We start from the raw sequence: 57671 nt of genomic DNA, 5'->3' as shown, positions 1-57671 counted from the left end.
TCACGGTGAAGCAAAAACTAAAGCATGGCTAGAAGGGGTTAAGGAAAATTTAGCGCGCAAGCCTCAAGGTAACGATCGTGCGCAAGTGAAAGCGGTAAAAGAAGGGCTATGTGATTTAGCCATCGGAAACAGCTACTACTTCGGTAAAATGATGGAAGACGAAAAGCAAAAAGCGTGGGCTGATGCCGTTTATATCAACTTCCCAAATCAGAAAGATCGTGGTTCGCATATTAATGTTTCTGGTGTTGTCTTAACCAAGCACGCTAAAAATACTGAAAATGCCTTGAAACTCATTGAGTTTATGACCGACAATAAGGCGCAGAATATGTATGCGTCGATGAATATGGAATATCCAGTGAAACCTGGCGTCGAGTTATCTAAACTAGTGGCATCATGGGGCGAATTTAAGGAAGATAGCCTACCATTGTCAGAGATCAGTAAATACCGTCCATTAGCGCTTAAGTTAATTGATGAGGTAAAATTTGACCTTTAATGCAGTTATCATTGTCACTGTCTAAATGGCAGACGTTTGCGTGGCTGATAGGGCTTAGCTTATCAGTCCCGCTTTTATTTTTGATCGTTGAGTCGTTTCAACCAAACTCTGAAGTATTTGCTCACCTTTGGGATACTGTCCTATGGGATTACGTCAGCAATACCATTTGGCTTATTGTTGGTGTTTGTCTTGTCTGCGCGTTAATAGCTTTACCTCTAGGTTGGTTAACCGCGTATTGTGAATTTCCTGGGCGGCGTTTTTTTGAGTGGTCGTTGATGTTACCGCTGGCGATGCCAACTTACCTTATTGCATACGTCTATACGGATCTGCTTGATTACGCAGGGCCTGTACAAATTGCGCTAAGAAGATGGTTTGGGTGGCAATCACCTGATGACTATTGGTTTTTCGATATTCGCACTTTGCCCGGTGCCATCGTGATGATAGCTTTGGTACTATATCCATATTTGTTTTTGATCTTCAGGACCGCACTGAGAGAGCAATCTTTCAAGCTTGTGCAAGCTAGTCAGCTTATGGGTAAATCACCTTCTCAAAGCTTTTTTAAGGTAAGTTTACCCTTATCTCGTGGTGCCATTGTTGCTGGTTTAGCGTTGATCTCAATGGAAAGTATGGCAGACTTCGCTACCGTTCACTATTTTGCTGTAAGCACGCTAACTACCGCGGTATACGATACTTGGCTTGGGTATTATTCTCTTACTGCTGCCGCAAAAATATCTGGCATTATGCTATTGTTTTTATTTCTGGCGTTAACATTAGAGCGGTTGAGCCGGCCAACACAAGTAGTACATGAGCGCCAATCAAGTGTAAACAGCACCACGCTATATCACCTCAAAGGCACGCAGGCATGGTTGGCCAGCGGGTTTTGTTGGCTGATTCTTGCCATAGCATTCATTGTACCAACATGGGTACTGGTCGATTATGCTATTAATTACTTTGAGCAAGCATGGAACGACAGTTTTTTCTTGTACGCGTGGCAAAGTCTAAAAATTGCATTTTGGGTGAGTGTAGTCTTGATTATCATGAGTATGTTGGTGGTATTTAACCAGCGTGTCAGTCATGGTAAACGTGTTGCTGTGCCGGGTAAATTAGCGAGTACTGGCTACGCACTTCCAGGAACTGTGTTGGCAATCGCAGTGTTGATCCCGCTAACCTTACTAGATGATAAGCTAAACACATGGTTTGAAGGCTCTCAATTTGAGCCTGGGTTATTGTTTAGTGGAACTATCTTTGCCTTAGTTTTTGCATATGTAGTGAGGTTTTATGCGATAGCTCAAGGAGCGGTAGAGTCAAGTTATCAACGGATCAGCCCAAGTCTAGATATGGCAAGCTTTTCTTTAGGACGCAATCGACTCAGCACGATGTTATCGATTCATTTGCCTTTATTACGTCGTGGTATTTTAACCGCTGCACTGCTGGTGTTTATTGAATGTATGAAAGAGCTACCCGCAGCGTTGTTATTGCGACCCTTTAATTATGAGACATTAGCCACTCATGTTTTTCAATATGTCAGTGATGAGCAGCTAGAATTAGCCTCAGTGTCGGCGTTATTTATTGTTTTAGTTGGTTTAATTCCGCTTTATGTCGTAAACCGTTCAATGGAGCAGCGAAGTTAATGCATAGCTTAGTGCTAGAAAATCTTTCTTATCGCTATGACGGCGAAGCCGTAGTGAATAACTTAACTCTAAATGTAGAGCAAAATGAGATCGTATGTTTGCTCGGTGCTAGCGGTTGCGGAAAAACCACGACACTTAAAGTGATTGCTGGCTTGATAGAGCCATTTCAGGGTAGCGTCAGTATTTTGGGTAAAGCCATGAATGGTGCTAGCGGATTTATCCCACCACAAAAGCGTAATATTGGGATGATGTTTCAAGATTACGCGCTATTTCCGCACTTGACTGTGGCACAAAATGTGGCGTTTGGTTTAACTATCAAAGACAAATCGGCGCGTGAAAGCAGAGTCGCTGAAATGCTCAACTTGGTGCAGCTTCAAGGCTATGCAGCACGCTTCCCTCATGAGCTTTCTGGTGGTCAGCAGCAACGAGTTGCGATTGCTCGTGCATTGGCTTACAAGCCTAATTTGCTATTACTTGATGAGCCATTTTCAAATATTGATGCGCAGGTACGTTTTCAATTAATTAATGATATTCGTCGTATCATTAAAGATCAGCAGGTTTCTGCTATTTTTGTGAGCCACTCAAAGGAAGAGGCGTTTGCTTTTGCCGATCGCCTTGCCATTATGGACAAAGGAAAGATTGCCCAAGTTGGTGATCCAAAAACACTATTTCAACGTCCCAAAAGTAAAATGGTTGCTGAATTTTTAGGCCAAGGGATCTACATTCCTGCACAAAGGGTCAATGGTGCTTCCGTCGAAACGAAATTTGGTGCTGTACACTCTTTGGTTGAACTTGGGAATATGGATGCAAAAGGTGAAGTGTATCTACGACCGCAGCATATTACTCTAGAAAATTGCGCCCAAGGCAGTGTTAAGATCCTTAATCAACGTTTTATGGGAACAGAGTATATTTATCGCGTGACCGTAGAGGGTCAAGAGCTTGAGGTATCTCACCCTGCACATGAGCCTCTTGACTTAACTAAACCAATCTCTTTAAAAATTAAGGCACATGCTGTAAATTTCTTTTCTTAATAGTAGATGAATAAAGCAGGGAGTAGAGCATGGCGCTTGCCCAATCTGGTGTGTGTGCTGAAGCTAATTTGCACGGCTTACATTTGTTCTTCAATGTGCTTGAAGGGCAAGATGAAGCGTTACGAGCGGCGCTTGGTAATTGCGGGCGTCTACAAGAAGAATTAGAAGACCGCTTTTCTGAGTCCATGTTGTCGAGTTTTGTGGCTATTGGTGCACAGTATTGGCCGCATATCTATCCCGAATTTATTCCTAAAGAGCTAAAAAGCTTTCCGCACATTATTGATGCGGAGCATACCGTACATACTCAACCTTTCGACTTACTCTATGTGATCCGCTCTGATCGCGAAGATGTTAATCATATCTTTGCCCAAAGTGTATTGCATATGCTCAATGGTTTAGTCGAGATGGTGGCACACGTCCGTGCTTTTCGTTTTCTGGATGGGCGTGATTTTAACGGTTTTATTTACGGTGCCAATAATCCCAGAGGGCGTAACAAGCGTGAAGTGGCTTTGGTGCATAACCCAAATGCAGCTGATCACCTAGGAAGTTATATTCATGTACAGCGGGTGAAGTTTGACCTAATGCGTTGGCAGAGTTTATCACTTAGTGAACAAGAGCATTTAATGGGTCGCACACGGTTAGACAATGACTTGATAGTCGATTGTGAGCTCCCGAACCACGCAACTTTAACCGAATTAAAAGATGAAAATGGTCATGCGCTAATACTGGAGCAAAGTATGCCATTTGGCGATGTATTTGAACAAGGAAGCTTGTATTTAAGTTGTAGCGCCAAAGGTGATGCGTTTGAGCAGGTGTTAAAAAGTAGGCTGGGAGTAGCAGAGAATTATGATCCGATATTAGATTATTCCAGTGCAGATATGGGGTCTGCTTTTTTTGCACCATCCTTAGAGTTTTTGTCAGTGATGGCAAAAATGCCGGAGTGAGTCGCGAGTTGATCTGAATACTATTTTGACCGAGCGGTCTTCTTATTTTGGAATTAGACAGAAAGTAATATAGAGTAAGCATTGAGGCGATGGCCTGGTCTTTCCTTTATCCAACCCAAATAGTTGTAAACTTACTTGTTACAAATTAACCAATATGGTAATTTTATGTAATAAATAATTCCTGTATTTATTTTTTTTTGGAATTGTAATTTCTTGGTAAAAGCAAGTTGGTATCACTTTAATAATGGATAAAATAATGAGAATAAAAACCTTCTGCCTGACTACACTGTGTCTTTTTTCATTGTCGGTTAGTGCTGCAAATGACGTATATGGGACTGTTGATCAACTGATCACAAGGTCGGGTGCTAATGGCGACCACGCAGTTTACTTTAGAATTGAAGTAATGAAAGAGCACTCTAATTTTGAAACTTGTATTGCCAATGGTGATGAGCTTACATGGCAATTAGACCTTTCTTCACCTGTCGCGCAATATCAATTTGATATTCTGAAAAAATCATATTCGGAGCGTTTGCCTGTTAGGATCATCGGACATGAGGATGTTTGCGCTAATGGTGAAGCTCAATCCGATAAAATATTTGAGCTCAGTCCTTGGTCATGGAGTGAATACTCAATGAAAAAAGTCGCAGCGCCTAAATAATTTGAACCTTGAATAATTAATGCCTTCCTAGCAGCCAGTTTTAGCGCGAATTGCGCCGAGCTGATACCAATTTTCTTAATTAAGTGGTCTATTTTGAGGCGAGAAAATCTTGTCGATAACCCCGCTACCGCGTCCTCTACCTCCGTATAGGCAAGGCAAAAATTTTGCTATTTAGTTGTTCTAAATAAGAAATTTTTAACGCGGTTAGCGTCAGGTTTACGCCTTCAAATTGAGCAAGTATTAAGTCAAATTGGTATCATAGCATGTATGGATTTTTCGCACCTGAGTCATTACTGACGACGGGTCTTGATTTAATTTCCTCAAGCTTATGTAAAATGTCTTTGAGCTGTTGCTGAACTGGCTCTGTATTTGAGTTTGTTAGGGTATTTGCTAATAATGTCGTGACGGCCTCAAGCGCTTTTGCATTACTGTCATCAAGGTGATTATCGACTTGGATCTGCGGTTGTGCCACCGCCTCTAAGCGATCTGACAAGTGTGAAAATAACGTATTTTGCTGCTGACTCTGTTGACCCAATGCGTGTTGTATTTGTGCTTGAGTGTTAAGCAAGTCATTGAGTTTATCCAGATTAGCGAGTAGCTGCTGGCCATTCGCGGTTTGTTGGATAGTATTTTGTAACCCCGCCATTTCCTGAACAACTTGTTGCTGTGAAGCTATCAATTGTGTTAGCGGGGCGGCATAAGGCTGCTGTGATAAGGTCTCTCGTAGCTCAGTTAACTGGGTGGAGAACTCTTGTTCGTCAAGCACTTGAGCCAATTGCTGCAGCAGCGCACTGTAATCAAAGCTAAGCTGTTCTTTATCGAGTTTAGCGGCAATTTGGGCAAGGGATTTATTAACAAAGCTTAGTTGTTCAACGGCCAATTGTGCAGGGCTTCCTTCATCACTACTACGGTTTAGGCGCGCGTACTCTGCTTTAATTTCATACCAGCGAGCTGCTGCTTCATCCGTTAATCTGCCGCGCAATTGGGCCAGTTTTAGTAGATTTTCTTCACTGCCTTTGCTCAGTGTTTGTGCCTCACCGCGGTAGTGATCTTGAATTAGGTTTTCAAGCTCACTGTCATTCATGGCAGCAACCACCTTTTCAGCCATTTTATTCATATTACGGTAGCTGCCTTGTAACTTAAATGGCGGCTCTGTGCGGTAGTTATCATCTTGCGCAGCAGAGGCAATATACTGTGCATTTACTTTTAAAATAGTGTCGCGAATGGTGAGTAGCTTTTTCAGTACGCTGACAATTTCATTTACTTGTGCTTGAGAGTAATTAAACTCCAATTCATTAATAGAAAGATCTTCACCTTGAGCAATGCGAACCAGTTTATATAAGTCTTCCATGCCACGATTAGCAAGAGGTGCGAGCACGGCGTTGGAAGTGAGCGTATTTTCAATAAAGCTCATCGCAAATTCTTGTTCACAGCCACTTAGGGTATCACCAAGATTATAAATATCGGCACGGTTGGCTAGCATATCAGGGATTTTAAATGACTCACCAGATTCGGTATAAGGGTTTCCAGCCATTACCACGGCAAACTTCTTGCCTCTGAGATCATAGGTTTTACTGCGACCGTTCCACACACCGTCTATGCGTCTTGAGCCGTCACATAAAGAAATGAACTTTTGTAAAAACTCTGGGTTGGTATGCTGAATATCGTCAAGGTATAGCATCACGTTATTGCCCATCTCAAAGCTTTGATTGATCTTTTCAATTTCTTTTGCAGCTGTGGCGTTGATGGCTTGCGCGGGATCTAAGGATACTTGGTCATGACCAATTGATGGACAGTTTACCTTAACGAAAGTGAGTCCTAGGCGATTCGCTACATATTCTATTAGTGTGGTTTTACCATAGCCCGGTGGTGAAATAAGGAGTAGCATGCCCATTAAATCGGTGCGTTTATTATTACCTGCCGCTCCGATTTGTTTTGCTAAGTTATCGCCAATAATAGGGAAGTAGACTTTGTCAATCAGCTGGTTACGTACAAATGAGCTTAGTGGTCTGGGTTTAAACTCATCCAGCTGCAAGCGCTGCTTTTGTGCCTCAAGCACTTGTGCTTTTAGTTGTTGGTACTGTTTGTAAGCGGGAACATGAATACTAAGATACTCATTGCTTCGGGCAAAAAAGTCGGCGTAATCTAGGTGCAATACTTGATTGGCAATACGAGGGTGCTGACCCATCAAGTCTGAAATTTCAGTGTTTATTTCTGCTTCTTTGACTTGGTAGGTGAGGCTAAAATGCTTAGAGAGCAAAATGCTGTTTGCCGCTTCGAGTAATATCTCTGTGCTTGCATTTTGCTTATTGCCATAGGCGCGCAGCCAGCTGCTTAGTAGGCGACATTTGTCTGCAAGTTTAGTTAAATGCGCCAATGAGTCTTCAAGTTGTTGCCACACCCCTTTGGCTTTTGCCATTGAGATAAACTGCTCGCTTATCTGTTTAGCCGACGCTGCCAGATCAAATTGTCTCGGTTTGTGTTGCCTAGCAAGGGCTTTAATGAGGTAAGCTGCACTTAATTCGCCTGAAAAGCGGCTTAACTCTTCTACATAGCCCGATAAGTTCTGTTGGCAAAATATAGTGATACGTTTACTTAGTGTGTTGCTCAGCTGCTGGCTAAAACCATGATCATCTAACTTCGTTGCCATTAACTCAGCTTGTGTCGCTTGAAACGTCAATTCAGTGAGCTCAGTTTGGCTTAGTTGTGTATAAAATAACTGTGCTGCAACCCGACAACTGGCTGGATAGATGAGTAACCCCAGCTGTTGCTTTTGTTGTAGTAAGTTCTCTAAAATCAGACTGGCATCATGATCGTGAATGCCTTTTTCATAGCCTTCTTGGTATCTTGGCTCGGCAAACTTTTGTACGATGGCAAGCAAACTTCCATTATCAGCAGCAAGCTCAAGTGTAGCTTGAGTAAAATCATTCTCTTCTTGTTCAGCTGCAGCCAAAACTTGTGCTGCTAAGTACTCTCCACGATAGAAATGGCGATTCTCTGATATCAGATTTTGTTGCCAGTAGGCACTTGCATCATTAAGTAATTGGTTGCTTTTTGAATCTGGAATAACATCAAAATACTCAGTACCTGTGAGGTGTAACATGAGCTGTTCGTCACGTGGTAGCAAAGTCAAATCAAGCATTTGTTTGTTAACACTGAATGCGTGTTTTCCTACTTTTACTGTGTTGCCACCATCGGTATAGATATCTTGCTTGTCTCGCAAAGCTCGGATCGCTTGATCTTTACAGGCTTTGAGTTTGGCCTGAATATCATCTGCTTTCACTTCATCACTGAGATCTTTTAGCTCTTGGGTTAAATCGCGAAGCTTGCCAATCATAGGATCAGACGCAAAATAGCTATTAATGTCATCTAAAGTTTTAAAGCTTTGTGTGCGCCTTGTTACCCCTTGTAAAATACGTTCGGCAGCGTTTGCTAAGCTCAGTGCGCGGCGCTGTCTGTCGTCAATGAGCTGCTGTTTATGTGCCTCAAAGCTTTCATAAACGTCATCACGTTTAGCCAAAATCTCCGTTAAAAATTCATCATATTGACTAAACTGGGACTCTAATTCTTCTAGCTGAATAAGCAAGCGAGATAACTGTTCATCACACTGCTCTGGGGTTTTAGCTGCGCTAAGACCACTGGTAATACTTTGACTAAAGAGCTTAAAGCGAGCTGCAAATTCCGCTTTAGCCTCAACGCTGCCGACACTTTTTTTCTGAATTTCTAATGCTGCTTTGGTGCGATTTACTTGGCCATAAATAGTGCTGACATCTTCCAAAATTTTAGTGCGAACACGGCTATCTTCAATGTCGAGATCCAGCATGGTGTGGTTGAGCAAATCAAGCTCAGCGCTCAAAGTTTCTAAGTTCGATAGAAAGCCATTTAGTTCTGTGACACTTTCAGTGTGTGCTCTGGCTTCTTCTAAACCCTCAAGTTGGGCGTAGTAGGGCGCTAATGCACTGTCTTGTTGCAAAAACTCGGCAGTTTTGTGGCTTAGACTTAGGGTGTGTTCATCAATTTGCTGCTGCATTGCAAAGAGCGCTTCAAGGTTGATGTATTTCACCTCTTCAAGGCTAATTACTTTTCCCTTTAAATGCTTAAGTGACTCTAAACTTTGCACAAACTGTTCTGCTTTTTTAAAGCTGTCTGGGCGTACTTCCCGTAATACGTCTTGTAAGGACTGTTGTATTTCAGCTTCTGCGCGTTTGGCGTCAGCTCCAATTTGACTTACTTTTTCAAACTCATCAAGTACTTGTTCTGAAGTTTCAAAAATATCATGCAGCTTTGCCGTTACGTCTTTAAAATCGGGCTCTGCAAGCCAGTGGTAACGGTCTAAAATACTGCGGGTAAGGGCTATCAAATCTTCATAATGAAATACCGTTGGGCTTTGGTCGTTGATTGCTTTAAAAACGCTGTATAAATCGGAGATCGCCCTCACTAAATCAGGGTTCCCAATCCGGCCAAATAATCCAGTGGCTCGAGGCGCTTTGGCGGCAAACTCACTGCTATAAAAAGGGCTTTGCCAGATCTGAATAGGGTGAACGCGTTCAGGCTCAGGCTCCGCTTTAAAGGTCAGCGCCAAACCGTCGTCATAAATACCATAGCCATGACAATAAATAGGGTTTTGCAGATTTTTCTCAATAATATTATAAGAGAAGAGTGCATAGCGCCCATCGTTTGGTTCGTAAAAAATATAGAGTACGTCTTCACCATTGGGGGACTTGAGCTGACGATGAAAAATTAACTCATCTAGTTGGTCGTCAAAATAGCGAGTTTGCCCAGATTGTAGGTAATATCCCCCAGGAAAAATAATACCTTGATTCTCTGGTAGCTGCACACAGGCACCACCTAGTGCATCTTGGCGCAGTATCTGCTGGGTACGACAGTTATAAATAAAGTAACGCCACTGTTTTTCACGATAGGGGAGCAACTTGAGCAGTACCATTTCGCCAACTTCGGCAAAGCGTAAATCGCAATCTGTAAGCGATTGGCTGGCGTCATCTACATCTTCTTGGTAAATACCTTCACCACTTTGGGTGTTATTTTCAATTTTAACGGTGAGTTTGCCGCGAGAAACTTCTATAAAGACTTTATCGTTTACATTAATATGTGGATGGCGGCCTTCGACATGGTCGGAGCGGTCGGTTTTTTGCCACTCAAAGTCAAAGTTTTCTACCTCGCCTAAGTCACGCTCTCCGCGGTTATCAATGTAATCTAAGGTCTCGTCTTTGGCGATCTGCCAGCGAAAGACACGGACATCAGAGAGTTTTTCACCAATCTGAAATAGCGCAAAGAGCTTGTTTGATTTGACAAAGAGGTGTTGTAGTCGAGTGTCTTTGTAATAGGTGTATAGTTCATCAAAGTCACGTAAAAAACGCGGATCGGTAAGAAACTTAGTTTCTTGGGGGTAAGGCTCTATCTCGTAATGGTCATCTTGCAGGTGTAGTTTTTGTACTGTGAATACGTCACTCACTTGGGTGTTTTGTTTGAGCCCCATAAACACATTGTAGGCGAAGATAAGTTTATCGCCTATGAGCACGATGTCTCGTGGCACGCAGTTATGCTCAGTACGAACTCTTGCTCGACCTTGTACTTTAAGTTCTGTACTGCCAAAGGTATCAACACGTTGTTGGTTAATTTGGTCTATTTGGCTTTTTAGATCGTTACCAAAGTTGCCAAGTCGGCGCTTTATGAGTTGATAAGAATCTTGCTCGAGCGTTCGCTCTGGCGCTTGTTGCGTTGCTTCCGTCATTCTTTGCTTTCCTATGTGCACTGCGCAAATGGGGAAGGAGCCAAGGTTTTGGCCCCTTTGCTTGATTACTCTACAGGTTCGTTTTGTTTACTGGCATTTAATGAACCACCAAGTAACTTGAGTAACTGCTGTTTATCCGCATCTGAGCTGCTGCTCAGTTGTTGGAAAAACTTACTCATGTTGATGTTCTTTAGTGTTTCAGAAGACGCATTGGCACCTGCTAGCACCCCTTTTAGGTCATCCATTAGATTGCGCTCACCATTTAAGTGATCTTTGAATACAGTTTGCACAGTCTTGCTTTCCCCAACTAAGCCATCGATAGACTTACCTACGGTAATCGCATTCATGAACTGGTTAAAGAACTGACCGTCGCCACCCATAAAGTTAATATCAGCACCGCTTAGTGCTTTGCCTAACACATCTGCTTGGCTTGCTGAAACTTGTTTATTTGCCTCGATATTCGCCAGTGTCAGTTCTTTTTGCTGATTTAGTTGCAGTGTGAAGGCTTCGTATTCACGAGCATCGTTATCCATCTTGTTAAGCGCTTCAAGCTTTTCTGTGAGACCCTTTGCCTCAGCTGACATTCTGCGTTCAAGATTGATGGCTTCCGCCTCACCTTGTTTTTCAATGGCGTCAGCCATGGCTGTCTGCACTTCGGCTTCTGCCATACCAATGTCACGCTTGCCTTGTGCTTCAGCTTCAAGTCTTTGTCTTAGTACTTGTGCTTCTGTTTCACCTTGCAGTGCATTAGCGGTTGCTTTCGCTTTGATAATATCGGCTTCAGCAAGCCCAGATGCTGCTGCTTCAACTTGCGAAGCTTCTGCCAATATCTTCTTCGACTCAGCTGTCTGATTTGCAATACGTAGCTCTGCTGAAGCCATTTTTTCCATTTCACGGGCTTTAAACTCAGCTGCTTGCTCTTTGGCCTTTGCCGCTTCAATATCTTTCACTAGAGCTTCTTCGGCCTCTGCTTGCGCAAGAATAATTTTGGCTTGTTTTTGACGCTCAGCATCAGCAATACACTGTACATCTTTGATACGCTCTTGCTCTTCTGCGACGGTCTTCTCGACAGCAACGCGTTCACGCTGAACGTCAGCAATTTCTTTTTGCTCAACCTCAAGAGCTTTAGCTTTTTGAATACGTAAAATTTCGGTTTCGCGCTCGCGTTCGATGATTTCAATTTCTCGTGAGCGTGCCACTTTCTCTTCTTCAATGGCAAGCAAGCGAAGGCGGTTTTGCTCCGCTACGTCGATTTCACGTTGTTTGTTATGCTCAGCAATCGCGATTGCTTCATCGGCTTTTAAACGAGCCTCTTCGGCTTTTAAGCGTTCTTCATGTTTCACGCGCTCCGCTTCAGCAGCTTCTCTTGCACGCACCGATTCAATTTCACGACGTTGTTTTGCGCTTGCATCTTCTCTTTGACGCTCAACTTCTGCGGCTTTTTCGAATGCAGCTTGGTTTTGATTGTCGATCTGCGCTTTCTCATCACATTTAAGCTGATTGGTTTCAACGTTTTGCCTAGAGGTTTTTTCGGTAATACGACGAATACCTTCAGCGTCGAGGATGTTATTTGGATCTAGTTTATCAATAGAAGTTTGCTCAAGGTAATCAATCGCGACATCTTCTAATGTATAGCCCGATAAATCCTGGCCAATCACCTCTTTAATTGCATCACGGAATTCATTACGGTGAGTAAACAACTCCTCAAAGTTCATACGTTTACCTACTGTTTTCAAGGCTTCTGAGAATTTGGCCTCAAACAGTGCCTGCAAGGTTTCTGGTGCTGATGCGCGAGCGCAACCAACTTGCTTTGCAACACGTAGAATGTCTTCTTTATTTTCGTTGACGCGGATATAAAAGGTAATGGCAATATCGGCACGGATATTGTCTTTACAGATGAGGCCGCTGTTATCACGGCGCTCTAATACCATGCGATTAGTTGAAATATCCATCACTTCCATTTTGTGGATCACGGGTAATACAACACCGCCTGTGGTAGTAACATCAGGCTCATTTTTCATTTTGTTGATGATTAATGCCTGACCCTGCTCAACCTTACGGTAGAATTTACCTATTAAAAGTAAAATGGCGAATATGATTACAATGGCTATTCCCGCGATTGCGAGTACCGGTCCGAGGTTATTTAGAAATTCCATGCTTGTTCCTGCTTTGCGCTATATAGTTTGAACCAGAAGTAGTGGCTCGTGTTTTAATTCCGTTGTTTTGTATGTTTCACCCATTGCATTGATAGTTATGTTCCTGCTGCAAATAGATAGGTGACTAAGTACGCTCTGTGTAAAGCTGTTGGCTAGATAAAAAGGCTGTTGAGTCCGATTTAACAAGCACTTTATTTTTACTTCAGATACGAGTTAATTGTGTGTTCTACTCTGTCACTAATTGAGCAGAGTAAGGGTGCAATTACCAAGGTTTAGCTACAACCGTGTAGCTATGGGTCGTGATGTCATGGTCAATAAGTAACGCACTGTCTCCTATGGTGAAGGTATTGTCTTCGTCTGAACGGATCTCAATCAGTTGTTCAGTACCCTGAATATATACTCTGGCTTGACCAAAGGTGCTACTTACGCGTGACGTGGCGATGGTACACTCAAGTCCAACCAGCGCATGTTTTGAAGTGGTTTCTTGGCTTTCAAAAAAGCGTCGTAAAGGCCTTACCAACAGCGCGGTAAGTGGTAAAGCTACGATAAGGCTGGCGAGCATGAATACTGTACCTATAAAATAATAGGAAATACCATTACCGAGCAAATAAGCAAAAAGCTGCTGAGTATATAAACTGATAATCCAGCCAAGCGATATAATAATGCTCAGTGAGATACTCAGTGGCACTCCACCAAATGCGAGTTGCCAATACGAGCTACTTGAAGCAGTGTTCGCTTCAATATCAACATCACTCTCTAAAATATCGAGATCTACCAAGCCCAGCAGAGCTATTATCCAAAATAAGATGACGATCAATAGTAAGGTTGAAAAAATGATCGTAGGAAAAGTAAATGCTGTATTTAAAAATTCCATTTGCGCTCCTTAACTCCTCGTATTTACTTTGTGCTCAGCAAATAATTAGAAAAGGCTGCGTGTTCATGGGTTTTTGCTTTCACGACTTGACAGCGCATTGCATTATAGCTGAACGAGGGATAATCGATATGCTGTGTTGCTGATAATACTCAATAGATAATTGGTATAAAACAAGCTGTCCCTCTTGTAAGGTGAGAAATAGTCACCCTGTGTATCTAAAGTTGCCACAATGAGACATATTATGTCAACTAAATATTTGCTGTTGTTTTAACCCATTTGTTTAGCTGTGTGCAATAAGCTGAGGCGGGGAAATCGCGCCAGTTGTGATACCAGCGCGGCGGAGTATTATACGTTATCAAATAGTGTCTTTACTTTATCTAGGGTCACGTCTATTTCTGATATTTTAGCTGGTGCAATAAAAATAGTATCGTCACCGGCTATGGTACCTAGTACACCATCTGCTGTGCCAAGAGAGTCCAATAATCGCGCGATTAGCTGGGCAGCTCCTGGGCTGGTGCGAATAATGATCATCATTTCATTGTGCATAATGTCTACGACTAGTTGGCGTAGTGGGCTTTTTGCCGTGGGCACGCTCATCTCAGCAGGTAAACAATAAACCATTTCCTGCTTTGCATTACGGGTTCTTACAGCGCCAAACTTGCTAAGCATACGGGAGACTTTACTTTGACTAACATTGTCAAACCCTTGTTGTTTGAGCGCATCAACAATTTCACCTTGAGAGCCAAAGTTTTCTTCTTTTAGAATCGCTTTAAATGCTTTGATAAGTGCTTCTTGTTTTTCTTGCGGCTGCATAGTTTGTCTTCTTTTACGGCTAATTTTTAAATTCTACACAAAACCGTAAGGATCCCCAAATTTGCGCGACCAAAATCGCTGTCGTAAAGCATTGGCGCACAAAGTGTCGCGATCTTTACACTTTTACTTAAGACATTAGTCAAAAAATCTTGAAAATAGCCGTGATATATTTGTGTTTACCTGCGCTTTTCATTATCTTTACTGCACACTCAATTCCACCTTCAAATTATGGAGAATTCACATGAAAGTTGCTGTATTAGGTGCCGCTGGCGGTATCGGTCAAGCTCTATCTTTATTGCTTAAAAATGGTCTACCAGCTGGCTCTGAGTTAGCGCTTTATGACGTTGCACCTGTTGTACCTGGTGTTGCAGTTGACTTATCTCACATCCCAACTGCGGTAACTGTTGCAGGTTATGGTAAAGATGACCTAGACCCAGCACTAGCTGGTGCTGACGTAGTGCTTATCCCTGCTGGTATGCCGCGTAAGCCGGGTATGGACCGTGCTGATCTATTCAATGTAAATGCTGGTATCATCAAAACGCTTGCTGAAGGTATTGTTAAAAACTGCCCTAAAGCACTTGTCGGTATCATTACAAACCCAGTAAATGGCACGGTACCAATCGTTGCTGAAGTATTCAAAAAAGCAGGAACTTATGATCCAGCTCGTGTATTCGGTGTAACAACGCTTGACGTTATCCGCGCTGAAACTTTTATCGCAGAGCTAAAAGGTCTAGATGTTTCTGAAGTTAAGATCCCAGTAATTGGTGGTCACTCAGGTACTACAATTCTGCCTCTTCTTTCTCAAGTTGAAGGTGTTGAGTTTACTGACGAAGAAGTTGCTTCACTTACTACTCGCATTCAAAACGCAGGTACTGAAGTGGTTGAAGCAAAAGCTGGTGGCGGCTCAGCGACATTATCTATGGGGGCAGCAGCTGCACGTTTCTGTTTCTCGTTAGTGAAAGGCCTGCAAGGTGAAGAAGTGTTAGAATACGCCTATGTTGAAGGTAACACAGGCGATGCTACATTCTTTGCTCAGCCAGTTATCCTTGGCAAAAACGGTGTAGAGAAGTTACTTCCTTACGGTGAGCTAAGTGCGTTTGAGCAAAAAGCAAAAGACGACATGCTAGCGACACTTGAAAAAGACATCAAAGAAGGTGTTGATTTCATGGCTTAAGCCAGACTGATACAAAAAACCAGTCGCTTTTACAGTGACTGGTTTTTTTATGCCTGAGGTTTACCCTCACACTGTTGGGTTTAGTGAAGAATACGAGCTCTTAGTGTACCTTCTACTGCGCTCAGCTCTTTCAACGCAACTTCTGAATGGTCGCTATCGACATCTATGACAACATAACCGATCGACTCGTCTGTTTGCAGATACTGCGCGGCGATGTTGATACCATGCTGAGCAAATGCTTGGTTAATTTGAGTCAGCACACCAGGGCGGTTGACATGCACATGCAGTAAACGGCTTCTGTTCGATAGCTCAGGTAATGATACTTCAGGGAAGTTCACGGCGGTGACTGTTGAGCCATTATCAGAGTATTTTGTGAGCTTGCCAGCTACTTCTACACCGATATTTTCTTGTGCTTCTTGGGTTGAGCCACCAACATGTGGGGTCAGTAGTACATTGTCAAATTCACGCAGTGGTGAGACAAACTCTTCGTTGTTCGACTTAGGCTCTACTGGAAAGACATCTATTGCCGCGCCGGATAGCTTTTTACCCGCTAATGCCTCTGCTAAGGCGTCAATATCAACAACAGTACCACGAGAAGCGTTGATCAGAATTGCACCTTGTTTCATGACTTCGATTTCAGCCATACCGATGAGGTTTTTCGTTTGTGGCGTTTCTGGTACATGTAAACTAACCACATCAGCACGCTGTAATAATTGCGTCAGAGTTGGGAGCTGGGTTGCATTTCCTAGGGTAAGTTTATCCTCAATATCGTAGAACTCGACATTCATGCCGATATTTTCAGCCATAATGCCAAGCTGAGTACCGATATGGCCATAACCAATAATACCCAGTGTTTTTCCGCGAGCTTCGAAGGAGCCATCGGCCGACTTATCCCATTCACCACGGTGTGCTTTGGCATTGCGCTCAGGAATACGGCGAAGTAATAACAAGATTTCACCCAACACCAGCTCTGCAACCGAGCGAGTATTAGAAAATGGCGCATTGAATACAGCGATACCGCGCTGTTTTGCAGCATTCAAGTCAACTTGGTTGGTACCGATACAAAAGCACCCAATCGCGACTAGCTTTTCAGCTTGCGCTAACACGGTTTCTGTTAAGTGTGTACGAGAGCGGATCCCGACAAAGTGGGCGTCTTTGATCCGCTCGATAAGCTCAGGCTCCGGTAAGGATGTTTTGACATAGTCTATATTGCTGTAGCCGTTGCGCTTTAGTGTTTCTACCGCACTTTGGTGCACACCTTCTAACAACAAAATTCGAATTTTATCCTTTGATAACGAAACCTTGCTCATCTGTAATCTCACTAGTTGATTTTAGGCCCTTCTTCGGTGCCTGTTATAACAACGTCAGCGCCACGTGAGGCAAATAAGCCATTGGTGACAACGCCAACAATCTGGTTAATTTTTTCTTCAAGCGCTTTTGCTGCGCTAATTTCTAGGCCGTGTACATCTAAAATAACGTTGCCGTTATCTGTAGTGACACCTTGGCGGTACACAGGGTCGCCGCCAAGCTTAAGTAATTCTCTCGCTACATAACTGCGTGCCATCGGGATCACTTCAACTGGCAACGGAAAAGCGCCCAAAGTGTCGACATGTTTGGTGTTATCAACAATACAAACAAACTTTTTAGCGACGGCAGCGACAATTTTTTCACGTGTGAGTGCCGCACCACCGCCTTTTATCATCTCGTTTTGACTGTTAATCTCATCTGCGCCATCGACATATACTGCAAGTTCTGACACATCGTTTAGCTCAAAGACTTCAATGCCAAGTGCTTTTAGTTTTTCCGTTGATGCTTCAGAACTGGAAACCGCCCCCTTGATATTGTCTTTGATGCTTCCTAACGCATCAATAAAGTGGTTAACGGTGGAACCTGTTCCAACCCCAACAATCGTATTTTCTTCTACGTAGTTTAAGGCTGCCCACGCTGCGGCTTTTTTCATTTCATCTTGAGTCATAACGCTACACTTAATTGTTATTGAAGTTGCACAGAGTATAACTCAATCAAAGTGGTAGCGTCATGGTCAAAAGCAGCGCTAATCGCGCTTAACTTGTTGCACTCTATTATTGTTCCGGCCAAGTATATAAGCGGGTGGGTGTAAGAATAGTTGGCAGTGGGATATCCCAAGCTTCGGTCGGTAAGCTTAAAACGCGCTGACAGTCATGAGCCAGCCCCATCAAAGTTGGCTTATCTCGCTGCTCAGCATAATGTAACGCCAATGTTCTATCATAATATCCACCACCCATACCTAAGCGGTTTCCATGCTCATCAAAAGCGACTAACGGCATCAATAGTAAATCTAACGATGCAAGAGGCGCCACAGCTGAGCAATCTAGCTTAGGCTCCAAGATAGCATAGCGATTTGTCTTCATGGGTGAGTTTTTTTCATACTTCTGAAAGAGTAAGTTAGTGTGGTTAAATGGGTGTATTATAGGTAGGTAAACTTGATGTTTTTTAGACCAAAGTGATTGAATTAAAAGGGATGTGTCTAGTTCTCCATCATTTTGTAAATAGACACCTATACGGGCGTTATTTGGTAAGTTTGCATGTTGAAAAAAATTAATATTTAATTGTGTGGCTGCAACAGATTGCTCTATTGAAGATAGCGAGTTTCTACGTTTTCTAATGGTTTTTCTCAACTCACCCCTAGTAAGTTGAGAATTATTAATGTTGTTATTAGATTTACTCATTCTATTGCAAGCAATTCAGGGAAAAATAAGCTGATACCAAGCAAAATAAATAAAATAATCAGCACCGCGAGTAGATAATAAAGCCAAGTTTTTGATTTCGCTGGTGGTGCAGGCTCGTACTCGAGCTCGTCAAACAGATCAGTAGACTCCCAGTCATCTTCTTCTTTATCTGTGGCTTCATGTTGTTGAGTAGGAGCGAGGCGCTGCTCTATGTCTTCTAAGCGCTCTTCAATTCTGATTAGGCTACTTGTAATGTAGTCAAGCGCTTCAAAAACTCTCTCCTGATCTGGATTTGATACGGCAGCAGAGGAATGAGCGTGCAGCTTGGCAGTGATCCCGACACTGGCTAATAGTTTGATCTGTTTGAGTGCTTTGGTTTTATCACTGGGGGCAAATAAAGCTTTTCCAGCATAAAACTGCTGAATTTTCGATGGCGAGGTTTTTAACCTTTCAGCGAGGGTCGTCGCAGCACTTTGCTGATCTTTACCGTCGGCCATGCCAACGAAGACGACTTTAAACTGCTCGTTCATGGTGCGTGCCTAAGTTGTAAATAGATAGTATTAAGTATATCTAGATTATAGGTAACTGTAGAAAGATAAAAGGAAATTTTTATTATTAGGGCCTGTTGATCTTTCAAGTTTATTTTTGTAGCAGTTTGATAGGTATTTATACAAGGCAGAGCCTAAAATAGTGGCCACATTTGCAGCCACTACTTAATGAAGATTAGTAAAGTGCTGACTGTCCCACTTTTGGTATGGTGTTTTGAATGAAGCGGCGGAGATCTTCATTGGATGTTTCTAAGTCTTCGTGACGTAGGTACATCATATGTCCAGAGCGGTAACCTTTGAAGGTTAACCTGTCTCGCATCTTCCCGCTAGGATCTAGTTGCCACATATTATATTTAGCATCAAAGTAATTAGTCGCACCATCGTAGTAGCCAGACTGAGTAAGTACATGGAGGTAAGGGTTTTGTGCCATGGCTAATCTGAGCTGCTCACCGACATTATTGTCGCTATTATCCCAAGGATGAACCGCACCAAACATATTGTACTTTACATCTGTTTTATAATTGAGTTCAGTCGCAAAATAGTGATTAATTGCCGGTGTAAATGAGTGCAGCCAAGATGTAAGCTCAGGCCAATAGTCTGGGCGGGATCCTGCATCTCTTTTATCAATACCGAGATAGCGAGAGTCTAGTCTACCTATAGTGCGACCGCGGTCGCGCAATAGCTCTTTCCAAAATGCTGCGGTAGGAATGTCGAGATTATTTTGAGCAACGAAACGCTCATTTAAGCCGCTATATTTAGCAACAGTTTTGATAACACTTTGTTTTTCCTGTTCGCTGATAAATGCTCCTTTGGCGAGTGCTGGGAGGTATTTGTCGATAGTATATGCTTCTACTTCTGCTAGCACCTCAGGTAGGTCTTTACTTTGAAGCTCGGTTGGTAGGGCCTTATGATACCACGCAGCAGCTGCGTAATAGGGTAAACGGTTAGCAACTTTTACTGGGCCTTGACGCTTGATCCCGATGTCGGTTGGAGATACCAGAATAACGCCGTTTAAATATAACCACTGCTTGTTTTGCATAGCGTGTGCGAGTCCTGCAACACGCGTGGTACCATAGCTTTCACCAATTAAATACTTAGGTGATAACATGCGCTCATTACGATGAATGAAGGTATTTAGCCACTCCGCTAAATATTTTATATCGGCGTTTATTCCAAAAAATATTTTTGTTTGTTCTGGTTTACTGGGATATTTACCTTCAGCATTTTTAAGAACCCGGGAATAGCCAGTATTGACCGGATTGACATATACAATGTCTGCGACATCTAAAACAGAATACGGATTATCTTTTAAACCGTACGGTTGTTGCGGATAACCTTCGTCATCTATTTTTAATACTCTTGGTCCAGTATAAGCGATGTGCATCCATACAGACGCAGAGCCCGGACCACCGTTGAAAGAAATTAATAGTGGACGTTCGCTTACTTCTTTTATATTTTTACGCTGGTAGTAGGTGTAATGTAGCGTGGCGATTGCTTCACCTTTTTCATTCCACACCGGCTGCGTCCCCGTTGTTGCCGTATAGTTTATACGCTTGCCTTTAATTTCAACGCGATGTTCTGTTGTGATTTTATGATCTATCTCAATGGTGCGGTTGTGTTGTTCAGCTATGCTAGGCAATGAAAACAAAGCACAACTTAAAAACACAAATGACAGTATTTTGTTCATGGCTTCCTCAATAAAACGGTAAGGTATTGCGGCATTAAAAAAGTATTTTAGGTGAAATTCAAAGTCATTGAGACAAACAGAGTAAAAAAACAGCTAGTTTGAAGATAACTGTTCTCAACTCATTTATTATTATGTAACAAATTTGTCTGCTGCTGGTTTTTTTTAGTCCTAGATTCGCGTATATTTAATACTTAATTATGTAGTAATAAAGTATTTAGCCTCGTTAAATTCTTGTTTCACTGCGCTTCTCGTTGTACTTAAGAGATCTCAATCCATGCAAAGAATTCTAATTGTTGAAGACAGTAAGGTCGTACAGCAGGTATTACGACACCTTGCCGCTCAATATCTTGATGTCGCAATTGATTTTGCTTGGTCACTCAAGGAAAGTAAGGCCTTTTTGAGCCAGCATGAATATACATTGGCGCTGGTAGATTTAACGCTGCCCGATGCGATGGACGCAGAAGTTGTGCAGCTTACGCTCAGTCATCAGATCCCAACGGTGGTGTTAACATCGAAAATTGATGAATATAGTCGCCAGCAAATGCTTGAGATGGGGGTGGTAGATTATGTCATCAAAGACAACCGCGATTCTTATCTATACGCAGTCAAGCTTGCATCTCGCCTGTTAAGAAACCAAGGGTGCAAAGCACTAATCGCCGATGATTCAGTGATTAGTCGTGTAGTTATGAAGCAGATGTTAGAAAAGCAGCTTTTTACTGTACTAGAAGCACAAGATGGTGCTGAAGCATTGGAAATGCTGCTCGGAGATCACGATATTAAGTTACTACTTACTGACTTTGCGATGCCAACAATGGACGGCTTTGAGTTGGTAAAGTCGGTGCGAAATAGTCGCGGTCGAGATGAACTTGCCATTATTGGTTTATCTGGGGCAGGCAGTCATGGGCTATCGGCAAAGTTTATCAAATACGGTGCAAATGACTTTTTGGCGAAACCATTTATGAGTGAGGAGTTCCATTGTCGAATTATGCAAACAATGGAGCAGCTTAATTTGATTGCGGAAATCAAAGAGTATGCGCACAGAGACTATCTGACAGGGTTGTACAATCGCCGATACTTTTGCCAACACGCTGAGCGCCTAATAAAAAATAAACCCAACCAGCATATTCTTGCTTTACTCGACCTCGATCACTTTAAGTCGATTAATGACCAATATGGCCATGAAAGTGGCGATGAAGTACTTAAACAGGTCGCTGACTTATTACGCAGTGCTTTTGGGCATTACATAGTCGCTCGAATTGGCGGTGAAGAGTTTGCGCTATTGATCCCAAGCTCAGATCTTAATCGAGCAAAGCAAATGTTAGAAGATTTTCGAGAGCGTTTAGCTAAACAAGCGTTTACGATTGTGCAGGGGAAATACCGATGCACTATCAGTATTGGTATGGCGGCGTGTCAATCAAATACGCTGAGTGAGGTGATGCGTAAAGCCGATAAAGCGCTATATCAAGCTAAAGATAAGCAGCGAAATTGTGTTATTGCGCATTAATATTGCTTTAGTATAGGGTTTTGCACCAACCCAGTTCAGACTTAATAACAATGCACCTAGATGGTGCATTTTTTATGCGTAAAAAGTGCGATTCAGTATTAATTCATTGTTAATTAAGGAATAAAAAATTTGGCATAAAGGTTGGATTACAGCATGTAACAGGATCAACTGTCCTAAGGGGACTTAGTATGAAAATGATAAGTGCAATAATAAAACCATTTAAACTCGACGAAGTGCGCGAAGCGTTGGCCGACTTGGGGATTGAAGGGATGACGGTTGTTGATGTCAAAGGCTTTGGACGTCAACGTGGTCACACCGAGTTATATCGCGGTGCTGAGTATCAGGTCGATTTTATACCGAAAATAAAAATAGAAATTGCGACCTTGGCTGAAAATGCAGAACGTGTAGTAGAGACAGTAACAAAGGCAGCTTTCACTGGCAAAATTGGTGATGGAAAAATCTTTGTATATGACTTAGACCAAATCGTTCGGATCCGTACCGGCGAACTTGATGAAGAAGCGATTTAAGGGGATCCTAACGATGGAAAATACAATCATAGAACTCAAATTCTCATTAAATACTTTTTATTTTTTGATTTCGGGTGTGCTGGTGATGTGGATGGCAGCAGGTTTTGCCATGCTAGAAGCTGGACTTGTTCGTTCCAAAAACACCACTGAGATACTAACCAAAAACGTCGCGCTTTACGCGATAGCTTGTACTATGTATCTGCTTATTGGTTATAACATTATGTATGTTGATAACGCTGAGGGTGGTGTCCTGCCAAGTATTGGCGCGTTAATCGGAAGCGCCGCAACTGATGCGGATCATGCGTTGCAGTCTGACTTTTTCTTTCAAGTTGTCTTTGTGGCTACCGCGATGTCTATTGTTTCTGGTGCGGTAGCTGAGCGAATGAAATTGTGGGCATTTTTAGCGTTTTGTGTTGTGCTTACCGGCTTTATTTATCCTCTTGAAGGGTATTGGACTTGGGGTGGAGGATTTTTATCTGAGCTTGGATTTGTGGATTTTGCAGGTTCTGCCATTGTGCATGGCGCTGGCGCCGCTGCGGCCTTAGCAGGAGTATTATTACTCGGTGCACGTAAAGGCAAGTATGGTAAAAATGGCGAGGTTTATCCTATTCCTGGCTCAAATATGCCACTAGCCACACTTGGTACGTTTATTTTGTGGATGGGGTGGTTTGGCTTTAATGGCGGCTCACAATTATTTTTGGCAGATAAGGAAAATGCCATCGCAGTAAGTCAAATTATGCTCAATACCAATGCCGCAGCCGCTGCGGGTGCGGTGGCGGCTTTATTAGTATGTAAAATGATGTGGGGTAAAGCAGATTTAACAATGGTGCTAAACGGTGCATTAGCTGGCTTAGTAACGATTACCGCAGAGCCTGCTTCACCGACACCGATACTGGCTCTTATCCTTGGTGCGCTTGGTGGAGCACTTGTGGTATTTAGTATTATTGCGCTAGATAAGGCTAAAATTGATGACCCAGTCGGGGCAATTTCAGTGCACGGTGTTTGTGGTGCATTAGGAGTGATGATGGTGCCATTTTCAAACTCAGACGCCACATTTCAAGGTCAAGCGGTTGGGCTTGTGACGATTCTTGGCTTTGTGTTTATCACATCCTACATTGTGTGGAGTGTACTTAAGGCAAGTATGGGGATCCGAGTTGGCGAAGAGGAAGAGCTGAGCGGAATGGATCAACATGACTGCGGCGTAGATGCCTACCCAGAGTTCGTGACAGTTCGCGGACAGTAATACTTATTGGCTCTAGGTCAATATGTGAGGAGTGGTTTATTTTATGTTTACAATGTTTTGCTTGATATAAGACAAAGTCAGTGAACAGATAAGCCGCTCTTAGAGTTCTCGTTGTCTAAATAAAGTGAGTCCAGTGGGCTCACTTTTCTTATTCACCGTGATTGTGCTTTCAGCAGTTGTTAATTTAGGTTACTCTACTATCTTGCAATTCACTTTTCAGTTTTATTTGGGTCATGACGGACAAAAAGAAAACAACACCTACCAAAAAATCAAACGTCAAAGCGAGCACTTCACGTAAAAAAAAGACCCAACCTGCTAGCACTAAGATGCAAAAAGTTAAGCGTAAAATATTAAGCGCGACATGGTCTTTTGTGTGGAAAGGCACGGTAGCGATGATATTTGTCGTGGCAATGTATGTTATCTATCTAGATGCAAAAATAAGCAGGCAATTTGAAGGAAATAAATGGGAACTGCCGGTTCAAGTGTATGCCAGAGCAATGCAGTTTTTTCCTGATCAATACTTGAATGAAAAAGAGGTATTATGGGAGTTAAAACGGCTTAACTACTCCCGTGTAAATCGTATTAGTCGTACCGGTCAATATACGGTACAAGGTCGCACTATCACCATTCACCGTCGAGCATTTGAATTTTATGATGGGCCTGAAAATGCGCGTATTTTTACCCTAAATTTTGCTAGTAAAAAGCTCGCAAGTATTGTTGATAATCAGGGGCGACGTTTATCCGCAGCTCGCCTTGAGCCAGTGCAAATAGCACGTATCGGTAACGAAACTCGCCAAGATAGAGAGTTTGTACCTTTTGATAAGTTTCCCAATATCCTCAAAGAAACATTATTAGTGGTGGAAGATAGAAACTTTTATGACCATCACGGCGTTTCAGTGCTGTCGATTTTGCGTGCGCTTTATACCAATATAAAAGCAGGCCGTACGGTGCAAGGTGGAAGTACGTTAACTCAGCAATTGGCAAAAAACTTTTATCTTACTCGTGAGCGTACACTGATTCGCAAAGTGAATGAGGCATTTATCGCGTTAATTTTGGACTTCCGCTACAGTAAGGATGAAATTCTGGAAGCCTATTTAAATGAAGTGTTTTTAGGTCAAGCGTATAACCAAGGCGTGCATGGCATGGGGTTAGCGGCAGAGTTTTATTTTGCAAAGCCCGTCGATGAATTAGAGTTCGACCAGATTGCAATGCTCATTGCAATGGTCAAAGGTCCTTCTTTTTATAACCCCAGACGTTACCCTGAACGGGTGATGGAAAGACGCGACCTAGTGTTACGATTAATGGTAGAAAACGGCTTAATTACAACGCCTGAATATCGCGTAGCATTGGCGCGACCGATTGATGTTGAGCCTTTAAAAGCCAGTCGTTTACAGTCGTATCCTGGATATCTAGAGTTGGTTAACCGCGAGCTGAAACAGCTAGTTCCTGATGATAGCCTGATTGACTCCGGACTGAGAATATTCACGTATCTAGATTTACAAAAACAAACGGCAATGGAGGAAGCGGTTAAAAAGGGGTTACCATATTTAGAACGCCGCTTTAAAACTGAAGATCTAGAGACCGCAATGTTATCTGTTAACGTTGAAAAGGCTGGCGTGTCAGCACTAGTTGCCGGTAGGCAATTAAAGTTTTCAGGGTTTAATCGGGTGCTGGATACAGAGCGAAACATAGGCTCATTAGTAAAACCTGCTATTTATTTGAGTGCATTAGCTAATCCAAATTATCACTTAGGTATGCTATTGGATGATAACCCGCTGGAAGTGACTGATGGCTCAGGTAAAGTGTGGTCGCCAGAAAACTTTGACCATAAATTTAGAGGCAAAGTCCCTATGTTTGATGCTTTTAGTAATAGTATTAATATTCCTGCTGTGAACTTAGGCTTGGATGTCGGAGTAAACCGCGTAGCACAAACATTAAATGAGCTTGGGGTCGATAAGTCTATCACGCTTTATCCATCGTTACTGTTAGGGGCATTGGAATTATCTAGCTTAGATGTGGCACAAGCCTATACAACGATTGCGGCTGATGGCAAACATAGTGAATTAACAAGTGTTATGGCAATCACGGATTCAATCGGTAAATTGCTTTACGACCATAGAGTGAAAAAACAGCAAATATTAGACCCAGAAGCTGTGTATATGACGAAGTACGGACTAAAAAGGGTGACGAAGAAGGGAACAGCTAAGCGTTTAAACTTACATTTCCCTTCTATCCAGCTAGCAGGTAAAACAGGGACGAGTAATGATTTACGCGATAGTTGGTTTGCAGGGTTTGACCAAAATACAGTGACAGTGACTTGGATAGGAAGAGATGATAATAAACCAACGGGGCTGACAGGAAGTCAAGGTGCACTCGAACTTTACATTCGTTACCTCAAACCACTTAACCCTCAAGCTATTGTGGATGAACGCCCTGATTCTATCCGTTGGGCATTCATTAACCCTAAAACAGGTAAACAATCACCTCCTAGTTGTGGCCCTGTTGTGCAGTTGCCTATTCGATCGAGTATGTTTGAGCCAAGACCTAGGTGCTAATCCTAACCTTTGTTTAATATACTGAGTCTATAGATAATCTATAAGTCAACAAAGCGATTGGTTTGGTACAAGCCAATCGCTTCTGCTTTACTCCCACATATTGAGTAATGATTACGGCAAAATGCTATTACGTTCTAAATTTGTCAATTTCCCTATTTAGGGTTTGCGATAGGGTACCGAGTTTTTTAGCGTCAGCTTGTGTTGCTCTAGCTGAACCTAATGTGTGCTGCGCTAAATTGTTGATATCTTGAGAGCCACTGAGTGCATGTTCGGTCGCCTGTGTTTGCTGCTGAACAAGTTGACTAATGAGTTTTCCTTGCTCGTCAATATCACGCATACTTTGCTCTGCATGCTGTAACACATTATTTGTTTCATTGGCAGCGGTGACGCTCTGTGCCATATTCTCTTCACTGCTGCGCATTTTATTTTGGGTATCTTTAGAGGCCGCTTGCAAGGACTGGATTATATTGTGTATTTCTTCCGTCTGCTGCTGAGTTCTTTGCGCTAGGGTACGGACTTCATCAGCCACTACCGCAAACCCGCGACCTTGTTCACCAGCTCGTGCGGCTTCTATTGCAGCATTTAGCGCCAGTAAATTAGTCTGCTCCGCAATTTCTCTAATCGCAGAACTTACTTGACTGATATTTTGCGTATCTTCGGCAAGCTTATCTAATGATGCCCGGCTTTGTTGAAACTCTGTCTGTAACTCTGTCATTTGTCCCGCAAGCGTTGTGGTATTGATACTACTTTGCTTGACGTGCTGAGCGGCAACTGATGCCAATTCAGTTGCATTAAATGCAGCATCTTCCACTGAGCGTGCGGACTGTGCCATATTTTCAAGTGAGTGGTGAATCGATTGGATCTTACTCTCTTGCTGCGCCACATCTTTTTCGGTGTCTTGGCTTATTTGATTGAGTGTTTTCGTTGCTTGTTGTAGTTCGTTGCTCGTGAGCTTGACGTTACCAAGTAGCGATATAAAAGCGTCTAAAACCGCGTTAAATTGATCAATAATTTGGCTTAATTCATCAGAGCCTATCGTCTTAGCTTTAACACTCAAATCTCCACTTGCTGCACTTTGTGCCGCTTTTGAGAAAGTGGTAATGGTTCCGATGACAGATAAGTAAAAACCAATCATAAGATAAATAGCCAGCAATAGCGCAAGGATAGATGCAATCGCTACGGTGTTTCTGATCCATTGTTGTTGGCTCTGCTTTTCAGCAACTAATGCTGCCAACGTGGGAGTGGCTATGTTAACAAACTGCTTAATAGTTTGACTGGCTTGCTGATAATGTCGATTGAATTGCGATTGTGATAGCGCTAACTCGTCTGGATCAAGTAGCCCTGCTTTAACCGCACTTTGATAGTTTGACAAGCTAGCATTGAGATCTACCAGAGATTGATTTAATTGTTTTTTTAGTTGTTTATTATGATTCATCGCGATGTTTAGCGTTCCTGAAAACTGCTTTATTACCGCAGGCAAGCCTTTATGTAAGTTAGATAGAGCGATAAAACTGTCAGGAGTAAAGCTTCCTCTGCTGATCACGCGTCGTGCTTGCACTTCAATTTGATTAATTTGTGCGATTAACTGAGGAGTAGACTCTACCAATGTACGATTGAGATAATTACGGCCAAGATCATCGTCAACCGCGAGCTGAGAGGCTATTGAAAGCTGCTCAAGTGCACTGGCATTTGGCGCGCTGAACGAAGGTAATTTGGCTTGCTTAAGTAGGCTGGTGTTATTCGCACTATCACCATTTAGAATGTTTTCTAGCATTTGAGGGTAGAATGTGAGCCCTTGTCGCTGCATATCACTGACGGAAATCGAGTGATTGAGCACACCATTTAGAAAAAACAAGCTGAGGCTTAAAGGTAATAACAACAGGCCAAAAACAACTGCCATTTTGGTTTTATATTGCAAACTTGCCATCAAGCGAGTTGCAGGGTTAACTATGGTATTGAATCCAGCCATCACTTCCTCTGTATGAATAGTCTATTTCAAAGATACGGTACAAGTAGACCGAATCTTTTCAAAAGTTTATTCAAAGGGTAGCTGAAAAAACAAAAAAAGCCCTGAGCGGGCTTTTTAAATGATTAATTTTATTTATAGTTTGGCAAATGCACGCTTTGCTGCACCAATAGTTTTGGCAATTTCTTCATCAGAGTGCATCGTACTCACAAAACCAGCCTCAAATGCTGATGGAGCCAAGTACACGCCTTCATCAAGCATTAAGTGGAAGAATTTTTTGAAACGCGCCAAATCGCATTCTGTTGCTTGTTGGTAACTTGTCACTTTCTCAGCTTCAGTAAAGAAGAAACCAAACATGCCACCAGCATAGTTTGTGGTGAGTGCAATACCAGCCTCATCAGCAGCGGCTTGGAAGCCTTCACACAATGCTTTACTTTTTGCTTCAAGCTCTTCGTGTAAGCCATGCTCTGAAAGTAGCTCTAGTGCTTTTAAGCCGGCCGCCATAGCGATTGGGTTGCCAGATAACGTCCCTGCTTGATAAACCGGGCCCACAGGAGCGATGTAGTCCATGATTTCTTTTTTACCACCAAACGCACCGACAGGCATACCGCCGCCGATCACTTTGCCTAAACAGGTAAGATCAGGTTGGATGTTGTAGTACTGCTGAGCCCCCCCTAGTGCAACCCGAAAACCGGTCATAACTTCATCAAAAATAAGGACACTTTGATTGTCAGTACAGATTTCGCGTAGCCCCTCTAAAAAGCCTTCAACAGGAGGAATACAGTTCATGTTACCTGCGACAGGCTCAATGATTACACAAGCGATTTGGTCTTTGTACTGAGCAAATATAGCTTTTACTTCGTCTAGGTTATTGAATGAAACCGTTAACGTGTGTTTGGCAAAATCAGCCGGAATACCCGGTGAGTTAGGTACACCCATAGTCAGTGCGCCAGAGCCAGCTTTTACCAGCAGAGAGTCGGCATGACCATGATAACAACCTTCAAACTTCAAAATCTTGTCACGGCCAGTGTAGCCACGAGCAAGGCGGATAGCACTCATTGTTGCCTCAGTACCAGAGCTTACCATACGTACTTTTTCAATGGAGGGAACCAACGCTTTTACTTTTTCCGCCATTAAAATTTCAGTTTCAGTCGGAGCACCGTAAGATAAGCCATTTTCAACGGCATCAAGTACTGCTTGCTTAATTTCGGGGTGATTATGACCCAAGATCATCGGACCCCAAGAGCCTACATAATCAATGTATTGTTTACCATCGGCATCAAAGGTATGAACGCCTTGTGCTTTGGTAATGAATAGTGGTGTGCCACCAACGCCATTAAATGCGCGAACTGGAGAGTTTACGCCACCTGGAATTGAGTCGAGGGCACGTTCGAATAAATCTTGACTGATTGTCATTGTCGATCCTTTTTAGCTTTCACGTTTGCGGCTAAACCAAGGTACATCCACCTCGTATTTTTCCACTTGGTTTTCAACACCTAGCGTTAAGGCAAAAAGTGCCATACGGATCAATACACCATTTTGTACTTGGCGGAAGATAGCTAGGTTGTCATTATTATTTAGGTCATTATCAAGTTCATTTGCATCACTGCGGCTATCTCGTGGCAGTGGGTGCATTAAAACTGAGCTAGGTTTACAGTGTGCGTCATAAATTGCCTGGCTTATTCTAAAGCCGCCACGGTATTTATTTGCTTCTTCTTGAGAAGGGAAGCGTTCTTCTTGAATGCGAGTTTGATAAACAATATCAGCAGCTAGATTGCCTTCCATTTTTGATACCAGTTCAACCTTATGCCCAGCATTATCAACCACATCTAAAATTGATTGTGGCATTTGTAAGCCGTCAGGGGCAACCATGGTAAAACGGATATCTTTGTAATGGCTGAGCAGCTTTGATAACGAGTGCACGGTGCGGCCATATTTTAAGTCACCGACTAAGGCGATGTGCATACCATCAATTCCTGCACCAAATCGGCCAAGCTCGCGATCAATGGTGAGCAAATCTAAAAGCGCTTGTGTTGGGTGTTCATTTGGACCATCGCCACCGTTGATAACGGGTACATCCGATCCTGTTGCAAATTCAGCGACTGAGCCGGCATCAGGGTGACGCATCGCGACAGCATCAGCATAAGCCGAGATCACGCGGGCAGTATCATATAAAGATTCACCTTTGGCTAATGCTGAGCTTTGCATACCTGTGGTTTCGCGAACCAAACCACCTAGCAAGTTGAACGCAGTACCAAAACTCACACGTGTTCTGGTACTTGGTTCAAAGAATAAATTTGCCAAAATCGCGCCATCAAGTACTTGAGTGCGTTTTTGCTTTTTAGCATAGGGTTCCATTTTTTTAGCAATGGAGAAGATGTGTTCAATAGAATCTCTGTCTAGTTGATTGACAGAAAGAATGTTTTCACCTTGGAAACTGAACATGTGGCGATTCCTAAAGACAAATTGACTACCGGGTTGCAGGGCGCTCACCCAACCAGATAACACGCAGAATGTGGGCGGTTACTTGGGCGTATATTATACCCAAGTACCCCTCATAATGCACGGCTACAGTGCAGGTTTTAAGACGGCAAGAAAGACGATAGCTAATAGCAGCAGTACAGGAAATTCGTTAAAGTAACGATAAAACTTATCGCTTCTTTGGTTGCGGTCTCGTTTGAAGTCGTTGAGTAACTTAAAGCAATAGCCGTGATAAATGTAAAGTACAGTGACTATGGCGAGTTTGTAGTGCAGCCACATACTGTGTTTAAACCACTCCCTGCCATACTCAATAATGGTCAACACGCCAAATACAGCAGTAAGGATTGCAAACGGAGTGACAAAGTAGAGCAATCGTCTTTCCATTATCTTGAGCATAGAACTACAAGATTTCTCTTCAGTTAAGGCATGGTAAACAAACAAGCGTGGTAGATAAAAAATGCCTGCAAACCAAGCGATCATAAAAAAGATATGTAAGGCTTTATATGTTAACAATAAGCTCATTGTCAGTCCCAAGTAGTAAATTAAGGTAAACAGCCCCTAGAGTAGACTGTTTCTAGTGGTGAGTATGTGACGAATTTGATCCCATCGCAATAACCCAAGTATTTGTTTATTATCCTTTTGGTTATAAATGTATACCGCACCTGAGCGCTTGTCTTTTAATACATCAAAGGCATCGGCAAGTGTTGCTTGGGTACTCAAGCCTTGCAACTCTATGTAAGATACCGATACGCTTTCTTGTGAGATCAGGTTCAAATCGTATTCAGCAAGACGATAACCACTTTGTTCATCGTACACAATCAGCGGAGTTTGGCTGTCGACCGCCGATAGGGTTTCTTTTATTTGCTCTTTGTCGTCTGAATAGAGCAATTTAAAGTTTTCATCCATTTCAGCCACAATCCCTACTTTCTGTAATGCCTCTTTCGCCGGTGAAACTTGATAAGGTAGACCTTGAAAATCTAGCTGTTGGATGAATATTGAACGGTTGCCAAAAACCTGTAACGCGGTTACATAAGCGGTGGTGATCACTAACATTGCAGGCACAATAATTTTGGGATTTGAAGTCAACTCCATTACGGCGGTCAGCGCGGCAAGGGGAGCGTGTAAGGTTGCGGCAAGTAAACCTGCCATACCAAGTACGCCATAAGTGCCAGCGACATCCACACTCGGTGAAATAAATTGGGCAAAAAATGACATTAGAGTGCCCATAATTACGCCAAGTCCAATAACAGGACCAATAATCCCTCCGGGAATACCTAAGCCAATAGCAAATAAAGTAGCCAGAAGTTTGGCAATTAATATCGTGGTCAGTAGCTGTAAATTATGGGGGGACTCTACAGCTTGGGTGATGGCACTCATGCCGGAGCCCATGGCACCTGGAACCGCATAACCGATTAAACCGGCAATTAAACCCGCTAGTAATAATCGAGGAAACATGCTGATCGGTTTAAAGGTTTTAATGATAAGCATGAGGTTTTGATTAAAGGCAAAAGCGACAGCCCCTAGTGCGGCGCCACAGATAATCAGGTAAGGATAGTGCCAAAAACTCAAAGGCGTAATATTAATAAGAGCTAACTCGGAATTGTTTCCAAACACATATTGTGTGCTCATTGCACCAATCACTGAGGCCAACATCACAGGTACAAAAATGTGAATTTTGTACTCCCTTAGCACCACTTCCATAACAAAAATTACAGCCGCAAGTGGCGTATTAAAGGATGCCGCAATACCGGCAGCTACCCCGCAGCCTGCCAATGTTCTTGCTGCATTTAGTGGTAAATGTAAGCGTTCAGATAAGACGCTCGCGGCGGTCGCACCCATATGAACAGATGGCCCTTCACGACCGACTGAAAAGCCACTGATCAAGGCCACTGCACCACCAAAAAATTGGTTAGCAGAGTTCCAAATCGGCATGTGACCGTAATGGTGCTTAATACGGTTGATCACATACGGGATCCCGAGGCGATAATGCTTAAACCCAGTAAGCGCTGCGAAAGTTGCGATGAGTAAGGCTGCTAGTACAGGTAAAAATAGTCTGTGTAACTCTGACAGCTCTGTAAAGTCATCGGGTTTATCGAGAAAAGTGCCCTGGAATAGTTCTATAGTAAGGCGAAATGTGATTATCAGCATGGCTGCGAGTAACCCTGCGGCTGCTCCTAAGAGGCACAGTTGGGCTGAGGTTTTCGGTTTAGCAAGACTTCGTCTCAGTGCATCCAGCGACATAAACGTAATTCCACGATAATTAACATCTTAAGAATACCAAATTTTTGACATTAAATCCTTGTGTTATCCCAAGTTCAGGTTACACATCCTATGTACGCATTCGAAGACTTAAAAGGGTATGACGCTATACTTGATTAAAATACTCAGGTATTAGATAATTTACAAATTACAGGATTAGGGGTCCACATCTATGTCTGAACAGTTACCAATTCAGTTTTCTGATGCAGCAGCAAGCCGTGTAAAAGAGCTAATAGAGGAAGAAGAGAACGTTAACCTTAAATTGCGTGTATATGTTACAGGCGGTGGTTGCTCTGGCTTTCAATATGGGTTTACCTTTGATGAAAAAGTTAACCCTGGTGATTTAGAAATCGTAAAAAATGGCGTTACTATGGTTGTTGATCCGATGAGCATTCAATACCTAATTGATGGCATTGTAGATTACACCGAAGGGTTAGAAGGCGCTCGTTTCTTTGTTAATAACCCAAATGCGACAACGACTTGCGGTTGTGGCGCAAGCTTTAGCGTATAACGGTAATACTTAAAGAAGTCACTCAAAGAGTCATGTTTACATGACTCTTTTTGTTTTTATAGACTCATGACTTGGTGTATAAAAGCCCAGCAATCGACCTCATAAACTTCCCGTCAGATACATCATCAGGACGAAAAAGCCCAGCACAAATGATGAAAATGCTAGGATGTATACAAAACCTTTCTTTCCTCGTTTCAGTGGCACGCCGTTTGAACGCAAAAAGAAATACCATCCAAAACACAGTAAAATTGGCAGCAAAAACAGTAGTCGAATCATTTTGTATCGGCCTCTTTTTTAACCTTTTATTGAATACTAGCTATAAGTTTTTATTTTTTAAAGAAAAATAATTTATTTCAAATACTGGTACATTTTTTAAAAAATTTGTTAAAGTGTTACTGGATATTACAGTGCTTGATGAATTAAGAAAAAGTAAAAAATTAATTAGGTGTTAACTGTTTTTTAGTCTATACCTAATTGGGTACATGGGGACAAAGCCAATTTGTCGATATGTTACAATTTATGGTTCAGTGATATGTGATCGCAACCTTAGCGTTTTAGCAGTCAATAAAAACAATTTACTGAGCAGAGCTTTGTACTGGTTTGATGTTGAGCTGGCGGAGGGTGCCGCGCTTAGCATTAAAGAGTCAACTGTGATATTTGAGCAAACACTAAATGAGACGGGCATATTTCATTTAGGTAATTTAGTCTTTCATCTAGTAGGAGATGTTTAATATGATGGGTAAAACGGTTTCTTCCGAAGAAAACGGCAAACTAACTAAGTGGCTTAAATCAAAACGCCATGAGAAGGGTCATACAATGCGTAGCCTTGCTCAAGTGCTAGGTACACCACATTCTTTCATTGGTAAAATTGAAAACCAAGAGCGTCGTTTGGATGTAATCGAGTTTTTACGTTATTGCGAAGCGCTTGAAGTTGACCCTTACGAGGGATTGCAGCTAATTAAAGAAGAGCAATAAGCGCTACGCTAGCAAAATGAAAAGGTGCAAGGAACTGCACCTCTAGCGCTTGTTAGTGTGATATGCACGTTCAATTGCATAAAGTTTGTGTCTAATGAGATATAAGAACAACAAGGATGGTAGTACCATTAGTGCTGTTAGCGCGAAAAAGACCGCCCAATTTCCTCCAAGTAAATCATCTATTACAAAACCACTATAACCCGATAGCATGGTACGTCCTAGACTCCCAAGAGAGGCGAGTAGCGCATAGTGAGTAGCGCTGAAAGCTCTATCGCAAAGCATCGAAATGAATGCAACCATGGCCACGAGCGACCAAGCTTGTGTAAATCCATCAATAATAATAGCCATCAAATATAAGTGCTCTTGCGGACCTGCTACTGCAATCCAAGAGAACATCAAGTTAGACGCTGCCATGGCAACACCACTGATAAATAGGCCTTTGACGATGCCATATTTGTGATTAAATATGCTGCCTAAAAAAGCAAATATGATAGTAATAACACCTGTTCCGAGCTTAGAGTACTGACCTATTTGGGTGTTAGTGAAGCCGATTTCTTTGTAAAAGACGATAGACATTCGAGCCAAAAACGCTTCACCAATCTTAAACATAAAAATAAAAGCAAGCAGTGCACACGCTGTTTTCACTCCATTTTTCTCGAAAAAGCGCTTAAATGGTTCTACTAAGGTTACAGCTAACCACGCTACCACCTTGGTATAGACAGAAGGTGAGCTGGCGAGTGTCAGCTTTTGCTCATAGCTTTGCTGTAACTGCGCTTGGACCTGATCTCGATGAGACTCAGGCTCTTTGGCTAAGAGTGTGATGATAAATAGACAGCAAACAACAGCACTTAAGATTTGGTAAATAATAGGCCAGCTGAATCCGGGCAAGTCGGCGATAAAAAATGGAATTGCTCCTAATAAAGCATAACCCGACCACCATCCTGACGTTGCCATCGCGGCGGCAGCGGTTGCTTTCTCGCTCTCGTTCTCGGGCAAAATATCAATACGATAAGCATCTATTGCAATATCTTGTGTTGCTGAGAAAAGCGCAATAATGAAGCACAATAATGCGGCATGTGAAAGGTGTTCCGTGATCGACACACTTGCCAGTGCAAAGGTAGCAACAATAACAATAACTTGGCAGCTAGCTATCCAGCTGCGTCTCTGACCTAACCAAGTGTGCAACAGCGGTATTTTGATTCTGTCGACGAGTGGAGACCAAAGAAAATTAATGGTGTATGCACCATAAACCAGACCAAAAAGACCTATGGTGCTTCGGCTCAAACCTTCGTCTTTGAGCCAAGCTGACATCACCGAGCCAATTAATACCCAAGGAAAACCACTACTTATTCCAAAGGCAAAAATGGTAAGTAGGCGTTTGTCCTTGTAGTAACTGAGGTACTGTGAAAAGCTAGATGATACCAACATAACGAAGATTTACTCAGGTTGCTTTAGTACGTCGATGGACAGGATCACAACAGGCTCTTTGGGAATAAAGGTATAGCCAAGTTTTTCATTGTAATCCGTTTCCACTTGCATGATAGCATCCAGTGTTTCATAGCCTTCCATTACATTTCCAAACACAGCAAAACCCCAGCCTCGACCCGGATTTAAATGGTCATTGTCAGCCATGTTAAAGAAAAACTGTCGAGTACCAGAATGTGGTTTATTATCTTGATAAGCCATTGCAATGGTGTACATATCATTTTTCAAACCATTACCACTTTCATTAAAAATGGCCTCTCGCTCAAACATACCATCGTATTCTTTGTCGTAGCCTCCACCTTGAATGACGAAGTCTCTTTCGTTGGCTTCATCGCGCTCAACACGATGAAAAACAGAGCCATTGTAGTCTTTATTAATCACATAAGTGAGGAAGTTGTTGACCGTGATAGGTGCTCTTGAGCGATCTAGTTCAACGATAATGGGGCCTTTGGTGGTATTGATTTGCACCCGTGGGAATAGATTGTTTTTTTGCACAAACTTGCCGTTCATATCGGCAAAGGCGCAGACACTAAATAGTAAGATAGTTAAACTTAAGATTATTTTTTTCATTAACGTCCTCTCACAAACTGGATAAATTCTGGGTCTTGAACGATGCGGGCAACGACTTGTTGAGCTAGGTTATTAAGCTGTTCCTCCACTTTGGCTTGATCATGCTTTAGTGGCCCCGACAAGCTCGCGCTCCCCTTATACTGCTTTTCAAAGCTTCTAGTGCCTTGCGTAACTTGTATCGTTACATTGGTTTGAGCGTCACTTTGGTGCTGTGACAGGGTTTCTGCGATAATTGCTTTAAAGCGGTTGATGTTCACCACAACTTTGGTTGGTGCTATAGATGTAACTTGTGCGCCATGCGCTGCTAGCGCTTGTGTCATCACATGATTAAGGTTGACTGGCAAGTTTGCATCCGGCATGTACAGCGCCGGTTCCTGATCTTTCACGCGAATAGTGTATTTAGTCGTGCGCAAGTCATTGACTTGTAATGCCATGTTGGTATTCAAAGCATTCGAAGATGGACCTTGATACTGCGGGTGCAAAATTACGCTGCGAGGTGTACTACTACACCCAGCTAAAAGAAAAGAGAGCACAGCAATTAACAATATAACACGCATTTATTTAGCTCCTTTTAGTCGCACTTAATACAGTGAACTTTTTGTTGTTTCCGAGTATTTTACAATTTCCGAACAGGCGTTTCAGTTTATCGTCATATTCAAGGTGGCGGTTGCCAATTATTCTCAACTCTCCACCGTGACGAAGTGCGGCCTTTGCCTGCATAAACATTTGCCAAGCGATATGGTCGGTTATTGCATTTGCTTGATGAAATGGCGGATTACACAGTATCAGATCAGCCCCTTCATTTTCAAAACCAGTCAAGCAATCATTTTGTATAAAACGACAGTCTTTGACTCGTTCTGGCAAGTTGTGACTAATATTTTGCTGTGCACTATGCACAGCCATTGCAGATTCATCAATAAAAGTCACAGTGGCATTAGGCATTTTCGCTAACGTCATTAATCCAATTACCCCATTACCACATCCCAAGTCGATAACCTTGAGAGGCTTTTTCCCCATAGGCAAATAATTGATAAAAAATCGAGCGCCAATATCCAAAGAGTCTCTTGAAAATACATTGGCCTCATTAGACAGTACGAAGTCTGTTTTTTCCAAAGGCCAGGACACAGGAAATTTACTATCAATCGCTTTGGCTGACGTCTTGCTGAATATTAGGCGTGACTTTTTAACTGCTAAGCTTGTGGTAGGCTCAGTTAGAAAGTGCGTAAAGCTTTTTAGTGTTGAGGTGTGGATTTCTTTCGCTTTGCCTGCCGCAATCACCGGAATATCAGCGTCAAGTTTACTCAGCTTCGCCAATTGTGACTGTAATAAGCCGGCGTTTTTCGGCAGCTTAAGCACAACCAAATCAATATCTTCAGGGTATGTGTCGATGCTACTGAGTACCTCAACTTGGGCGTGCTCCAGTTCATTGACTTCTAGGTTGTGTTGGTAAGCTAAGGTACTGACAAAAGAATCAGTCACTAGGGTGCAATGTTTGTCGGCAAGTGCGCAACATAATGCCCCGAATGCGTCATTAATAATTAAGATACGATTTGCGTCAATGTGGTGTTCAAAGACATAATCTAACAGGTATTCGTCGGCTGAATCCCAAGCTTGTAAGCTACGATTTTTTTGATCGAGTGGAAACCTATGTAGCGTAAATGGTTTTCCGGCTAGAGTTGCATCAGTCGTCATGAGTCGTTTCTGTAAATAAAAGCAGCGGATAGTTTAACATGAGAGCAGTAGACAACGCACGGAACTTGCCAAGCGGTTTTAGCTATCAGCCAAGTGCCATTAGCTTTGAGAAAAGTTTAGCCCTATATGATGCGCTTTATAGCACTATTCCTTGGCAGCAAAATACCATCACATTATTTGGTAAGACCCATAAAATCCCCAGACTTGAGCGATTTATTGCCGATCCCGGTGTGCGCTACAGCTATTCAGGAAAACTACTCGACAGTGCGCCTTGGCCAGTGATATTGCAAGGTATTAGAAAAACACTTGAGCAGCGCTTTGACGTCTCATTCAATGCGTTATTGGCAAACTATTACCGCGACGGTCAAGATAGTATGGGTTGGCATAGTGATGATGAGCCTGAACTAGGGGCTACACCTGTGATTGCATCTTTGTCACTTGGGGCAACACGGAAATTTAAAATACGTCACAAAAACACTCAGGAGGTGACCGATATTTTCCTAGAAACCGGGAGCCTGTTAATGATGCAAGGCAACAGCCAGCGAGATTACCAGCATGCCTTACCCAAGCAAGCAAAAGTCACGCAAGGGCGTATTAATCTGACTTTTCGAAGTGTTGGAAATGCTGAGTGATAGGCGTATAGTAAGGCCACGAATTGCTATGGGAGACAAAGTTTAATGTCAATGCAATCACAAATTTACGACAAAATCGCGCAAGCAGTTGCCTGCAAACACCTTAATGTTATTAATGAAAGTCACATGCACAGCCGTGGCGAAGACTCTCACTTTAAGGTTATCGTTGTGAGTGAGCAGTTTATAGGGCAGCGCTTACTTCAGCGTCACAGAAAAATTAACGAAGTACTGAAGGATGAATTACAAAATCACATCCATGCTTTAGCAATACATGCCTACACGCCGGAAGAGTTTTCAGAAAAAGAAGGTCAAGCACCAGTATCACCAACATGTTTAGGTGGCTCAAAGTTTGATAGCTGATCAGATGTGTGTTTTGCATTTCTACCAGTACACTACGCAGTAATTTTAATAAAGTGGGCGTAGACTCACTTTTATTTTTTGTATCAAATTAATGGATAGGATCACTTATGGTCATTAAACCAAAAATTCGTGGATTCATTTGTACGAACGCGCACCCTGTAGGCTGCGCCGAACATGTAAAAGAGCAAATTGAGTACGTAAAGCAACAAGGTCAAATTGAAAATGGCCCTAAAAATGTTTTAGTGATCGGTGCGTCAACAGGGTATGGTTTGGCTTCTCGTATTACCGCGGCATTTGGTGCTGGCGCGAAAACCCTTGGTATCTTTTTTGAAAAAGAAGGCACAGAGAAAAAAACAGCCTCTGCGGGTTGGTACAACACCGCTGCATTCCAGCAAGCAGCTGAAGAAGCCGGTTTATGGTCAAAGAATATTAACGGTGACGCATTTTCTGATGAGTTAAAGCAAAAAACCATCGACACCATTAAGACTGAGCTTGGAAAAGTCGATCTTGTCATCTACAGCCTTGCTTCCCCTCGCCGCAAAGACCCTAAGTCTGAAGAGGTTTACTCTTCGACGCTTAAGCCTATTGGCTCTGCTATTACTACTAAAAACCTAAATACATCAAAGCGTATTATCGACGAAGTGACTGTTGAGGCAGCAAATGAAGAAGAAATTGCAAATACAGTTAAAGTAATGGGTGGTGAAGATTGGGAGCTTTGGATTGATGCGCTTAAACAAGCGGATGTACTCGCCGATGGCTTTAAGACGACTGCCTATACGTATATCGGTAAAGAGCTAACTTGGCCAATTTATGGACATGCGACAATTGGTAAAGCGAAAGAAGATTTAGACCGTGCGACACTTGCTATCCGCGAGACGACATCTGATATTAATGGTGAGGCTTATGTTTCTTCGTTAAATGCGGTTGTGACGCAGGCAAGCTCGGCGATTCCTATTATGCCTTTATATATTTCTGCGCTGTTTAAAGTCATGAAAGGGGATGGTACCTATGAAGGGACTATTGAGCAGATAGATGGTTTGTTCCGCGAAAACCTATACGGACAATCTCCGCGCTTTGACGAAGGCGGTCATTTATTCCAAAACTATAAAGAGCTAGAAGAGGGCGTACAGGCTCGCGTGCAAACAATTTGGGATACAGTAGATACAGACACAATTGATGAGCTAACAGATTATGTTGGCTATCATAATGAGTTTTTAAAATTATTTGGGTTTGGTCTAGAAACAGTTGATTATGATGCTGATGTAGAAGCTGCAGTAGAGATTAATCACCTAATCTAGCAAGCTATATGATTTGAGGCTAGGGCTACACCTAGCCTTATTTTACGTCGCGGCTAACTCCGGACTTCACTCGTAGTGTGGTGCGCATCGCCACTGTGGGATTTTCTTTTCATACGCTTGAATAAACGCTTCTTGTTCAAGGGTTTGTCCAATTGCATCAAGTCCTTTAATGAGCGTCTCTTTGTGAAGAGGACTGATGTTAAATGAATAGTTATCACCATTACAGCTTACCGTTTGATTAACCAGATCAACGGTGATAGCCGTGTCGGCGGTGCTTTGTACCGCGTCAAATAAAGTATCCATCTCTGATTTAGACAACGAAACGGGTAACAGTTGATTGTTGATGCAGTTGCCATAGAAAATATCAGCAAAACTGGTGGCGATCACCACCTTGAAACCGTAATCTGCTAACGCCCAAGGCGCATGTTCTCGACTAGAACCACACCCAAAATTTTCTCTACTGAGTAGGATCTCCGCGCCTTGGTGTTGAGGCTGGTTTAACACGAACTCAAGATTAGGCTGCGTGCCAGCGCTATCTAAGTAACGCCAGTCATGAAATAAGTGCCGACCAAAGCCTTGCTTAGAGACCGAAGTTAAAAACTGTTTGGGGATTATCTGATCTGTATCCACATTAACCTGATCGAGCGGCGCGGCTTTGCTTGTTACCGTTGTAATACCACAACTCATAGCTATTCCTTAATAAATTCTCTAATATCGGTAAATCTGCCTTTTATGGCTGCCAATGCGGCCATCGCAGGGCTGACTAAGTGGGTTCGTGAACCGCGACCTTGTCGTCCTTCAAAATTTCGGTTGCTGGTAGAGGCGCACCTGTCTCCTTGAAGCAACAAATCATCATTCATACCTAGGCACATCGAGCAACCAGGTAAGCGCCACTCAAATCCAGCCTGAGTGAAAATCTTATCAAGCCCTTCCACTTCGGCTTGTTTTTTCACTTCACCAGAGCCAGGTACCACAATTGCTGACACACCAGATGCAATCTTATTATTTTCGACTACCCTTGCAGCGGCACGGAGATCTTCGATGCGACCATTGGTGCATGAGCCAATAAATACATGATTTATCTCAATGTCTGAAATTTTAGAGCCCGGCGTGAGATCCATGTAGTGTAATGCTTTTTTGGCAGCTTCTTGATCGGCAGGATCCGTGAAGCTATTTGGATCTGGTACTATGTCATTAATACCCAAGACATGCCCAGGGTTAGTGCCCCATGTCACTTGCGGTTGAATGTCGTTGGCATTGAGGGTTACAACCGTGTCGTAGAGTGCGTTGGGATCAGCTGTGAGTTGGCTCCAGTCTTGACAAGCAAGCTCCCACAGTTCGCCCTTTGGTGCAAACTCTTTATCTTTCAAGTAGGCAAGTGTAACCTCATCTGGTGCGATCATTCCGGCTTTGGCTCCAGCTTCGATAGACATATTGCAGATAGTCATTCGAGCCTCCATAGAGAGACTTGCTATTGCACTACCACAATACTCGATAACATGTCCGGTCGCCCCTGCATGCCCAATTTTGGCTATAATAGCGAGGATCAAATCTTTTGCCGTCACCCCAAAAGGTAAAGTGCCGTTGACTTCAACTTTCATCGTCTTGGCTTTATGCTGCTTTAGACTTGTGGTGGCCATAACGTGCTCGACCTGAGAGGTACCAATCCCAAATGCCAGTGCGCCAAATGCACCATGTGTTGCGGTGTGTGAATCTCCACATACGACCGTCATACCCGGTAGAATGAGTCCACGCTCTGGTGCCATAACATGTATGATCCCTTGTTTCACATTACCTACAGGGTATAGCTGAACGCCAAACTCCTCGCAATTTTCAATCAAGGCTTGTAGTTGTCTGCGGTTGTTATCGCCGCACGCATCTATGGCTAATGAGCGAGTAGAGATACTGTGATCCATGGTGCCAAATGTTTTATCTGGGCTGCGTAATTTGCGCTGCTTTTGCTTTAACCCATCAAATGCTTGAGGAGAGGTGACTTCATGTATTAAATGCCTGTCAACATAAAGCAATACTTCATCACCGTCTTGCGTAATGACATGCGCATCCCACACTTTTTCATACAAGGTTTTAGGCATTACTAGTAGCTCCTTGCAATATAGTCTCTGATGTAATCGCCTACTTCTGAAGTTGACTTAGCAAGATGTTGCTCATCACTAGGAACAAGCTCTTTGGTTAATACCCCTTGTTGAAGTGCATGCACGACACCTTGTTCAATAGCATCAGCAGCAGCATTTTGATCTAGGCTATAGCGCAGTAACATTGCAGCTGAAAGGATCTGTGCAACAGGGTTCGCGATGCCTAAGTTGGCAATATCTGGAGCTGAGCCTCCCGCTGGTTCAAATAACCCAAAACCGGATTGGTTAATACTTGCCGATGCGAGTAAACCCATGGAACCTGTGATCATAGCGCACTCGTCGGATAAAATATCCCCAAATAGATTAGAGGACAAAATGACATCAAAATCGCTAGGTTTACGAATTAACTGCATTGCTGCATTGTCAATATACATGTGTTCAAGTTGTACATCTGGGTAGCTTGTAGCTACTTCATCTACCGTTTCACGCCATAGCCGACTGCACTCAAGCACATTTGCCTTATCGACAGAGGTTACTTTTTTATTTCTTTTTTGAGCAGCTAAGAAAGCAAGATGAGCAATACGAGTTATCTCTGACTTTGAGTAACGCATGGTATCAAACGCGACTTCTTGGTCGTTATTCAACTCACGTCCCTTTGGTTGGCCAAAATAAATACCACTTGTGAGCTCTCGAACAACCATCATATCAACCTGCTGCTGTGCAATGTCGCTGCGTAATGGTGATAGATGTTGCAGCCCTTGATATATTGTCGCTGGGCGAAGGTTACAAAAGAGATCGAAGTGTGACCTAAGCTTTAGCAATGCGGCTCGCTCTGGGCGCTGATCGAGTGGTAAACTATCCCATTTCGGTCCACCAATAGAGCCAAATAAGATGGCATCGGCGCACTCACAACCTGCAAGTGTCTCTTGTGGTAACGCATGATTATGTTTATCAATGGCGATACCGCCAACATCGTAATGTTGAAAGTAGAATGTTAATGCAAATTTATCTGCAATTATATCTAGTACTTTCAGTGCTTCAGCCATGACCTCTGGACCAATTCCGTCTCCAGGCAATACAGCTACTTTATAAATTTTGTTCATTGGTTTATTCAATATCCCTACATACAATGTGCAGCCAGATAGCATTACTAGCGAATGTATCGTATTTTTTGCTACCTAACTGCAACTCAAAGCTCACGCCGGTGCGGTATAACCTATTTTCCCGCGCTTGGCTAAGTTATCTATCGTTCATATAAAAGGCGATGCCAATAATATCTCGATACGTTTCAATATTGGGTAATTTGGGTGTGAACGGAGACACATAATGTTTGTGCTTGAGATCTTCAACATAAAGGCTTTGTCCAGGCTCTAGCTTTTTCTCAAATAAAATGTTGCTGGTGTCGTTGAAGTCGCTAATAAAAGAGATTGCACCGTTCACATTATGCTCATTGATTAGGTTGATAGCGATAAAGTCGGTTTCATCATGGTGAAAACCTTCAGGGGCAGGGTAGCCGACAATCTTAGCATCTGCGGTAACGCGTATTTGATGGCAACCAATAAAAAAGTGATCGGCATTGACCCACTCTTTTTCTAATGCGTCAGTAACAATCGCTTGCGCAAATTTTTTGGCCTCCTCACCCGTATGTTGGAACGATCTTTTAATTCCACCAGCGTATGAGTTAGCTTCATTAGATTGAAAAAAAGGCTTAGTCGCATTCCAATCGACTTTACCATTTTTTACTTCACCATAAGAAAAAGTTCTAAAACGTTTCATGCCATCTTTGATGTAAGGATCGGCTGGCAACGCATCATAGCTTTTTAATAAGTCATTATTAATTTTGTCAGCATTACATACTAAGCTGAAAGACATGATTAAACTCCTAATTAATTTAATTATTTCATAATGCTGGGTTAGCAATATGTCCTTTGATTGCTGATTCCACCACGGTTCTAGGGCTAGCAAGGTGGGTAAGTACGCCTTTACCTTGGCGGTTTTCAAAGTTCCTGTTGCTAGTAGAAATACACCTAGTGCCTGCGGATAAAGTGTCGTTGTTGATTGCAACGCATAAAGAACAACCCGGGAGACGCCACTCAAATCCGGCTTGTTCGAAAAGCATATGAAGCCCTTCAGCTTCAGCCTGCTTTTTGACTTCCATTGAGCCTGGAACAATGATCGCTTTAACTGTTGGGCTAACACGACGTTTGTTTATTTGCGTAGCCGCTGCTCGTAAGTCTTCGATTCTGCTATTCGTGCATGAACCAACAAAAGCAACATCTATTTTTACTTCATCTAAGCGCATACCCGGCGTTAACTGCATATACGAGTAGGCTCTGCTCATTCCTTGTGCTCTGTTCTCGTCTTGTTCTTGCTCTGGGAAAGGTAAGAGACTAGTAACGTCAATCGCATGTTCTGGACTGGTTCCCCAAGTTACAAAAGAGTGAGTATCGTCGACATTGATACTTGCTTCTTTGTCAAAGATGGCATCATTATCGCTACGTAATGCTGTCCAATCTGCCAAAGCTTCTAGCCAAGCATCGCCTTTTGGAGCCAATTGCCGACCTTTGATGTAATCAATGGTTTTCTGATCCGGAGCTATTAGCCCTGCTTTTGCGCCTAGTTCAACTGACATATTACAAAGCGTCATTCTTTGTTCCATGGACAAGTTTTCAATTACCGATCCACAAAACTCGACTACATAGCCGTTGCCTGAACTTACACCAAGAGTTTGGATGGTTTTCAAAATAATATCTTTTGCAGAAATAGCATCATTAGGTCGACCTTCAACGGTGATCCGAAATGTTTTTTGTTTCTTTTGTACAAGCGTCTGAGTGACAAGGACATGTTCGATTTCAGAAGCGCCAATACCAAATGCAAGTGCGCCAAATGCGCCATGTGTAGAAGCGTGCGAATCTCCACACACTACAATTGTTCCAGGAAGAATAAAACCAAGTTCTGGGCCGATGACATGCACTATCCCTTGACGAGTGTGACCTAAATCAAACAGAGGAATACCATGGGTTTCACAATTACTGTGCATTAATGCTAGAAGATTACGTTGCTCAGCGGACATGACGTCGATAAGATCTTTTGCCGTTGGCACTACGTGATCCATGGTGCCTATGGCAAGCAGCGGTTGCCGAACACTGTGCTGCTTTTCTGACAAACCAGAAAATGCCTGTGCAGATGTCACTTCATGAATGAGATGTCGGTCAACATATAATAAAGAAAATCCGTTGGGCATTTCCTTCACTAGGTGGCTTTCCCAAATTTTATCGTAAAGTGTTTTTGCTTTCACAATCTTTCCCATTTGTATTGCATTTCTTCAATTTCATTAAGGTTTTGTTTGTTGTTTATTATTTTGCATTTTTATTTTATTTAGGCTGATTGCAAAGAATGTTGATGTTCCCTTATCTGGTTAAGCATATTAATGATGTTCAATATAGAAATATATGATTTTATTATTGCTATATTTGGATCTTCATCAGAGCCTTCTCCATAAATAGGCTTGTTATTTAAGGTGATGCTAAGTTTTGCATTATAAATAAAGTTTTCAGGAGCGAATTCTAAAGATAGATCTCGAATAATTATGGGCTCATTCGTTATTTTTAGATTCTGTAATGCTTCAATTAGATTTGTGCTATCTGATTCAAAACTCTGTAATTTTTGATTGTTTTGCAGGACTAAATTAACCGAAATAGCGCGTTCAGAAGCGCACTTGGTGATAGCACTCACTAAGTTATATCTTTTGTCACAGAGATTTACTTTGTTCTTGTAATACAAAGATGTTAAATCGTACCAATAAACCTGCCCTTTTTTGTCAGCAAGTTGTAGGAATTGACTGTAAATATTGTTAATTTCTTGTTCTTCACATGGGCAACCTGTTTGTGTTAAAAAATGTGCAATAGCTTTTCGACCAGAACGAGCTGTGAAGTAAAGTTCGTTTTTACTTATGCCAACTTGTTCTGGGTGAAATATTTCATAAGTAATACTGGATTTGATAACGCCGTCTTGATGTATTCCTGATGAATGTGCAAATGCGTTACCTCCTACAACCGCTTTATTCAACTGCACAGGCATTCTAGCTACAGAGCTGACAAGCTCTGAAGTTGGTTTGATGAGCTCAGTTTTAATATTGCTGTAAAGGCCGAACAGGTCTTTGCGCGCACTGAGTAGCATGGTGATTTCTTCTAATGCGCAGTTTCCGGCACGCTCTCCAATACCATTGACCGTGCACTCAATTTGCCTTACTCCGGCTAACAGTGATTCAGCACTATTTGCTACTGCTAGACCTAAATCATTGTGGCAGTGAACTGATAAAATAGCTTGATCAATATTAGAAACATTGGCTTTGATGTGGCTCAGGAGCTGATGAAATTCTTTCGGAGTGGTATAACCTACTGTATCAGCTAAGTTAACGGTTGTAGCCCCAGCTGCAATGGCTTTTTCGATGATATAGCAAAGGTCTTCAGGTGGGGTGCGAGTGGCATCTTCACACCCAAATTCAATATCATCAGTATACTCTTTAGCGATGGAAATCGCCTCTACAGCTTTATCCGTGGCCGCTTGTAAATTGATATTTAACTTTTTCTCAAGATGTATAGGTGAAGTTGCAATAAAAATATGAATACGTTTATGTTGCGCGGGCTTTAATGCTTCACCACATGCGATAACATCTTCAGGCACGGCTCTGGCCAGTGCACAGATCGTAGGTCCTTGAATCTCTTTTGCAATTAACTCTACAGAGGCAAAGTCCCCAGGAGAAGAAGCGGGAAACCCAACCTCCATTACATCAACATTTAGCTTCGCAATTGCCTTTGCAAGTTGTAATTTTTCATCTTTTGATAAGCTTCTTCGCAGTGCCTGTTCACCGTCTCGCAATGTTGTATCAAAAATACGAACTCTATTATTTGATTTCAAACTTAAACCTCATATGTGATTGTATTATTTATGATAATTCGCCACAGCAAGGGGAGGTTGATTGATTTATAAGGGGTGGTAGTTACTGTTGATGAAGCCGCAACTAAATAACTTCCTTCCCACAAACCACATTCTTCCTTGTTGTTTCCAATACTTATATATGGAACCCGTTAATTAGCTTTATGAGTGAGCCTTTTTACACTTCTTTTTTATTTTAAATTTTTGATCAATTTCGTTTTAATTTGTTTTGTTTTATTTTGCTATTTGCAACAGTTTGTTTGTTTACTTGGTGTTTTATATGGTTTTATGATTGCACTCGGTTTTTTTTAAGTCAACGGTTTATTTTTTTTGTGTTTGGTTTGTTTTGTTTTTGTTGACACTTTTTTGCCTATCGGTTAGCTTAATTTTTCATAATTCTCGAGACACTAAAAAGGGTGATGAATTAGCTATATTTTCTTAGTTTTTTCTGATTAAAGTGTTGGAGAGGGAGGGATGGTCGTAATTATCATTTTTACATTTTTATGTATTAAGTATTTCGGCTCTATATGTATTATTGCTAATTAGGCAAGGAATTATAAAGTAGTATAAGTTATGAATTATAATAATCGTAGTAACGAGAATGAATTTGTAGGTGATAGTAAAGCCTTAACTTACGTCTCTCTTATACAAGAGCATGCCAAAAACAAACCGCACGACACAGCCTTTGAATTTATCCGATCTAAAGATATCGATGATGTTGAGTCATTGAGCTTCTTGCAATTACTCCAGTATTCAAAACAGATAAGTTCAGTACTGCTTAAACAGCCAAAGCTAGGTGCGGTGGTTATCGCTGTGCCGACCGGAAAATTCTTTATTACGAGTTTACTGGGATGTTTTATTTCCAAGCGTATTGCCATTCCTCAAGTGTTACCAGATTCAGCCGCTAATTTGACGAATCTTGAAAAAGTAGTGGAAGATGCAGGTGCGACGACTATTGTTTGCCTGCGTCAACATGAAGATAAGCTTAAATCCCAATTTGAGCAGCAGCTTATTACAGGTGCACTTTCAATATTGATTATTGATGAGTTGAGCTTTGAAGGGCTATCTGATGAGAGCTTTGATCTTCCTATCATTCATCCACAAGACATCGCCTATCTTCAGTACACATCAGGCTCAACTGGATCACCGAAGGGCGTGATCATTAAGCATGAAAATCTGATCGCGAATTTGGAGAGTATCAAATCGGCATATGGGTTTGATAGCTCGCTTGTTTGCGTTTCTTGGTTACCACCTTTCCATGATATGGGACTCGTAGGGTGTTATTTAACCCCAACTTATAATGGCGGGAAGTCAGTGGTATTTTCTAGTACTAACTTCTTAAAACGCCCGTTGATGTGGCTAGAGGCTATTTCAAAATTTAAAGGCACTTATCTGGCCGGTCCAAACTTCTCTTTTGATTATTGTGTTCGTAAAGCTGCCGGAAAAGATCTCAGCCATATCAATCTATCGACGTTAGAGAAAATGATTAACGGTGCAGAGCCTGTTAAAGCAGAAACACTAAATCGATTTATTGAGGTATTTAAGCCATTAGGGCTGAGAAGTGATGTGTTTTATGCCAGTTATGGTATGGCAGAGTGTGTGTTATTTACATCAGCTGAGCGATACACTGGTCAATCGGTACCATATCAAGGGATTGGCAGGGTGAGTTGTGGTATTTCTCAAGACCAGCATGAAATTCTCATTGTTGACCCTGAAACACACGAAGTATGTGGCGATGGTAATATCGGCGAAATTTGGATTGCAGGCCCTTCGGTTTGCTCTGGATACTATAAAAAGTCAGAGACAATAAACGCCGTTTTTAATAACACAGTAGCGGGCAATAGCAACCAGTTTTTTAGAACCGGTGATCTTGGATTTAAGTCCGAAGCTAAGCTTTATATCACCGGCAGGATCAAAGAAACCATTATTATACGAGGCAAAAACTTCTATCCTCACGATATTGAAGCGTCGGTCACTAAAGTTGATGCGCTTTGTAAAGTGAATGAATGTGCCGTGTTTAGTTCATCTCATCAAGATGAAGAAAAAGTGGTGGTCGTTCAAAAATTAAATACAGTTAAAGTGAGTGAAGCTGAAGCACATGCCTTGTTGAAAAAAATATCGGTGGCGCTATCTGTACACCATGGTCTTCAAGTGGCTGAACTTGTGATTGTTAAACGCATCCCGAAAACCACCAGTGGTAAAATTCAACGCACAAAAATCAGACAAATGTATGAAGCAAATGAGCTTGATATTATTTGTCTTGTAAATGAAACCGCGACTGCTGAGGTGCAACAGCGCCCGGCAACAGCCATCGATTTACAGCAAAGTCAGCACAAAGCAAATGAATTAATTGAATGGTTGCAAGATTATTCAAGCCGCCGTATTAACTCGCAATTGATTGATGAGCGTCGCTGTATTCCGCCTTATGTTGTCATGGATTTTAGCACTCAAGGAATACTAGGATTGCTTGTGCCACCAGAGCAAGGCGGGGTTGGTCTAAGTACCACAGATACATTTAAAGTGGTCTCTGCATTAGCATCAGTAGACCTTACCTTGGCATTATTTGTAGGACTACACCAAGTATTGGGGATCCGTCCAATATTAATGTCTGCAAAACCAGCTATCCGCTCACAATTCGTCTCAGAGTTGGCGCAAGGCCGCATGCTTGCCGCTTTTGCCCTCACCGAGCCCAGTGCAGGTTCTGATCCTCGCCAGATTAAGCTTACTGCGAAAAAAGTAGACGGCGGTTGGCGCTTATCAGGTGAGAAAATTTGGTCAGGAAATGCAGCTTGGTCAAACCTAATTAATGTGTTCGCCCTTGCTTTTGATAATGAGCAAGCTCTGGGGATGACAGGGTTTGTTGTTGATAGTAACTCTGTCGGTATACAACAAGGCCCAGAAGCATTAACCATGGGTTTCCGTGGCATGGTACAAAATAAAATTTACTTCAATGATGTGTTTGTACCTGATGAACGCATGCTTGGCACATTAGGTAAAGGATTTGATGTCGCAAAAGACGCGATGATGCTTGGCCGTGCAGGTATCGCTGCGATGGCAATAGGTACTATGCGTCGAAGTCTTGCGGTGATGCAGAGGTATGCTAGCAAACGTATTATTTCTACTGGTCGCTTGTCAGATAACCCTGAAACTCAGAAAAAGATAACCGCTCATGCTTTTGCATTATCGGCATCAGAAGCACTGTTAGAAAGAGTCTCAATGCTGACAGATTTGCAGCAAAATGTACCTGATGAGATGTTCGCTATTGTTAAATATATTGTCACTGAGTTTGCTTGGCATTGTGTTGACGATGCGATGCAGATGCTAGGTGGTCGAGGATATATCGAGAGTAATGGTTTTGCTCAAGTATACCGTGATACTCGACTACTAAGAGTCTTTGAGGGCCCCACAGAAACATTACAAGTGTTTGTTGGTGCAAGTTACCTTGCAAACCCTGATAACTTAAGTGTCTTTATTGCTGATGCTGATGGCTCCGATAAATTACAGTCTGCTTTTAAGGCTCACATTTCAGAAGTTGAACGTGCACTACAAAACACCAGTGTTCCCGCTAAGAAAAAAGAGCTGTTATTGAATCACACTATAGGGTGGTTGGCAGGGTTGTACTGTGCAAAAGCGGCGCTGAGCGTGTCGACTCAAGTCGATGACAGTGCCAAAGCGCTTGTGGCCAATTGGCTCGATATGCAGATAGAAAAAGAGATTTTTGTGCTACATAAAAATATAGCGACTGTGTATGAAAAGAGCGAGATGGCTGTTGTCACTCAGCTACTCAAAAAAGCGCAAAGTCAAACCTTAGACTCAGAGCAAAGCGCACCGGGTGGCGATTATACTTTGGATGTGTTGTTAAGATCGTCGGATACGCCAAGCGCTAAACAAATATTGTCAGATGCTAACGTGTCTCACATGGAGCAAACGCAGCAAAATACTATTGATGAGCAACTTAGTACTCAAAGCAACAGCGCTGAGATTGCGAGTTTCTTGAAAAAGTGGATTGCGAATAAAGCGAAAAAGCCACTGAGTGAGATAGATGAGCATGAGCAGTTTGCGGCATATGGGTTGGACTCGGTTGATGCCGTTGAACTAATTGAAGCGATTGAGAACCAGTATCAATTAGATATAGATGCCACTGCTGCGTGGTCTTATCCAACCATTCAAACTTTAGCAAATTACATCAAACAATACATAACGACGCCTCCGGAACCTGTGGCGAGCACGGGAGCTGGCAGCGCGGCGCAGGGCTTTGCAAAACAAGTTCAGGAGCAACCGGCAAGTACTTCAGAATTATCTAATGAAGAACTACTAGCTATGTTAGAAAGCGAGCTTTAAGCACGCTTTCTAACAGAAGGATTAATACAAGTTTTAGCTGACAGCAAGGATATTGTTTGATGTCGAATATCAATGACGAAAAAATAAATGGCGTCTTAAAAAAGTCGTTAGAGAAAATATCGAGCCTAAAGCAGGAATTAGCACTTGAGCGGGCAGCCAAACATGAGCCGATAGCCTTGATTGGCGGCAGCTGCCGATTACCAGGTGGTGTAAGCAGCTTAGATGAGTTTTGGACATTACTCAAAGATGGCAAAGATGTCATCTCAAAGGTGCCTCGAAACCGTTGGAATACTGAGCGTTTTTATGATTCAACACCGTTTAAAACTGGCCACTATAATACTGATTATGGTGGCTTTGTTGATGATGTTTTCGGGTTTGATGAGCGCTTTTTTGGCATGTCAGCAGCTGAAGCTGAAAATCTTGACCCACAACAGCGCTTGTTACTGGAGCTAAGTGTTCATGCCCTTGAACATGCTGGCATTTCATTTAAACAAATATCAGGTGCCGCGGCGGGTATTTTTGTCGGTATAGGTTCGGCGGATTATGAGTTATTGCACCTTTCCGCTGCTGATACAATAGATTCGCAAATTGGCTTAGGCACAAACCGTGCGATTGCAGCAGGTAGGCTGGCGCACTTTCTCAATGTGCACGGTCCTGTGATGCAACTCGACACTTCCTGCTCTTCTTCTTTGCTTGCCATCCACCTAGCATGTCAAAGTCTACGCAGTCGAGAGTGTGATATTGGCTTAGCTGCTGGGGTCAACCTCATGCTAGCACCTAATGGCTACATCGGATTTAGCCAGATTGGTGCGCTTTCAACCAGCGGTAAGTGCCATACTTTCGATCAGTCTGCTGATGGCTATGTTAGAGGGGAAGGCGGTGGTGTTGCGGTGTTTAAACGCTTGAGTGATGCAATCAAAGACAAGGATAACATCATCTGCGTGATTTCAGGTTCCGCGGTCAATCATGATGGTAGAAGTAACGGTTTAACAGCGCCCAACGGTTCAGCACAAGCGGCTTTGATTAAAAGTGCGCTACACAACGCAAATAAAACAGCTGAAGATATTCAATACATTGAAGCACATGGTACAGGCACTTCATTGGGTGATCCAATTGAAGTAAATGCGCTCGGTACTATTTTTAAGTCAGCCAAATCAGCAGAAAATCCACTTTACATCGGCGCTGTAAAAACAAACATGGGGCATTTAGAGGCCGCAGCGGGTATTTCTTCATTTTTTAAAACCGCACTTGCGATCCATCATCATTATCTGCCACCAAGTTTACACTTTGAGTCTGCAAACCCGTATATTAATTGGCAACGTTACCCGCTATCTGTGGTGAGTGAAGGCATGGCATGGCCAGCATGCACTAACAAATCTGCCGGAGTAAGCGGCTTTGGGATGAGCGGCACCAACGTACACTGTATTCTTTCAGAGTATCAATCATCAGAGGTAGCAGCGCAACCTGACAATACTGACAGGACTGTACATCCATTTATTTTATCCGCCAAGTGTGAGGGCGCATTACAGCAACTTCGAGCAGATTATATTGATGTTATTTCGAGGGACTCTGATAGCTTTGCTGATATTTGCGCATCCACGGTACGGGCAAATAATCATTATAAATATCGTTTTGCGACCTTTGCTCATAGTCGAGAAAGTCTACTTGCGCGCTTAAAAGAGAAAGCGCCGACAGCACCAAGTGCTTTAGGAAAGCGTGAAAATTACATACAGCTAACTGAATTTAACGCTTTAGCTGATCTACAAGGCGTTATCGCAGCAATGCAGACACAGCTTCCTGTTTATGCTACTCACTTTAATCAAGTTTCTGCTTGGGTTGCATCAGATTTAACACAGCCACTAGCATGGTATGTTGCGCAAAGTGAATTATCACCGCAAGTACATCAAGTCCTCACTGCGTGCCACTTTTATGCTTTAGTCAGATGTCTAGATGATTATGGAGTGACCCTAAAAGGGGTAGGCGGAGACTCTGATTTGGCACATGTGCTCGCTGCGCATTTTGTCGGTCTTTTGACAATTCAAGAAGTGATAAGGTCATTATTAGGTGAGCCCGCAAGTCTCGCTGCCAGTAACGAAATACTTAACAACGTACTTAGCTTTGACAAAGCACAAGTTGAGTTTGTGTTGCTAAGCGAAGAGTCATTAACTTCCGTTGATGCAACTGTAGCGCGACCACAAACGGCTATGCTACAGGAATTACAAGATGCCAATGTGTTGGTTGTTGGGATGCAAAACGCGATGTTATCAGTACCTCGCAGTGAGCAAACAGAGACGCACTACATCGCGATTAATGAGCAGATCAACACCCTGTATGCGTGTCTAGCGTCATTGTATGAAGTTGGGGAGTCAATTCACTTTGACGCCGTTTTACATTCAATTCCAACCAATAAAGTAAGGCTTCCTCTCTATCCGTTCCAAAGAACACATTTTGAGCGCCATAACCCATTACGTGAGCAAGTATCGCCTTTAACAAAGGCGCAGAGCTCTGCTGATGTATTTAAAAACTTGCTCAATGATGCTGATTTATCTGATGCTGCAAAAGCCAGCTTACCTGAAATTTTTAGTTTCCTTGAAGGTGATTCGGCGAATGATTCTGAGTCGGTGGTGGAGCTGCTTAATTACGCTTGGGAGCAGTATATAGACACAGAAGAGCAAAACGCTACCACAGTGATTGATGATGTATTGTTGCTCGGCTTTGATACTTTACTACCACACTTGTTAAGTACCAAGCTGAATGAAACTCACAATACAATAAGGGTAACCCATATTGACCTTAGCTCCTTCGTTCATCCAGAGATGAACAGTGCTGCATTTGAGCAAGCGCTCCAGTGTTGGGTAGAGCAAGTTGCTGATAAAGGTCAGGTCATATTCATAGCACCACAAGGTCTTGAAGAAGTGTCGGTATTTTCCGCCATATCACAGCAAGCACTGATGTTAAAGGCATGTATCAAAGTGCTGAGTGCTAATTCGCACATGCGCTTAAAGGCGATTACGACAGGTGCACTTTGCGTGGATTCAGATGACACTGTCAATCTCAGTCAAGGTGGAATGTGGTCGCTACTTAAGTCCATAGATATGGAATGTCCATCACTACACTGTAGCTTGCTGGATATAAACTCGGTTGATGTCAACGACCGTGAATTGCAAACAATGACGGATTTCGTTTTGCATGGTTATGGACAGGAGCGCTGGGTCGCAACGCGTGATAATACTCTTCGCGTTCCGCGCTTGGTACAGGTTGAAGAGGCTGTTGCGGTAAATCCACCGGTGTTGACGGGTAAGTATCTTATCACTGGAGGCAGGGGCAGTATTGCGCTCAAACTGGCAAGCTTTTTGGCTCAGCAAGGTGCAAGCCAGTTGATATTAGCTTGCAGAGATACACGCTTTAGTGAGCAAGATAGCAATGTTGTAGAGTCACTCAGAGCACTAGGCTGCAAGGTTCTCATACAGCAATGTGATTTCACAGATAAAAACAGTGTCCAGCAACTTTTTGCTGAAACCTACCGTGAAGTCCGTGTTGATGGTGTTTATCACTTAGCGGGGGTAAAAGGTGAGATCCAACACTTCTCAGAATGTCACGATGATGCTGTGCTGGCGACCTTGAATGTAAAAATACAAGGGACGTTATATGTTGGTGAGCAGGTTCAAGCTTACAACATTCCTCAATTCGTTGCCTTCTCCTCAATCGCTGCAACTTGGGGGGCGTCATATCAAGCAAGTTACGCACTTGCCAATGGGTTCTTGGAATCTTACTGTCATTACTTAAATACAGTAAAGATCAATGCCCAATGCTTAAACTGGGGCCCTTGGCTAAACACCGGTATGGCAGCGTCTGCTCATGAACAAGAGACGCTATTGCAAAGTGGTATTTTGCCAGCACCAGCTGAGCAGATGTTTGCACAAATGCTGCAGGCTATGACGAGTGAACAAACACAATTCACGATTACTTGTATGGACTGGTCGAAGTTTCTGCCGCTGATTGAGCTACATGGTGAAAATCGCCTATTTGCTACCATTTCAGAGTCTGTTTTTGGGTCACACCAACAAGCAAATTCACGTTCAAGTTCACCGCTTAAAGAGACGCTATTAGCGCTTCCCGAGACCTCACGTCACAAAGAGATTGTAGAACGAGTAATGGAGCAGCTTGCTGCAACACTGAATGTCGCCAGCGCGACTATTTCAGCTGATGATGGTTTTACCGATTTGGGCATGAATAGCTTAAAAGCAATCGAGTTCAAAGAAGGGTTAGAGGCAATATTTCATATCAACATTCCAGTGTCGGCATCCTTTGACTACCCCAGTGCCAACCTATTAAGCAATTTCTTATATGACGAGTTATTCGATATTGAGCATGTCACTCTAGTTGATATTGAAACGTCGGCACATTCGGTGTCAGAAGGTGAAGAAGAGCCTGAGTGGGATGACCTTAATGAAGCAGAGTTAGAGTCGCTATTACGGAATAAGTTAGAAACTTTAGAAGTAGAGTTGTAAAAATGGAAAGTAAAACAAATTCAACATTAAAGCTTGCATACAAAGCCATAGAAAAGCTGCAATCTCGCGTCGAAGAATTAGAGCAAGGCGCAGATCAGATTGCGATTATCGGTGCGGGTTGTAAGTTCCCTGGTAACATCAATTCGCTAGATGATTACTGGCAAGCTTTGATGGCCGGTAAATCTGTCGTAGAGCAAAATATTGAAGGATCGCTTGAAACAATTCACGAAACATTAAAAGGCCAAAGCCATGCCAAATTACATGGCGGACTTATTAGTGATGTCGACTTATTCGATGCCGCGTTTTTTAATATCTCAAAACGAGAAGCAGAATCCATGGATCCGCAGCAGCGACTGGTACTTGAAACTGCGTATCAAGCGCTGGAGCAGTCAGGCTATGCTGGCGAAACAAAAAATACAGCTGCTATTGGTGTATTTATTGGCTCAGCGGCTAATGAATACGCTGATCTGTGTTATCAGTACGGTGATATTGCTGATTCAGCATATTGGGCTACGGGAAATGCAGTTAATACGATCGCAGGGCGAGTTGCGTACTGTTTAGGGCTTCATGGGCCTGCGATGACATTTGATACAGCATGTTCTTCAGCGGCGACAGCGATATATCAAGCCATGCGAACTTTGCAAAATCATGAGGTCGATGTGGCGCTTGCTGGTGGTGTAAACCTAATGCTGACAACCGATACTTTCGTACCGTTACAAAAAGCACAGATGTTGTCGCCTTCAGGGTTATGTCAGGCATTTGATAATCGTGCGGATGGTTATGTACGCAGTGAAGGCTGCGGTGTTATTGCGTTGAAGCGTTTACGTGACGCCATTAGAGATCAAGATACGATCTTGGCTGTGATCAAAGGTGGCGCTATGAACCATGATGGCCACAGCTCAAGCCTTACCGCACCAAATGGCAATTCGCAGCAACAGGTGATCAAGCAAGCATTGAAAAATGCCAAAGTGACGCCGCAGGCATTACATTATGTAGAAGCTCATGGAACCGGGACACCTCTTGGTGATCCGATTGAAATGCACGCCCTTAAAGCGGTATATACACCTGCTCGTGATGCGGATAATCCTCTTTATGTGGGATCAGTGAAAGCAAATTTAGGACATACAGAAGCAGCATCTGGTGTCGCTTCTGTGATTAAAGCTGCGTTGATCGCCGCAAACAAACAACTGCCGCCACAAGTACATTACGATACGCTAAATCAGTTTATCGAAATCGATGAGCAGCAAATACAGGTTACGAA

At 42.6% G+C, this 57671-nt stretch carries 42 protein-coding genes (2 of these 42 cut by a window edge); 18 read left to right on the top strand and 24 right to left on the bottom strand.

Annotation, left to right across the window (positions count from 1 at the left end):
- From HUZ36_RS03295 to HUZ36_RS03275, 5 genes are all read left to right on the top strand, one after another.
- Nucleotides 1–493, top strand: partial view of a Fe(3+) ABC transporter substrate-binding protein gene (locus tag HUZ36_RS03295; RefSeq protein WP_125251644.1) — the end only. Its footprint begins 512 nt before the window's first position; the window shows 493 of its 1005 coding nt (coding positions 513–1005); its start codon lies off the left edge, out of view; its stop codon occupies nt 491–493.
- Nucleotides 493–2124, top strand: a complete 1632-nt coding sequence (locus HUZ36_RS03290; RefSeq protein ID WP_176031983.1) for an ABC transporter permease — start codon at nt 493–495, stop codon at nt 2122–2124. Before HUZ36_RS03295 ends, HUZ36_RS03290 begins: the two co-directional genes overlap by 1 nt.
- Complete coding sequence (locus HUZ36_RS03285) at nt 2124–3155, top strand: ABC transporter ATP-binding protein (RefSeq protein ID WP_147391307.1); 1032 nt, start codon at nt 2124–2126, stop codon at nt 3153–3155. Before HUZ36_RS03290 ends, HUZ36_RS03285 begins: the two co-directional genes overlap by 1 nt.
- 29 nt (nt 3156–3184) lie before the next feature.
- Nucleotides 3185–4099 (top strand): Dyp-type peroxidase, encoded by a 915-nt coding sequence (locus HUZ36_RS03280; protein ID WP_176031982.1) that lies wholly within the window; start codon nt 3185–3187, stop codon nt 4097–4099.
- Between the two features lie 256 nt (nt 4100–4355).
- The gene (locus HUZ36_RS03275; protein ID WP_176031981.1) at nt 4356–4757 is read left to right on the top strand and encodes a hypothetical protein; all 402 of its coding nucleotides are present in this window, start codon (nt 4356–4358) and stop codon (nt 4755–4757) included.
- A 256-nt stretch (nt 4758–5013) separates the two neighbouring features.
- Here the strand turns inward: HUZ36_RS03275 and HUZ36_RS03270 are convergent, their stop codons facing one another.
- The 4 genes from HUZ36_RS03270 to argR all read right to left on the bottom strand — a co-directional run bounded on the left by HUZ36_RS03270 (nt 5014) and on the right by argR (nt 14352).
- The gene (locus HUZ36_RS03270; protein ID WP_176031980.1) at nt 5014–10509 is read right to left on the bottom strand and encodes a DNA repair ATPase; all 5496 of its coding nucleotides are present in this window, start codon (nt 10507–10509) and stop codon (nt 5014–5016) included.
- A 65-nt stretch (nt 10510–10574) separates the two neighbouring features.
- Nucleotides 10575–12665: an SPFH domain-containing protein gene (locus HUZ36_RS03265; protein WP_128729743.1), complete on the bottom strand. Its 2091-nt coding sequence runs from the start codon at nt 12663–12665 to the stop codon at nt 10575–10577.
- Between the two features lie 262 nt (nt 12666–12927).
- On the bottom strand, nt 12928–13539 hold the full coding sequence (locus tag HUZ36_RS03260) for an OB-fold-containig protein (protein WP_176031979.1): 612 nt from the start codon (nt 13537–13539) through the stop codon (nt 12928–12930).
- A gap of 345 nt (nt 13540–13884) precedes the next feature.
- Entirely contained in the window at nt 13885–14352 is a 468-nt protein-coding gene (gene argR, locus HUZ36_RS03255; protein WP_125250967.1) for a transcriptional regulator ArgR, read from the bottom strand.
- 241 nt (nt 14353–14593) lie between these two features.
- On the opposite strand from argR, the gene mdh reads away from it, so the two are divergent.
- Complete coding sequence (gene mdh, locus HUZ36_RS03250; RefSeq protein ID WP_125250966.1) at nt 14594–15526, top strand: malate dehydrogenase; 933 nt, start codon at nt 14594–14596, stop codon at nt 15524–15526.
- Between the two features lie 80 nt (nt 15527–15606).
- On the opposite strand, the gene serA is transcribed toward mdh, so the two are convergent.
- The 5 genes from serA to HUZ36_RS03225 form a co-directional block, all read right to left on the bottom strand.
- Nucleotides 15607–16836 carry a phosphoglycerate dehydrogenase gene (gene serA, locus HUZ36_RS03245; RefSeq protein WP_125250965.1) on the bottom strand — a complete coding sequence of 410 codons (1230 nt, stop codon included), beginning with the start codon at nt 16834–16836 and terminating at the stop codon, nt 15607–15609.
- An 11-nt stretch (nt 16837–16847) separates the two neighbouring features.
- The gene (gene rpiA, locus HUZ36_RS03240; RefSeq protein ID WP_125250964.1) at nt 16848–17501 is read right to left on the bottom strand and encodes a ribose-5-phosphate isomerase RpiA; all 654 of its coding nucleotides are present in this window, start codon (nt 17499–17501) and stop codon (nt 16848–16850) included.
- A 106-nt stretch (nt 17502–17607) separates the two neighbouring features.
- Nucleotides 17608–18234: a 5-formyltetrahydrofolate cyclo-ligase gene (locus HUZ36_RS03235; protein WP_176031978.1), complete on the bottom strand. Its 627-nt coding sequence runs from the start codon at nt 18232–18234 to the stop codon at nt 17608–17610.
- On the bottom strand, nt 18231–18764 hold the full coding sequence (locus HUZ36_RS03230; RefSeq protein ID WP_176031977.1) for a hypothetical protein: 534 nt from the start codon (nt 18762–18764) through the stop codon (nt 18231–18233). The genes HUZ36_RS03235 and HUZ36_RS03230 overlap by 4 nt, the downstream gene beginning before the upstream one ends.
- Nucleotides 18765–18957: 193 nt before the next feature.
- On the bottom strand, nt 18958–20469 hold the full coding sequence (locus HUZ36_RS03225) for a S10 family peptidase (RefSeq protein WP_176031976.1): 1512 nt from the start codon (nt 20467–20469) through the stop codon (nt 18958–18960).
- Nucleotides 20470–20743: 274 nt separating this feature from the next.
- On the opposite strand from HUZ36_RS03225, the gene HUZ36_RS03220 reads away from it, so the two are divergent.
- From HUZ36_RS03220 to mrcB, 4 genes are all read left to right on the top strand, one after another.
- Nucleotides 20744–21973 (top strand): GGDEF domain-containing response regulator, encoded by a 1230-nt coding sequence (locus HUZ36_RS03220; protein ID WP_125250960.1) that lies wholly within the window; start codon nt 20744–20746, stop codon nt 21971–21973.
- Nucleotides 21974–22161: 188 nt separating this feature from the next.
- Nucleotides 22162–22500 carry a P-II family nitrogen regulator gene (locus HUZ36_RS03215; RefSeq protein WP_125250959.1) on the top strand — a complete coding sequence of 113 codons (339 nt, stop codon included), beginning with the start codon at nt 22162–22164 and terminating at the stop codon, nt 22498–22500.
- Nucleotides 22501–22513: 13 nt separating this feature from the next.
- Nucleotides 22514–23743 (top strand): ammonium transporter, encoded by a 1230-nt coding sequence (locus tag HUZ36_RS03210; protein WP_176031975.1) that lies wholly within the window; start codon nt 22514–22516, stop codon nt 23741–23743.
- A gap of 233 nt (nt 23744–23976) precedes the next feature.
- The gene (gene mrcB, locus HUZ36_RS03205) at nt 23977–26298 is read left to right on the top strand and encodes a penicillin-binding protein 1B (protein WP_176031974.1); all 2322 of its coding nucleotides are present in this window, start codon (nt 23977–23979) and stop codon (nt 26296–26298) included.
- Between the two features lie 127 nt (nt 26299–26425).
- Here the strand turns inward: mrcB and HUZ36_RS03200 are convergent, their stop codons facing one another.
- The 5 genes from HUZ36_RS03200 to HUZ36_RS03180 all read right to left on the bottom strand — a co-directional run bounded on the left by HUZ36_RS03200 (nt 26426) and on the right by HUZ36_RS03180 (nt 32986).
- The gene (locus HUZ36_RS03200) at nt 26426–28267 is read right to left on the bottom strand and encodes a methyl-accepting chemotaxis protein (protein ID WP_176031973.1); all 1842 of its coding nucleotides are present in this window, start codon (nt 28265–28267) and stop codon (nt 26426–26428) included.
- A gap of 132 nt (nt 28268–28399) precedes the next feature.
- A complete protein-coding gene (gene hemL, locus HUZ36_RS03195) occupies nt 28400–29680 on the bottom strand; it encodes a glutamate-1-semialdehyde 2,1-aminomutase (protein WP_176031972.1) in 1281 nt (426 codons plus the stop codon).
- Between the two features lie 12 nt (nt 29681–29692).
- A complete protein-coding gene (locus tag HUZ36_RS03190; RefSeq protein WP_125250954.1) occupies nt 29693–30709 on the bottom strand; it encodes an aspartate carbamoyltransferase in 1017 nt (338 codons plus the stop codon).
- A 123-nt stretch (nt 30710–30832) separates the two neighbouring features.
- Nucleotides 30833–31267, bottom strand: a complete 435-nt coding sequence (locus tag HUZ36_RS03185; protein ID WP_128729734.1) for a CopD family protein — start codon at nt 31265–31267, stop codon at nt 30833–30835.
- 36 nt (nt 31268–31303) lie between these two features.
- Nucleotides 31304–32986: a chloride channel protein gene (locus HUZ36_RS03180; protein WP_128729733.1), complete on the bottom strand. Its 1683-nt coding sequence runs from the start codon at nt 32984–32986 to the stop codon at nt 31304–31306.
- 190 nt (nt 32987–33176) lie between these two features.
- Here HUZ36_RS03180 and erpA point away from each other — a divergent pair, with 190 nt between their 5' ends.
- Nucleotides 33177–33515 (top strand): iron-sulfur cluster insertion protein ErpA, encoded by a 339-nt coding sequence (gene erpA, locus HUZ36_RS03175; protein WP_088529908.1) that lies wholly within the window; start codon nt 33177–33179, stop codon nt 33513–33515.
- Nucleotides 33516–34247: 732 nt separating this feature from the next.
- Nucleotides 34248–34490, top strand: coding sequence for a helix-turn-helix domain-containing protein (locus HUZ36_RS03170; RefSeq protein ID WP_125250951.1), 243 nt, complete (start codon nt 34248–34250; stop codon nt 34488–34490).
- Nucleotides 34491–34532: 42 nt separating this feature from the next.
- On the opposite strand, the gene HUZ36_RS03165 is transcribed toward HUZ36_RS03170, so the two are convergent.
- From HUZ36_RS03165 to HUZ36_RS03150, 4 genes are read right to left on the bottom strand one after another with little or no spacing between them, the layout of a single operon-like run.
- A complete protein-coding gene (locus HUZ36_RS03165; RefSeq protein ID WP_176031971.1) occupies nt 34533–35918 on the bottom strand; it encodes an AmpG family muropeptide MFS transporter in 1386 nt (461 codons plus the stop codon).
- 9 nt (nt 35919–35927) lie between these two features.
- Entirely contained in the window at nt 35928–36545 is a 618-nt protein-coding gene (locus HUZ36_RS03160; RefSeq protein WP_125250949.1) for a peptidylprolyl isomerase, read from the bottom strand.
- Complete coding sequence (locus HUZ36_RS03155) at nt 36545–37102, bottom strand: YajG family lipoprotein (RefSeq protein WP_176031970.1); 558 nt, start codon at nt 37100–37102, stop codon at nt 36545–36547. The genes HUZ36_RS03160 and HUZ36_RS03155 overlap by 1 nt, the downstream gene beginning before the upstream one ends.
- A gap of 4 nt (nt 37103–37106) precedes the next feature.
- A complete protein-coding gene (locus tag HUZ36_RS03150; RefSeq protein ID WP_176031969.1) occupies nt 37107–38237 on the bottom strand; it encodes a methyltransferase in 1131 nt (376 codons plus the stop codon).
- A 38-nt stretch (nt 38238–38275) separates the two neighbouring features.
- Between HUZ36_RS03150 and HUZ36_RS03145 the strand changes: the two genes are divergently transcribed.
- From HUZ36_RS03145 to fabV, 3 genes are all read left to right on the top strand, one after another.
- Nucleotides 38276–38869: an alpha-ketoglutarate-dependent dioxygenase AlkB family protein gene (locus tag HUZ36_RS03145; protein ID WP_176031968.1), complete on the top strand. Its 594-nt coding sequence runs from the start codon at nt 38276–38278 to the stop codon at nt 38867–38869.
- A gap of 45 nt (nt 38870–38914) precedes the next feature.
- On the top strand, nt 38915–39229 hold the full coding sequence (locus HUZ36_RS03140; RefSeq protein WP_125250945.1) for a BolA family protein: 315 nt from the start codon (nt 38915–38917) through the stop codon (nt 39227–39229).
- 107 nt (nt 39230–39336) lie between these two features.
- The gene (gene fabV / locus HUZ36_RS03135; RefSeq protein ID WP_128729728.1) at nt 39337–40527 is read left to right on the top strand and encodes an enoyl-ACP reductase FabV; all 1191 of its coding nucleotides are present in this window, start codon (nt 39337–39339) and stop codon (nt 40525–40527) included.
- Between the two features lie 66 nt (nt 40528–40593).
- Here the strand turns inward: fabV and leuD are convergent, their stop codons facing one another.
- From leuD to HUZ36_RS03105, 6 genes are all read right to left on the bottom strand, one after another.
- Nucleotides 40594–41214 (bottom strand): 3-isopropylmalate dehydratase small subunit, encoded by a 621-nt coding sequence (gene leuD / locus HUZ36_RS03130; protein ID WP_176031967.1) that lies wholly within the window; start codon nt 41212–41214, stop codon nt 40594–40596.
- 2 nt (nt 41215–41216) lie between these two features.
- On the bottom strand, nt 41217–42620 hold the full coding sequence (leuC, locus tag HUZ36_RS03125) for a 3-isopropylmalate dehydratase large subunit (protein WP_176031966.1): 1404 nt from the start codon (nt 42618–42620) through the stop codon (nt 41217–41219).
- 2 nt (nt 42621–42622) lie between these two features.
- Nucleotides 42623–43723: a 3-isopropylmalate dehydrogenase gene (gene leuB / locus HUZ36_RS03120; RefSeq protein WP_176031965.1), complete on the bottom strand. Its 1101-nt coding sequence runs from the start codon at nt 43721–43723 to the stop codon at nt 42623–42625.
- 136 nt (nt 43724–43859) lie between these two features.
- On the bottom strand, nt 43860–44492 hold the full coding sequence (locus HUZ36_RS03115) for a 2OG-Fe dioxygenase family protein (RefSeq protein ID WP_125250940.1): 633 nt from the start codon (nt 44490–44492) through the stop codon (nt 43860–43862).
- A 28-nt stretch (nt 44493–44520) separates the two neighbouring features.
- The gene (gene leuC / locus HUZ36_RS03110; RefSeq protein ID WP_176031964.1) at nt 44521–45930 is read right to left on the bottom strand and encodes a 3-isopropylmalate dehydratase large subunit; all 1410 of its coding nucleotides are present in this window, start codon (nt 45928–45930) and stop codon (nt 44521–44523) included.
- A 68-nt stretch (nt 45931–45998) separates the two neighbouring features.
- Nucleotides 45999–47540: a 2-isopropylmalate synthase gene (locus HUZ36_RS03105; protein WP_176031963.1), complete on the bottom strand. Its 1542-nt coding sequence runs from the start codon at nt 47538–47540 to the stop codon at nt 45999–46001.
- 591 nt (nt 47541–48131) lie between these two features.
- Here HUZ36_RS03105 and HUZ36_RS03100 point away from each other — a divergent pair.
- The 3 genes in view from HUZ36_RS03100 to HUZ36_RS03090 are tightly spaced (at most 59 nt apart) and all read left to right on the top strand, a layout consistent with a single transcriptional unit that may run on beyond the window.
- On the top strand, nt 48132–51899 hold the full coding sequence (locus HUZ36_RS03100) for an AMP-binding protein (RefSeq protein ID WP_176031962.1): 3768 nt from the start codon (nt 48132–48134) through the stop codon (nt 51897–51899).
- Between the two features lie 59 nt (nt 51900–51958).
- Nucleotides 51959–56410 carry a type I polyketide synthase gene (locus HUZ36_RS03095; RefSeq protein ID WP_176031961.1) on the top strand — a complete coding sequence of 1484 codons (4452 nt, stop codon included), beginning with the start codon at nt 51959–51961 and terminating at the stop codon, nt 56408–56410.
- A 2-nt stretch (nt 56411–56412) separates the two neighbouring features.
- Nucleotides 56413–57671: the start of a type I polyketide synthase gene (locus tag HUZ36_RS03090; protein WP_176031960.1), read on the top strand. It continues 4201 nt past the right edge of the window; the window shows 1259 of its 5460 coding nt (coding positions 1–1259); it begins with the start codon at nt 56413–56415; the stop codon falls past the right edge of the window.

This window comes from Pseudoalteromonas sp. McH1-7, from assembly GCF_013366255.1.
Taxonomy (GTDB): domain Bacteria; phylum Pseudomonadota; class Gammaproteobacteria; order Enterobacterales; family Alteromonadaceae; genus Pseudoalteromonas; species Pseudoalteromonas peptidolytica.
This window is presented reverse-complemented; position numbering and strand designations above follow the sequence as displayed.

What these genes read in the sequence shown, in the direction of transcription:
- HUZ36_RS03145 (WP_176031968.1), top strand. Translation starts at nt 38,276, where the DNA reads ATGAGAGCAGTAGACAACGCACGGAACTTGCCAAGCGGTTTTAGCTAT.
- HUZ36_RS03170 (WP_125250951.1), top strand. Translation starts at nt 34,248, where the DNA reads ATGATGGGTAAAACGGTTTCTTCCGAAGAAAACGGCAAACTAACTAAG.
- serA (WP_125250965.1), bottom strand. Translation starts at nt 16,836, where the DNA reads ATGAGCAAGGTTTCGTTATCAAAGGATAAAATTCGAATTTTGTTGTTA.
- argR (WP_125250967.1), bottom strand. Translation starts at nt 14,352, where the DNA reads ATGCAGCCGCAAGAAAAACAAGAAGCACTTATCAAAGCATTTAAAGCG.
- leuC (WP_176031966.1), bottom strand. Translation starts at nt 42,620, where the DNA reads ATGCCTAAAACCTTGTATGAAAAAGTGTGGGATGCGCATGTCATTACG.
- erpA (WP_088529908.1), top strand. Translation starts at nt 33,177, where the DNA reads ATGTCTGAACAGTTACCAATTCAGTTTTCTGATGCAGCAGCAAGCCGT.
- hemL (WP_176031972.1), bottom strand. Translation starts at nt 29,680, where the DNA reads ATGACAATCAGTCAAGATTTATTCGAACGTGCCCTCGACTCAATTCCA.
- HUZ36_RS03225 (WP_176031976.1), bottom strand. Translation starts at nt 20,469, where the DNA reads ATGAACAAAATACTGTCATTTGTGTTTTTAAGTTGTGCTTTGTTTTCA.
- fabV (WP_128729728.1), top strand. Translation starts at nt 39,337, where the DNA reads ATGGTCATTAAACCAAAAATTCGTGGATTCATTTGTACGAACGCGCAC.
- HUZ36_RS03235 (WP_176031978.1), bottom strand. Translation starts at nt 18,234, where the DNA reads ATGAGTAAATCTAATAACAACATTAATAATTCTCAACTTACTAGGGGT.
- HUZ36_RS03115 (WP_125250940.1), bottom strand. Translation starts at nt 44,492, where the DNA reads ATGTCTTTCAGCTTAGTATGTAATGCTGACAAAATTAATAATGACTTA.
- HUZ36_RS03260 (WP_176031979.1), bottom strand. Translation starts at nt 13,539, where the DNA reads ATGGAATTTTTAAATACAGCATTTACTTTTCCTACGATCATTTTTTCA.
- HUZ36_RS03285 (WP_147391307.1), top strand. Translation starts at nt 2,124, where the DNA reads ATGCATAGCTTAGTGCTAGAAAATCTTTCTTATCGCTATGACGGCGAA.
- HUZ36_RS03095 (WP_176031961.1), top strand. Translation starts at nt 51,959, where the DNA reads ATGTCGAATATCAATGACGAAAAAATAAATGGCGTCTTAAAAAAGTCG.
- leuC (WP_176031964.1), bottom strand. Translation starts at nt 45,930, where the DNA reads ATGGGAAAGATTGTGAAAGCAAAAACACTTTACGATAAAATTTGGGAA.
- HUZ36_RS03270 (WP_176031980.1), bottom strand. Translation starts at nt 10,509, where the DNA reads ATGACGGAAGCAACGCAACAAGCGCCAGAGCGAACGCTCGAGCAAGAT.
- HUZ36_RS03220 (WP_125250960.1), top strand. Translation starts at nt 20,744, where the DNA reads ATGCAAAGAATTCTAATTGTTGAAGACAGTAAGGTCGTACAGCAGGTA.
- HUZ36_RS03190 (WP_125250954.1), bottom strand. Translation starts at nt 30,709, where the DNA reads ATGTTCAGTTTCCAAGGTGAAAACATTCTTTCTGTCAATCAACTAGAC.
- mdh (WP_125250966.1), top strand. Translation starts at nt 14,594, where the DNA reads ATGAAAGTTGCTGTATTAGGTGCCGCTGGCGGTATCGGTCAAGCTCTA.
- HUZ36_RS03185 (WP_128729734.1), bottom strand. Translation starts at nt 31,267, where the DNA reads ATGAGCTTATTGTTAACATATAAAGCCTTACATATCTTTTTTATGATC.
- HUZ36_RS03100 (WP_176031962.1), top strand. Translation starts at nt 48,132, where the DNA reads ATGAATTATAATAATCGTAGTAACGAGAATGAATTTGTAGGTGATAGT.
- HUZ36_RS03155 (WP_176031970.1), bottom strand. Translation starts at nt 37,102, where the DNA reads ATGCGTGTTATATTGTTAATTGCTGTGCTCTCTTTTCTTTTAGCTGGG.
- HUZ36_RS03200 (WP_176031973.1), bottom strand. Translation starts at nt 28,267, where the DNA reads ATGGCTGGATTCAATACCATAGTTAACCCTGCAACTCGCTTGATGGCA.
- rpiA (WP_125250964.1), bottom strand. Translation starts at nt 17,501, where the DNA reads ATGACTCAAGATGAAATGAAAAAAGCCGCAGCGTGGGCAGCCTTAAAC.
- mrcB (WP_176031974.1), top strand. Translation starts at nt 23,977, where the DNA reads ATGACGGACAAAAAGAAAACAACACCTACCAAAAAATCAAACGTCAAA.
- HUZ36_RS03290 (WP_176031983.1), top strand. Translation starts at nt 493, where the DNA reads ATGCAGTTATCATTGTCACTGTCTAAATGGCAGACGTTTGCGTGGCTG.
- HUZ36_RS03165 (WP_176031971.1), bottom strand. Translation starts at nt 35,918, where the DNA reads ATGTTGGTATCATCTAGCTTTTCACAGTACCTCAGTTACTACAAGGAC.
- HUZ36_RS03150 (WP_176031969.1), bottom strand. Translation starts at nt 38,237, where the DNA reads ATGACGACTGATGCAACTCTAGCCGGAAAACCATTTACGCTACATAGG.
- HUZ36_RS03140 (WP_125250945.1), top strand. Translation starts at nt 38,915, where the DNA reads ATGTCAATGCAATCACAAATTTACGACAAAATCGCGCAAGCAGTTGCC.
- HUZ36_RS03275 (WP_176031981.1), top strand. Translation starts at nt 4,356, where the DNA reads ATGAGAATAAAAACCTTCTGCCTGACTACACTGTGTCTTTTTTCATTG.
- leuD (WP_176031967.1), bottom strand. Translation starts at nt 41,214, where the DNA reads ATGAGTTGTGGTATTACAACGGTAACAAGCAAAGCCGCGCCGCTCGAT.
- HUZ36_RS03215 (WP_125250959.1), top strand. Translation starts at nt 22,162, where the DNA reads ATGAAAATGATAAGTGCAATAATAAAACCATTTAAACTCGACGAAGTG.
- HUZ36_RS03280 (WP_176031982.1), top strand. Translation starts at nt 3,185, where the DNA reads ATGGCGCTTGCCCAATCTGGTGTGTGTGCTGAAGCTAATTTGCACGGC.
- HUZ36_RS03180 (WP_128729733.1), bottom strand. Translation starts at nt 32,986, where the DNA reads ATGTCGCTGGATGCACTGAGACGAAGTCTTGCTAAACCGAAAACCTCA.
- HUZ36_RS03160 (WP_125250949.1), bottom strand. Translation starts at nt 36,545, where the DNA reads ATGAAAAAAATAATCTTAAGTTTAACTATCTTACTATTTAGTGTCTGC.
- HUZ36_RS03265 (WP_128729743.1), bottom strand. Translation starts at nt 12,665, where the DNA reads ATGGAATTTCTAAATAACCTCGGACCGGTACTCGCAATCGCGGGAATA.
- leuB (WP_176031965.1), bottom strand. Translation starts at nt 43,723, where the DNA reads ATGAACAAAATTTATAAAGTAGCTGTATTGCCTGGAGACGGAATTGGT.
- HUZ36_RS03210 (WP_176031975.1), top strand. Translation starts at nt 22,514, where the DNA reads ATGGAAAATACAATCATAGAACTCAAATTCTCATTAAATACTTTTTAT.
- HUZ36_RS03230 (WP_176031977.1), bottom strand. Translation starts at nt 18,764, where the DNA reads ATGAACGAGCAGTTTAAAGTCGTCTTCGTTGGCATGGCCGACGGTAAA.